Origin of the sequence: Phenylobacterium sp., from assembly GCF_030646615.1 — a bacterium.
Lineage (GTDB): Bacteria > Pseudomonadota > Alphaproteobacteria > Caulobacterales > Caulobacteraceae > Phenylobacterium.
Genome location: NZ_JAUSLG010000103.1, coordinates 1 through 53478, shown reverse-complemented (window position 1 = coordinate 53478; position 53478 = coordinate 1). Strand labels below are relative to the sequence as shown.

Annotated in this window: 51 protein-coding genes; 35 read left to right on the top strand and 16 right to left on the bottom strand. The window is 67.4% G+C overall.

From position 1 onward, the window contains the following. The 3 genes from Q7S93_RS19095 to Q7S93_RS18635 all read right to left on the bottom strand — a co-directional run. Positions 1-173 (bottom strand): glutathione S-transferase N-terminal domain-containing protein (locus Q7S93_RS19095; protein WP_370652225.1); only part of this gene is annotated, 173 nt, incomplete at its 3' end. 153 nt (positions 174-326) lie between these two features. Next, a complete protein-coding gene (locus Q7S93_RS18640; RefSeq protein WP_304716313.1) occupies positions 327-731 on the bottom strand; it encodes a DUF4168 domain-containing protein in 405 nt (134 codons plus the stop codon). Positions 732-915: 184 nt separating this feature from the next. After that, a complete protein-coding gene (locus Q7S93_RS18635) occupies positions 916-1953 on the bottom strand; it encodes a DNA topoisomerase IB (RefSeq protein WP_304716310.1) in 1038 nt (345 codons plus the stop codon). A gap of 108 nt (positions 1954-2061) precedes the next feature. Here Q7S93_RS18635 and rlmJ point away from each other — a divergent pair, with 108 nt between their 5' ends. Genes rlmJ through Q7S93_RS18615 form a run of 4 tightly spaced genes read left to right on the top strand, consistent with a single transcriptional unit; the run spans position 2062 to position 6200 of the window. Continuing rightward, positions 2062-2889, top strand: a complete 828-nt coding sequence (gene rlmJ / locus Q7S93_RS18630; protein WP_304716307.1) for a 23S rRNA (adenine(2030)-N(6))-methyltransferase RlmJ — start codon at positions 2062-2064, stop codon at positions 2887-2889. Positions 2890-2947: 58 nt separating this feature from the next. Continuing rightward, a complete protein-coding gene (locus Q7S93_RS18625; protein ID WP_441339435.1) occupies positions 2948-3511 on the top strand; it encodes a sugar transferase in 564 nt (187 codons plus the stop codon). A 54-nt stretch (positions 3512-3565) separates the two neighbouring features. Beyond that, entirely contained in the window at positions 3566-5662 is a 2097-nt protein-coding gene (locus tag Q7S93_RS18620) for an AsmA family protein (RefSeq protein ID WP_304716297.1), read from the top strand. A gap of 58 nt (positions 5663-5720) precedes the next feature. After that, positions 5721-6200, top strand: a complete 480-nt coding sequence (locus tag Q7S93_RS18615; protein WP_304716294.1) for a c-type cytochrome — start codon at positions 5721-5723, stop codon at positions 6198-6200. 85 nt (positions 6201-6285) lie between these two features. On the opposite strand, the gene Q7S93_RS18610 is transcribed toward Q7S93_RS18615, so the two are convergent. Then, positions 6286-6624, bottom strand: coding sequence for a hypothetical protein (locus Q7S93_RS18610; RefSeq protein WP_304716293.1), 339 nt, complete (start codon positions 6622-6624; stop codon positions 6286-6288). 151 nt (positions 6625-6775) lie between these two features. Between Q7S93_RS18610 and gltB the strand changes: the two genes are divergently transcribed. The 4 genes from gltB (at position 6776) to Q7S93_RS18590 (ending at position 16342) form a co-directional block, all read left to right on the top strand. After that, positions 6776-11647, top strand: a complete 4872-nt coding sequence (gene gltB / locus Q7S93_RS18605; RefSeq protein ID WP_441339434.1) for a glutamate synthase large subunit — start codon at positions 6776-6778, stop codon at positions 11645-11647. 22 nt (positions 11648-11669) lie between these two features. Continuing rightward, the gene (locus Q7S93_RS18600; protein ID WP_304716290.1) at positions 11670-13121 is read left to right on the top strand and encodes a glutamate synthase subunit beta; all 1452 of its coding nucleotides are present in this window, start codon (positions 11670-11672) and stop codon (positions 13119-13121) included. A gap of 210 nt (positions 13122-13331) precedes the next feature. After that, complete coding sequence (locus Q7S93_RS18595; protein ID WP_304716289.1) at positions 13332-15569, top strand: TonB-dependent receptor; 2238 nt, start codon at positions 13332-13334, stop codon at positions 15567-15569. A gap of 89 nt (positions 15570-15658) precedes the next feature. Further along, on the top strand, positions 15659-16342 hold the full coding sequence (locus tag Q7S93_RS18590) for a Fe2+-dependent dioxygenase (protein ID WP_304716288.1): 684 nt from the start codon (positions 15659-15661) through the stop codon (positions 16340-16342). A gap of 80 nt (positions 16343-16422) precedes the next feature. On the opposite strand, the gene Q7S93_RS18585 is transcribed toward Q7S93_RS18590, so the two are convergent. The 5 genes from Q7S93_RS18585 to Q7S93_RS18565 all read right to left on the bottom strand — a co-directional run bounded on the left by Q7S93_RS18585 (position 16423) and on the right by Q7S93_RS18565 (position 22144). Further along, entirely contained in the window at positions 16423-16938 is a 516-nt protein-coding gene (locus Q7S93_RS18585) for a DUF1993 domain-containing protein (protein ID WP_304716287.1), read from the bottom strand. Positions 16939-17099: 161 nt separating this feature from the next. Beyond that, positions 17100-18500 (bottom strand): alginate export family protein, encoded by a 1401-nt coding sequence (locus Q7S93_RS18580; RefSeq protein WP_304716286.1) that lies wholly within the window; start codon positions 18498-18500, stop codon positions 17100-17102. Between the two features lie 382 nt (positions 18501-18882). Further along, positions 18883-20772, bottom strand: a complete 1890-nt coding sequence (locus tag Q7S93_RS18575; RefSeq protein WP_304716285.1) for an alkyl/aryl-sulfatase — start codon at positions 20770-20772, stop codon at positions 18883-18885. A 33-nt stretch (positions 20773-20805) separates the two neighbouring features. Further along, the gene (locus Q7S93_RS18570; protein WP_304716282.1) at positions 20806-21327 is read right to left on the bottom strand and encodes a MaoC family dehydratase; all 522 of its coding nucleotides are present in this window, start codon (positions 21325-21327) and stop codon (positions 20806-20808) included. 4 nt (positions 21328-21331) lie between these two features. Then, a complete protein-coding gene (locus Q7S93_RS18565; protein WP_304716281.1) occupies positions 21332-22144 on the bottom strand; it encodes an HpcH/HpaI aldolase/citrate lyase family protein in 813 nt (270 codons plus the stop codon). 145 nt (positions 22145-22289) lie between these two features. On the opposite strand from Q7S93_RS18565, the gene Q7S93_RS18560 reads away from it, so the two are divergent. Further along, on the top strand, positions 22290-23504 hold the full coding sequence (locus tag Q7S93_RS18560) for a CoA transferase (protein WP_304716277.1): 1215 nt from the start codon (positions 22290-22292) through the stop codon (positions 23502-23504). Positions 23505-23508: 4 nt separating this feature from the next. On the opposite strand, the gene Q7S93_RS18555 is transcribed toward Q7S93_RS18560, so the two are convergent. After that, positions 23509-24270, bottom strand: a complete 762-nt coding sequence (locus Q7S93_RS18555) for a slipin family protein (protein WP_304716273.1) — start codon at positions 24268-24270, stop codon at positions 23509-23511. Between the two features lie 20 nt (positions 24271-24290). After that, on the bottom strand, positions 24291-25691 hold the full coding sequence (locus Q7S93_RS18550; RefSeq protein WP_304716271.1) for an NfeD family protein: 1401 nt from the start codon (positions 25689-25691) through the stop codon (positions 24291-24293). 158 nt (positions 25692-25849) lie between these two features. Here Q7S93_RS18550 and Q7S93_RS18545 point away from each other — a divergent pair, with 158 nt between their 5' ends. Together Q7S93_RS18545 and fghA are read left to right on the top strand one after the other, a co-directional pair. After that, a complete protein-coding gene (locus Q7S93_RS18545; RefSeq protein ID WP_304716269.1) occupies positions 25850-26959 on the top strand; it encodes an S-(hydroxymethyl)glutathione dehydrogenase/class III alcohol dehydrogenase in 1110 nt (369 codons plus the stop codon). An 8-nt stretch (positions 26960-26967) separates the two neighbouring features. After that, the gene (fghA, locus tag Q7S93_RS18540; RefSeq protein WP_304716267.1) at positions 26968-27810 is read left to right on the top strand and encodes an S-formylglutathione hydrolase; all 843 of its coding nucleotides are present in this window, start codon (positions 26968-26970) and stop codon (positions 27808-27810) included. Between the two features lie 46 nt (positions 27811-27856). On the opposite strand, the gene Q7S93_RS18535 is transcribed toward fghA, so the two are convergent. After that, a complete protein-coding gene (locus Q7S93_RS18535; RefSeq protein WP_304716264.1) occupies positions 27857-28252 on the bottom strand; it encodes a hypothetical protein in 396 nt (131 codons plus the stop codon). Positions 28253-28568: 316 nt separating this feature from the next. Between Q7S93_RS18535 and Q7S93_RS18530 the strand changes: the two genes are divergently transcribed. Both Q7S93_RS18530 and Q7S93_RS18525 read left to right on the top strand, forming a co-directional pair. After that, on the top strand, positions 28569-28832 hold the full coding sequence (locus Q7S93_RS18530) for a type II toxin-antitoxin system prevent-host-death family antitoxin (RefSeq protein WP_304716259.1): 264 nt from the start codon (positions 28569-28571) through the stop codon (positions 28830-28832). Between the two features lie 110 nt (positions 28833-28942). After that, on the top strand, positions 28943-29266 hold the full coding sequence (locus Q7S93_RS18525) for a growth inhibitor PemK (protein ID WP_304716258.1): 324 nt from the start codon (positions 28943-28945) through the stop codon (positions 29264-29266). Between the two features lie 149 nt (positions 29267-29415). Here the strand turns inward: Q7S93_RS18525 and Q7S93_RS18520 are convergent, their stop codons facing one another. Further along, positions 29416-29886: a MarR family winged helix-turn-helix transcriptional regulator gene (locus Q7S93_RS18520; RefSeq protein ID WP_304716256.1), complete on the bottom strand. Its 471-nt coding sequence runs from the start codon at positions 29884-29886 to the stop codon at positions 29416-29418. A 239-nt stretch (positions 29887-30125) separates the two neighbouring features. Between Q7S93_RS18520 and ectB the strand changes: the two genes are divergently transcribed. The 8 genes from ectB (at position 30126) to Q7S93_RS18480 (ending at position 38753) form a co-directional block, all read left to right on the top strand. Further along, on the top strand, positions 30126-32063 hold the full coding sequence (gene ectB / locus Q7S93_RS18515) for a diaminobutyrate--2-oxoglutarate transaminase (protein ID WP_304716255.1): 1938 nt from the start codon (positions 30126-30128) through the stop codon (positions 32061-32063). Between the two features lie 12 nt (positions 32064-32075). Next, on the top strand, positions 32076-32468 hold the full coding sequence (locus Q7S93_RS18510) for an ectoine synthase (RefSeq protein ID WP_304716253.1): 393 nt from the start codon (positions 32076-32078) through the stop codon (positions 32466-32468). Positions 32469-32580: 112 nt separating this feature from the next. Beyond that, positions 32581-33504, top strand: coding sequence for an ectoine hydroxylase (gene thpD / locus Q7S93_RS18505; RefSeq protein WP_304716252.1), 924 nt, complete (start codon positions 32581-32583; stop codon positions 33502-33504). Continuing rightward, positions 33504-34952: an aspartate kinase gene (locus Q7S93_RS18500; RefSeq protein WP_304716250.1), complete on the top strand. Its 1449-nt coding sequence runs from the start codon at positions 33504-33506 to the stop codon at positions 34950-34952. The genes thpD and Q7S93_RS18500 overlap by 1 nt, the downstream gene beginning before the upstream one ends. 82 nt (positions 34953-35034) lie before the next feature. Next, positions 35035-36483, top strand: a complete 1449-nt coding sequence (locus tag Q7S93_RS18495) for a sodium/proline symporter (RefSeq protein WP_304716247.1) — start codon at positions 35035-35037, stop codon at positions 36481-36483. A 99-nt stretch (positions 36484-36582) separates the two neighbouring features. Continuing rightward, positions 36583-37152, top strand: coding sequence for a carboxymuconolactone decarboxylase family protein (locus tag Q7S93_RS18490; protein WP_304716244.1), 570 nt, complete (start codon positions 36583-36585; stop codon positions 37150-37152). Further along, entirely contained in the window at positions 37152-37949 is a 798-nt protein-coding gene (locus tag Q7S93_RS18485) for an SDR family NAD(P)-dependent oxidoreductase (protein ID WP_304716243.1), read from the top strand. Before Q7S93_RS18490 ends, Q7S93_RS18485 begins: the two co-directional genes overlap by 1 nt. A gap of 36 nt (positions 37950-37985) precedes the next feature. Further along, the gene (locus Q7S93_RS18480) at positions 37986-38753 is read left to right on the top strand and encodes an SDR family oxidoreductase (RefSeq protein ID WP_304716242.1); all 768 of its coding nucleotides are present in this window, start codon (positions 37986-37988) and stop codon (positions 38751-38753) included. Between the two features lie 111 nt (positions 38754-38864). Here Q7S93_RS18480 and Q7S93_RS18475 read toward each other — a convergent pair whose 3' ends face one another. Next, positions 38865-39653, bottom strand: a complete 789-nt coding sequence (locus Q7S93_RS18475) for a M48 family metallopeptidase (protein ID WP_304716241.1) — start codon at positions 39651-39653, stop codon at positions 38865-38867. Positions 39654-39790: 137 nt separating this feature from the next. Between Q7S93_RS18475 and Q7S93_RS18470 the strand changes: the two genes are divergently transcribed. The 3 genes from Q7S93_RS18470 to Q7S93_RS18460 all read left to right on the top strand — a co-directional run bounded on the left by Q7S93_RS18470 (position 39791) and on the right by Q7S93_RS18460 (position 40830). Next, a complete protein-coding gene (locus Q7S93_RS18470; protein ID WP_304716240.1) occupies positions 39791-40282 on the top strand; it encodes a hypothetical protein in 492 nt (163 codons plus the stop codon). 73 nt (positions 40283-40355) lie between these two features. After that, the gene (locus Q7S93_RS18465) at positions 40356-40595 is read left to right on the top strand and encodes a hypothetical protein (protein WP_304716238.1); all 240 of its coding nucleotides are present in this window, start codon (positions 40356-40358) and stop codon (positions 40593-40595) included. 67 nt (positions 40596-40662) lie between these two features. Beyond that, positions 40663-40830 carry a hypothetical protein gene (locus Q7S93_RS18460; protein ID WP_304716236.1) on the top strand — a complete coding sequence of 56 codons (168 nt, stop codon included), beginning with the start codon at positions 40663-40665 and terminating at the stop codon, positions 40828-40830. Positions 40831-40848: 18 nt separating this feature from the next. Here Q7S93_RS18460 and Q7S93_RS18455 read toward each other — a convergent pair whose 3' ends face one another. After that, positions 40849-41340 carry a VOC family protein gene (locus Q7S93_RS18455; RefSeq protein ID WP_304716233.1) on the bottom strand — a complete coding sequence of 164 codons (492 nt, stop codon included), beginning with the start codon at positions 41338-41340 and terminating at the stop codon, positions 40849-40851. Between the two features lie 242 nt (positions 41341-41582). On the opposite strand from Q7S93_RS18455, the gene Q7S93_RS18450 reads away from it, so the two are divergent. The 9 genes from Q7S93_RS18450 (at position 41583) to Q7S93_RS18410 (ending at position 51587) form a co-directional block, all read left to right on the top strand. After that, the gene (locus Q7S93_RS18450; RefSeq protein WP_304716232.1) at positions 41583-42170 is read left to right on the top strand and encodes a malonic semialdehyde reductase; all 588 of its coding nucleotides are present in this window, start codon (positions 41583-41585) and stop codon (positions 42168-42170) included. 120 nt (positions 42171-42290) lie between these two features. Then, positions 42291-43043: a GntR family transcriptional regulator gene (locus Q7S93_RS18445; protein ID WP_304716231.1), complete on the top strand. Its 753-nt coding sequence runs from the start codon at positions 42291-42293 to the stop codon at positions 43041-43043. Between the two features lie 217 nt (positions 43044-43260). Beyond that, positions 43261-45645: a TonB-dependent siderophore receptor gene (locus Q7S93_RS18440; protein WP_304716230.1), complete on the top strand. Its 2385-nt coding sequence runs from the start codon at positions 43261-43263 to the stop codon at positions 45643-45645. Between the two features lie 170 nt (positions 45646-45815). Beyond that, positions 45816-47126, top strand: a complete 1311-nt coding sequence (locus tag Q7S93_RS18435) for an MFS transporter (RefSeq protein ID WP_304716227.1) — start codon at positions 45816-45818, stop codon at positions 47124-47126. Between the two features lie 10 nt (positions 47127-47136). Continuing rightward, entirely contained in the window at positions 47137-48201 is a 1065-nt protein-coding gene (locus Q7S93_RS18430) for an LLM class flavin-dependent oxidoreductase (protein ID WP_304716223.1), read from the top strand. Further along, a complete protein-coding gene (locus Q7S93_RS18425) occupies positions 48198-48860 on the top strand; it encodes a cysteine hydrolase family protein (protein WP_304716221.1) in 663 nt (220 codons plus the stop codon). Before Q7S93_RS18430 ends, Q7S93_RS18425 begins: the two co-directional genes overlap by 4 nt. Then, on the top strand, positions 48860-50242 hold the full coding sequence (locus Q7S93_RS18420; protein ID WP_304716220.1) for a peptidase M20: 1383 nt from the start codon (positions 48860-48862) through the stop codon (positions 50240-50242). Before Q7S93_RS18425 ends, Q7S93_RS18420 begins: the two co-directional genes overlap by 1 nt. Then, positions 50242-50760: a flavin reductase family protein gene (locus Q7S93_RS18415; protein ID WP_304716218.1), complete on the top strand. Its 519-nt coding sequence runs from the start codon at positions 50242-50244 to the stop codon at positions 50758-50760. The genes Q7S93_RS18420 and Q7S93_RS18415 overlap by 1 nt, the downstream gene beginning before the upstream one ends. A gap of 14 nt (positions 50761-50774) precedes the next feature. Further along, the gene (locus tag Q7S93_RS18410) at positions 50775-51587 is read left to right on the top strand and encodes a TauD/TfdA dioxygenase family protein (RefSeq protein ID WP_304716216.1); all 813 of its coding nucleotides are present in this window, start codon (positions 50775-50777) and stop codon (positions 51585-51587) included. Between the two features lie 642 nt (positions 51588-52229). Here Q7S93_RS18410 and Q7S93_RS18405 read toward each other — a convergent pair. Beyond that, positions 52230-52505 carry a type II toxin-antitoxin system ParD family antitoxin gene (locus Q7S93_RS18405; RefSeq protein WP_304716215.1) on the bottom strand — a complete coding sequence of 92 codons (276 nt, stop codon included), beginning with the start codon at positions 52503-52505 and terminating at the stop codon, positions 52230-52232. 122 nt (positions 52506-52627) lie between these two features. Between Q7S93_RS18405 and Q7S93_RS18400 the strand changes: the two genes are divergently transcribed. Then, complete coding sequence (locus Q7S93_RS18400) at positions 52628-52930, top strand: hypothetical protein (RefSeq protein ID WP_304716214.1); 303 nt, start codon at positions 52628-52630, stop codon at positions 52928-52930. A 40-nt stretch (positions 52931-52970) separates the two neighbouring features. Continuing rightward, positions 52971-53478, top strand: a 508-nt coding sequence (locus tag Q7S93_RS18395; protein ID WP_304716213.1) for a hypothetical protein, incomplete at its 3' end; no start/stop codon positions are given.

Sequence of the window (53478 nt, the reverse complement as noted above, 5' to 3'; positions counted from 1 at the left end):
CCGTCCCCCTCCAGCACCGGAATGCGGCCGATGGGATAGTCCTTGCGGAACTGCGGTGTGCCGAAGGTGGCCGGACGGGCGATTTCGATGTCGGTGATGCCCTTGGCGTAGATCTGCATCCGGACACGCGCGGAATAGGGGCTCAGGTCTCCGGAATAGAGCGTCAGCGACATCTGGGGGTCCTCACGGCGGCAGGGAAACAAGGATGATCGCCCACCCTGCCGTATGCTTGACGCATCCGCCACCCGGTTGTCCTCACTCGGCGCAACAAGACGGCCGCCGACGAGGATGCCGGCGGCCGTCTGCGGCAGAAGTCGGGGGCAGGATTAGTTCGCCGGCGCGATGCCGTTGTCCTGCATGGCCTGGCCGATGCGGGCGCGGAGTTCGGCGTCAGCCTGCGCCGCCTGGGCGATCTGGTGGTATTCGGTGGGCGAGATGCCGCTCGTTTCGACCGCCTGGGTCATCTCAGTCGCCGCCTGCTGCTGAATCTGGGTGCGGGCCGCGTCATCGGGAGCGGCCGCAAGCTGGCTGCTGAACTTCTGATTGAGGCTGCTGACCTCATTCATGGCCAGGGCGAAGCTGTTGACCTGTTCGTCGGTGATGTTGGCGGCGGCGGCCGAGGGGACCTGTTCGGTGGCGGCGGGGGCGCCGGCGTCCTGGGCGTGGGCGAGGCCGGAGACCCCCAGGGCGAGGGCGGCGCCTGCGGCGAGGGCGGGGAGGCGATTGCGCATGTCGGAGTCCTTCCTTGAATCGTCATCTCGGCGAAGCCCTGCGGAGGCGCGACTTCGCCGAAGGGAGCGAAGAACTTCTTATGCCGAAGTAATTTGGCGATGAAGTGGCGGTGCGAGCGCGAAATGTCCCAGATTGAGCGGGAAGGCTCGGTGAAGCCTAGTCGGGCAAGCTTCGGCAATCGAACTATGTTGCGCCCACTCTTTCCGCCCCCGGCGCGGCTTCCAGAAACTTGATCACCCCCAGCTCGAACTTTCGGCTGTCGCCCGTCGCCCTGATCGGCAGGGTTCCGGCCTCGAAGGCTTCGATCACCCAGGGGTGGATGTAGGCCTTGCGGCAGACGGCTGGGGTGTTGCCCAGGAGTTGGGCGACGGCTTTCACGCACACCGCCACGGTCCTTTTGCTGGCCGTGGCCGAGCCCGGCGCGTCGCCGGCCAGGGCGCGGGCGGCCGAGACCGTCGCGGCCCAGGTGCGGAAGTCCTTGGCCGAGATGTCCAGGCCGGTCGCCTCCCGCAGATAGGCGTTCACGTCGGCCGACTCCACGGCGTGTCGCACGCCGTCCTCATCCACATATTGGAACAGACGCTGGCCCGGCAGGTCCTGGCAGGACTTGACCACCCGGGCGAGGCGGCGGTCCTGAAAGCCCGTCCGATGATCCTTGCCGCTCTTGCCCCGGAAGCTGAACACCGCGCCGCGGCTGTTGATGGTGGCGTGGCGGTTGCGCAGGGTGGTCAGGCCATAGCTCTTGTTGGTCCGGGCGTATTCGTCGTTCCCCACCCGGATCAGTGTGGTCTCCAGCAGGCGCACGACGGCGGCCAGCACTTTTTCCCGGGGCAGGCCGCGCCGGCCGAGATCGGCCTCCACCCGGCGGCGCAGCCGGGGCAGGGCGCGGCCAAAGGCGGTCAGCCGCTCGAACTTGGCCAGGTCCCGGGCCACGCGCCACTTGTCGTGATAGCGATACTGCCGCCGGCCCTTCTGGTCGCGCCCCACCGCCTGGATGTGCCCCCGGGGACTTGCGCAGATCCAGACCTCGGTCCAGGCCGGCGGGATCACCAGGGCCTCGATCCGGGTTAGGGTGGACTTGTCGGTGATGCGCTCGTCCTTGGCGTCCACATAGGTGAAGCCCTTGGGGCTTGCCTTCCGGGCGATGCCGGGATCGTCGGCGTTCACATAGATCAGGCCGAACTCGAGGCGCTCGGGCGGTTGGGCGACGTCTTTGGGCATGGCCGGTCTTCAAAGCCTGGGCGCCGGCAGGTCCGGAGCCGGCGAGCAACGTGCTAGGAGAGCCGCCAGTTCCTTCTCCCTCCCCCGAGTCCCTCCGCCGAGGTCGCCTTGAACTACCGCCACGCCTTCCACGCCGGAAACTTCGCCGACCTGGTCAAGCACGCCGCCCTGCTGCAACTGCTCGACGCGTTGCAGGCCGACAAGGCGCCGCTGCGGATCATCGACACCCATGCGGGGTCTGGCCTCTATGACCTGCGCGGTCCCCAGGCCCAGCGGTCGGGCGAGGCGCAGGCAGGCGTCATGCGGATGATGGCCGCGACCGACCGGCCCGGCGCGCTCGATGATCTGGCCCAGGCCGTCACGGCGGCCAATGATGGCGCGGACGAGCCCTGGCTCTATCCCGGCTCGCCCTGGTTGATCGCCCGAGCCCTGCGGCCCGGCGACACCTATCTGGCCTGCGAGATGCAGCCCCAGGAGCACGCAAGGCTGGCCGAGACGGTGGGCGGCCGGCCAGGGGTGCGGACGGTTTGCGCCGACGGCTTCGCCGAGGCCCCGCTGGCGGTGGACGCCAAGGTGCGCCACCTGATCCTGATCGACCCGCCCTTCGAGAAGGCGGACGACTACGAACGGATCGCCACCGTGGCCGGCGACGTGCTGGCCCGGGCGCCCAAGACGATTTTCCTGATCTGGCTGCCGCTGAAGGACCTGGAGACCTTCGACGCCTTCCTGCGGGACCTGGAGGACGCCTGCGAGCCCGCCCCGTGTCTGGTGGTGGAAGCCAGGATGCGCCCCCTCGGCGACCCCATGAAGATGAACGGCTGCGCCCTGGTGCTGATCCAGGCGCCGGCCGGCCTGGAGCCACAGCTGCAGGCCGCAGCCGACTGGGTGACCTCAGGTGAAGCCGGCGGCCAGGCCCGGGTCTGGCCCATCGGCTGAGGCCTGGAATCTGCGTGGCCGCGGGCCTATGGGTCAGTCTCGATTCACAGGGGACGGCGTGATCAAGAGGCTCTTCGACATCACGGCGGCGCTGGCGGGGCTTATGGTCCTGTGGCCCGTCCTGCTGATCATCGCCTTGGCGGTGCGGCTGGATTCGCCGGGCCCGGCGATCCACTGGTCGCGGCGGGTGGGTCGGAACAACGCCATCTTCCTGATGCCCAAGTTCCGCAGCATGCGGATCGATGCGCCGGACGTCGCCACGCACCTGCTGGAGGACCCCCAGCAGTGGATCACGCCGCTCGGGCGCCTGTTGCGGCGCACCAGCCTGGACGAGTTCCCCCAGCTCTGGAGTGTGCTGGTCGGCCAGATGAGCCTGGTGGGGCCGCGCCCGGCCCTGTTCAACCAGGACGATCTGGTGGCCCTGCGCACGGAGGCCGGCGTGCATCGCCTAAGGCCCGGCGTCACGGGATGGGCGCAGATCAATGGCCGCGATGACCTGCCCGTCGCCGAAAAGGTGCGGTTCGACGCCGACTACATGGCCCGACGAAGCCTGCTTCTCGATATCAGGATCATCCTGATCACCCTGCGCGCCGCGGTTGCAGCCAAGGGGGTTTCCCACTGACGGACACGGAAAGGGCTCTGGCGCGTTGGTGCTGACGCCACTGGAGCCTCCCCCTTGCCCCGTCCGAACCGCAACAATCCCATCGGCCCCCGTCTGACCCGGCTCCGTGAGCGGGGCGCCGCCCGGGCGACGGCGCTTCGCGCCTGGGCCGTCGATGTCCGCCAACGTCACTCCACACCTGAGGCGCGTCAGGGCCAGAAGCGCGGTCTGGCCATCTTTGGCGGGGTGATCGGCGGGCTGGTTGTCGTCATGGTGCTCTTCCTGCTGCTGTTTGACTGGAACATGCTGCGGGGTCCCATCGGCGCCTTCGCCTCGGCGCGGACGGGACGGGAGGTGGTCCTGGCTGGCGATCTGGAGGCCAAGCCCTGGTCGCTCAAGCCCACGGCGACGATCAACGGCCTGAGCATTGGCGATCCCGAATGGGCCGGCGACGGCAAGACCATCGAGATCGAGCGCCTGACCATCCAGATGGAGATTCTGCCGCTTTTCCGGGGGCGCACCATCCTCAGCCGCCTGGAGGCCACGCGGCCCGTGGTCCGCCTGCGGCGCGACGCCGAGGGCCGGACGACCTGGGACTTTTCCAAGGACGATGGGCGAGAGAGCGAGCCCCTGGACCTGCCGGCCATCCGTCGCTTCATCATCGAAGACGGCCAGATCGAGATGGTCGACGAGCAGCGGGGCATCCGGTTTTCGGGCGAGGTGGCGGCCCGCGAGATTCGCGGCGGCGATGGCGGATTCCGCCTGGCCGGCGATGGCGAACTGAACAGCGAGGCCTTTCGATTGCGGGTCGCTGGCGGCCCCTTGATCAATATCGATCCCGGCGAGCCCTATCCCTTCAATGTCGATATCCGGGCTGGCGCGACCCACGTGACCGCCAAGGGCGCCCTGCCGGAGCCGTTCGACCTTGGGCGGTTTGGTCTCGACCTCACGGCCGAGGGGCCGGACCTTTCCGACCTCTATGGCCTGACGGGCCTGGCCCTGCCCAATACGCCGCCCTATCGCCTGTCAGGACGTCTGGTGCGCGAGGGGCAGGTGTATCAGCTGGATGGCCTGGGCGGTCGGCTCGGCGACAGCGACCTGGCCGGGGACATTCGCGTGGACGTGAGCGGCGAGCGTCCCTTCCTCTCAGCCGATCTACGCTCCAAGTTGTTGGACTTCGACGACCTCGCCACCGTGTTCGGCGGCGCCCCATCGACGGCGGAGGGGGAGGCGGTGTCCGAACGTCAGCTTGCCGTGGCTCGGCAGCTTCGCGCCGAACAACGCATTTTCCCGGACTCCACCCTTCAGGTCGAACGCATCCGCGCCATGGACGCGGAGCTGACCTATCGCGCCGCCGCGATCGAGGCGCCGCACCTGCCCCTGCGCGGCGCGCGGTTGCATCTGACCCTGAAGGACGGGGTGCTGGACGCCGATGAGGTGGTGTTCTCCTTGCCGCAGGGGACCTTTGCTGGCCAGATCAAGCTCGACGCCCGCAACGCCACGCCGGTGACGGAACTGGACATGCGCCTCAGCGGCGCGCGCCTGGAGCAACTGCTGCCCGTTGGCGAAGGCGGGATCGCGCCGGTGAGCGGCGATCTGGTCGGCCGGGTCAAGCTGCGGGGGGCTGGCGCCTCGGTCCACCGGACCATGGCCGACGCCGATGGGGAGGTGCTGTTGGTGGTCCCGCAGGGCGAGATCCGCGAAGCCTTCGCCGAGCTGATCGGCATCAATGTGACCCGAGGCCTCGGCCTCCTGCTCACGGACGATCAAAGCCGTACGCCGGTCCGGTGCGCCGTCGCCCACTTCCGCGCCCGCGATGGGGTGCTCAGGTCCAACCAGATCGTCTTCGACACCGAACCCGTAATCGGCCGCGGGGAGGGGGAGATCGATCTGGGGCGCGAGCGCCTCGACCTGCGCCTGGATGGCGAGGCCAAGGAGCCCCGTCTGGTTCGCCTGCTGGCGCCGGTGACGGTCAGCGGGCCGATGCTGTCGCCCAGGGTCGGGGTTGAGGCCGGCGGCGCCATCGCCCAAGGAGGGATCGCCCTGGCCCTGGCCGCCGTCGCCGCGCCGCTGGCGGCGCTGCTGCCCTTCGTCGATCCGGGCCTGGGGGAGGACGCCGCCTGTGGCGCCCTGATCGCCGAGGCCCAGCGCCGCGGCGCGCCCGCCAATTGACGCCGCCCGGCCCTGCCCCTCAATGTCGGCTCAGAGTAAACGGTCGGGGAATGACCAGATGATGTTTCGAAACGCCCGGCGAGGTTTGGTCCTGGGCCTGGTGCTGTGCGCCAGCGTAGCCGTGTCGGGGGCGGCCGTGGCGCAGGGCGGCGCGGCCGAAAAGGCTGTCGGCGCCCGCCAGGCGGGGTTCAAGCAGATCGGGGCCAGCTTCAAGGCGGTCAATGACGAACTGAAGCGCGGCAAGCCGGACATGGCCGCCGTCGCGACCGCCGCCACCCGGCTGGAAACCCATGCCGGACAGGTCCCCACCTGGTTCCCTAGGGGCAGTGGCGTGGAGTCCGGCGCCAAGACCGCAGCCCGGGCAGAGGTCTGGAGCGACGCCGCGGGCTTTGCTGACGCCGCAGCCAATCTGCGGGTTCAGACGGATCGGCTCGCCGCCCTGGCCGCCGAAGGCGACGTTGCGGCGACTCGCAGGCAGGCGACCCAGGTCGGCGCGGCCTGCAAGGCCTGCCACACCAAGTACCGCGAAGAGGACTAGCCTCCGGCGCGCGGCCGATCGCCCAAGAGAAAACCCCGCCGCCTGAAGGCGACGGGGTCTTTTCGTTTCGAACGGGCCTCAGGCTTTAGCCCACCGAGCGGTCGGCGGCCTCGCGCAGGCAGCCCAGCCAGGCGTCCTCGCGGGCCTTCTCGGCGGCGCGGAGCTGCTGTTCAGCCTCCTGCACGCCGGCATCGTGTTTGCGCCACTCGGCCACCGCGCCCTCGCGGGCGGCGCGGGCGGCCTCCATGGTCGGGAAGCGGGCCAGGACGGCGCGCACGGAATAGCTGACGGGCGGACCGACCGTTTCACGGTCGGGATAGAAGCCCGTCACGGAGTCACCCGCTTCCTTCTCGATGTGGAAGACATCGGCCCATCCGGCATGATGGCGCATCAGGGCCCAGGGCCGTTCGATCTGGTCGGTCATCAGGCTCTCCTCGAATCCGGTGGCGGGAAAATAGCGCAGTAACGCGCCGGTCTCCAATCGCATCCGCAGATGAATTGCAAGGTGTGCGGCGCACCAGCGTGTCGATGGGCCTTCGAGACCGATGTGGGCTAGATCGTGATCGCCCCGCCGCATGCCGTCAGAACCGCCAGAAAAGTGGCCGCAATCCAGCCTGATGGGTCGTCCAAAGGCGAACTCGCGCCTTTGGAAGCCGCAAATTGGAAGATCATTTCAATTCAGCCCCTTCTGCCCCATCGACAAGGGATGTTCTTGCCGGGTAAATGCGCGGTTCAAACGTGCGTCCGAACGGCCCCTCGGGGCCGCGTGTACGCACGCCCGTAGCAAGTGGAAGGGAGTCCATATGGGGGCGCCAGAGCGGCAGGGATTGTATGATCCGCGTAACGAGCATGATTCATGCGGCGTTGGGTTTGTAGCCAATATCAAGGGCCGCAAATCGCATGAGGTCGTGCAGGCGGGTCTGCAGATTCTGGTCAATCTGGACCACCGCGGCGCGGTGGGGGCCGACCCGCTGGTCGGCGACGGCGCCGGGATTCTGATTCAGATTCCCGACGCGCTCTATCGCGCATGGGCCAAGGACAACGGCGTCGATCTGCCGCCAGCCGGCGAATACGCCGTGGCCATGTGCTTCCTGCCGGCCGACGAGGAGGCCCGCGAGGTCGCCGTCGCCCAGTTCGAACACTTCATGAAGGTCGAGAAGCAGCCGGTCCTCGGCTGGCGCGACGTGCCGGTGAACCTGGACGGCATCGGCCAGGCCGTGCTCGACGCCATGCCGGTGATCCGCCAGGCCTTCATCGGCCGTGGCCCGACCATCAAGGACCAGGACGCCCATGAGCGGAAGCTGCTGGCCGTGCGCAAGCAGGTCCAGAATCCCATCGCCCAGCTGGCGGAGAAGAAGGGCCTGCCGGGCCTGAAGGACCTCTATCTGCCGTCCCTGTCGACCCGCACCGTGGTCTATAAGGGGCTGCTGCTGGCCGGACAGGTGGGGACCTTCTACGAAGACCTGGCCAATCCCCTGGCGGAATCCGCCCTGGCCCTGGTCCACCAGCGGTTCTCAACCAACACCTTCCCGTCCTGGCGACTGGCCCACCCCTACCGGTTCATGGCCCACAACGGTGAGATCAACACCGTCCGCGGCAATGTGAACTGGATGAACGCCCGCCGTCGCGGCATGGAATCCGACCTGCTGGGCGCCGACCTCGACAAGATGTGGCCGCTGATCCCGCACGGTCAGTCGGACACCGCCTGCCTGGACAATGCGCTGGAGCTGCTGATCGCCGGCGGCTACTCGCTGTCCCATGCAGTGATGATGCTGATCCCGGAAGCCTGGGCCGGCAACCCGCTGATGGATTCCAAGCGCAAGGCTTTCTACGAGTACCACGCGGCCCTGATGGAGCCGTGGGACGGCCCGGCCGCCGTGGCCTTCACCGATGGCCGCCAGATCGGCGCCACCCTGGACCGCAACGGCCTGCGTCCTGCCCGCTTCGTCATCACCGACCAGGACCATGTGATCATGGCCTCGGAGGTCGGCGTGCTGCCCGTGGAGGACGAGCGCATCGTCCGCAAGTGGCGGCTGCAGCCGGGCAAGATGCTCCTCATCGACATGGAGGAGGGGCGCATCATCGAGGACGAGGAGATCAAGGCCTCGCTCGCCAGCGCCAAGCCCTATGAGGAGTGGCTGGCCGAGACCCAGTTCAAGCTGGAAGATCTCGACGAGGCCGACGAGGCCGAGCCCGTCCTGGCCGACGATCCGGCCCTGCTCGATCGCCAGCAGGCCTTCGGCTACACCCAGGAAGACCAGCAGTTCTTCCTCGAACCCATGGCCCGCCTGGGGGACGACCCGATCGGCTCCATGGGCGTCGACACGCCCATCGCCGTGCTCTCCCAGCGTTCGAAGCTGATCTACGAGTACTTCAAGCAGAACTTCGCCCAGGTCACCAACCCGCCGATCGATCCGATCCGCGAGGAGCTGGTCATGAGCCTGGTGTCGATGATCGGGCCGCGGCCGAACCTGCTCGGCCGACAGGCCGGCTCGCACAAGCGCCTGGAAGTCGCCCAGCCGATCCTCACCAACGCGGCCCTGGCCAAGATTCGCTCGATCAACGAGCTGCTGGACGGCGCCTTCCGAACGGCCACCCTGGACGCCACCTGGGCGGCCGACGAAGGGGCCGGCGGCCTCGAGCGGGCGCTGGAGCGCCTATGCCGCGAGGCCACCGACGAGGTGCTGGCCGGCATGAACATCCTGATCCTGTCGGATCGGGCCGTCAGCGCCGACCGCATTCCGATCCCCGCCGCGCTGGCCACCGCGGCCGTCCACCACCACCTGATCCGCCAGGGGCTGCGCATGCAGACCGGCCTCGTCATCGAGACCGGCGAGGCCCGCGAGGTGCACCACTTCTGCGTCCTGGCCGGCTATGGCGCAGAGGCGGTGAATCCCTATCTGGCCTTCGAGACGATCGAGCAGCTGCGCGTGCAGAACAAGCTCGACATTTCGGCCAAGGTGGCGCGGAAGAACTACATCAAGGCTGTCGGCAAGGGCATCTTGAAGGTCATGTCCAAGATGGGCATCTCGACCTACCAGTCCTATTGCGGCGCCCAGATCTTCGACGCCGTCGGCCTGAATTCCGAACTGATCGAGAAGTACTTCACCGGCACCGCCTCGACCATCGAGGGCGTCGGCCTGGGCGAGATCGCCGAAGAAGCTGTGCGTCGCCACCGCGACGCCTATGGCGATAACCCGATCTACCGCCACATGCTCGATGTCGGCGGCTCCTACGCCTACCGCCTGCGGGGCGAGGCCCACGCCTGGACGCCGGATTCGGTGGCCCGGCTGCAGCACGCCGTGCGCGGCAACCTGCCTGACGAGTACAAGGCCTTCGCCGCCAGCATCAATGAACAGAGCGAGCGGCTGCTGACCATCCGCGGCCTGATGCGCCTCAAGCTGGCCGACAAGGCGATCCCGATCGACGAGGTCGAACCGGCCAGCGAGATCGTCAAGCGCTTCTCCACCGGCGCCATGAGCTTCGGCTCCATCAGCCGCGAGGCGCACACCACGCTCGCCATGGCGATGAACCGCATCGGCGCCCGGTCCAACACCGGGGAGGGCGGCGAGGAGCCTGATCGCTTCACGCCCCTGCCCAACGGCGACTCCATGCGCTCCAAGATCAAGCAGGTGGCCTCGGGCCGCTTCGGGGTCACGGCGGAGTATCTGGTCAACGCCGACGACATCCAGATCAAGATGGCCCAGGGCGCCAAGCCCGGGGAGGGCGGTCAGCTGCCCGGCCACAAGGTCGACAAGGCCATCGCCAAGGTGCGCCATTCGACCCCGGGGGTAGGCCTGATCAGCCCGCCGCCGCACCATGACATCTATTCGATCGAGGATCTGGCCCAGCTGATCCACGACCTGAAGAACGTCAATCCCAAGGCCCGCATCTCCGTGAAGCTGGTCTCGGAAGTCGGCGTGGGCACGGTCGCGGCCGGGGTTTCCAAGGCCCGGGCCGACCATGTGACCATTTCCGGTTTCGAAGGCGGCACCGGCGCCTCGCCGCTGACCTCCTTGACCCATGCAGGATCGCCCTGGGAGATCGGCCTGGCCGAGACCCAGCAGACCCTGCTGCTGAACGGCCTGCGCTCGCGCATCGCTGTCCAGGTCGATGGCGGCCTGCGCACCGGCCGGGACGTGGCCATCGGGGCCCTGCTGGGCGCCGAGGAGTTCGGCTTCGCCACCGCGCCGCTGATCGCGGCCGGCTGCATCATGATGCGCAAGTGCCACCTGAACACCTGCCCCGTGGGGGTGGCCACCCAGGATCCCGTCCTGCGGGCCCGCTTCAACGGCCAGCCCGAGCACGTGATCAACTACTTCTTCTTCGTGGCCGAAGAGCTGCGCGAGATCATGGCCCTGCTGGGCCTCCGGACGATCAACGAGATGGTCGGCCGGGTGGACCTGCTCGACGCTGCGCCGGCGGTGGATCACTGGAAGGCCCGCGGGGTCGATCTCTCGCGGCTGCTCTATCAGGCGCCGATGGAGCATCCCAAGGGGCTGTGGAACACCGAGCAGCAGGACCATGGCCTGGCCATGGCCCTGGACCATCAGCTGCTGGCCGCGGCCCGGCCGGCGCTGGACAAGGGCGAGGCCGTTCGCGCCGAGTTCGAAATTCGCAACATCAACCGCACGGTGGGCGCGATGCTCTCCGGCGAGGTGGCCATGGCGCACGGCCATGCCGGCCTGCCCGACGGGACCATCTCCTTCACCTTCCGGGGCACCGGCGGCCAGAGCTTCGGGGCGTTCGCGGCCCGGGGCGTGACCCTGGAGCTGATCGGCGATTCCAACGACTATGTGGGCAAGGGCCTGTCCGGGGGCCGCGTGATCGTGCGCCAGCCGCCCAACTCCAAGCGGGAGCCGACCCAGAACATCATCATCGGCAATACGGTTCTCTATGGAGCCATCGCCGGTGAGGCCTATTTCGAAGGCGTGGCCGGCGAGCGTTTCGCCGTCCGCAACTCCGGCGCCGTGGCGGTGGTCGAAGGCCTGGGCGACCATGGCTGCGAGTACATGACCGGCGGCGTGGTGGTGGTGCTGGGCGACACCGGACGCAATTTCGCGGCCGGCATGTCCGGTGGGGTCGCCTATGTCTACGACCCGAACAACCGCTTCGCGCCCCTGTGCAACATGGCCATGGTCGAGCTGGAGGCCGTGGCGCCGGCCAGCGCCGTCGATCCCGCCGAGGAGGCCCAGCGGCCGCGGCAGAAGTCGCCATCGGTGGACGACAACGGCATGGGCGACGTGCTCGCCCATGACGCCGAACGGCTGCGTATCCTGATCGAGCGCCACCTGCTCTATACCGGCAGCGCGCGCGCCCGGATGATCCTGGACAACTGGGACGCCGAGCTGGCCAATTTCCGCAAGGTGATGCCGACCGACTATCGTCGCGCCCTGCTGGACCTGGCCCAGGAACGCAAGGCCGCCGCCGCCGTCGCCGCCGAATAAGACCGAAGATCGGAGCACCGCCATGGGAAAGCCCACAGGCTTCCTTGAGATCGAACGTCAGGACCGCGGCTACGAAAAGCCCGAGTCGCGCCTGAAGACCTGGAACGAGTTCGTGCGCCCGCTGGCGCAGCCGGACCTGACCAAGCAGGCCGCCCGCTGCATGGACTGCGGGATTCCGTACTGTCACAACGGCTGTCCGGTGAACAATCAGATCCCGGACTTCAACAACCTCGTCTATCGCGAGCAGTGGTTGGCGGCGCTGGAGAACCTGCAGTCGACCAACAACTTCCCGGAGTTCACCGGTCGGGTCTGCCCCGCGCCCTGCGAGGCCGCCTGCACCCTGAACATCGTCGACACCCCAGTGACCATCAAGACGATCGAGTGCCAGATCGTCGACAAGGGCTGGGAAGAGGGCTGGATCACGCCGCAGCCCTCGCCGCGGGGCACCGGCAAGCGGGTCGCCGTGGTGGGGTCTGGCCCCGCGGGCCTGGCCTGCGCCCAGCAGCTGGCCCGGGCCGGCCATGCGCCCACCGTGTTCGAGAAGAGCGACCGGATCGGCGGCCTGATGCGCTACGGCATTCCGGACTTCAAGATGGAGAAGCACCTGATCGATCGTCGGGTGCGCCAGATGGAGGCCGAAGGCGTCATCTTCCGCACCAATTTCGAGGTTGGGGTGAATGTCTCGGTCCAGCGTCTGCTGGATGATTACGACGTGCTGGTGATGGCCGGCGGCGCCGAGAAGCCCCGCGACCTCGAGGTCGAGAACCGCGAGCTGGAGGGCATCCATTTCGCCATGGACTTCCTCACCCAGCAGAACCGCCGCGTGGCGGGTGATCCCGAAGAGGTCGCCGCTCCGAACGGGACCCTGTCGGCCAAGGGCAAGCATGTGGTGGTCATCGGCGGTGGCGACACCGGCTCGGACTGCATCGGCACCTCGAACCGCCATGGGGCCGCTTCGGTGACCCAGCTGGAGATCATGCCCCAGCCGCCGGCCCGCGAGAACAAGCTGATGACCTGGCCCGACTGGCCGCTGAAGCTCCGCACCTCGTCGAGCCATGAAGAGGGCTGCGAGCGCGATTTCGCCGTGGCCACCAAGCGGGCCATCGGCAGGGACGGCAAGATTGAGGCCCTGGAATGCGCCCGCCTGGAGTGGGTCAAGGGCGACGACGGCCGCATGGTGATGCGCGAGATCGAAGGCAGCACCTTCCAGCTGAAGGCCGATCTGGTTCTGCTGGCCATGGGCTTTGTCAGCCCCCGCCGCGAGGGCTTCGTCGACCAGTCCAAGGTGGACCTCGATCCCCGGGGCAATGTGAAGGCCTCGGTGGACGACTATCGCACCACCGAACCCCGCATCTTCGCCTGCGGCGACATGCGCCGGGGCCAGTCCCTGGTGGTGTGGGCGATCCGCGAAGGCCGCCAGGCGGCCCAGGCTGTGGACGCCTATCTGATGGGCGCGAGCAAGCTCCCCCGCTAATCGCGCGACCGCTGGCGGCCGGCCTGTCCGGCCGCCGGCGCTGTCCGCAAAGACCCGGCGGGGGGGGGGGGCCGCGCCCCGTCCCGGATCGGTTGGTCGAACCGTGTTCCGAACATTGCAACAAATGTGCGAAGGATTCGCATTGTCAAAACTGTGGCCAGGACATAGGAATGCCTCGCAATCTCACCCGAGTCTTGGGGGCTCCTGAAAATGTTGAAGCGGACAACGGGCGTACGCGCCTATTCACGACGTGCGTGGACGCCGGCGGCCGTCGCCGGTCTGGCGGGGCTGGCCATGGCGCCTCACGCCCTGGCCGAGGACGCCCCCCACACGGTGGCCGGTGTCGAGGTCGAAGGTCATCTGACGCCTGAGCCGGTCTCGCCCAAGTTCACCACCGACCTGATCGACACGCCGCGCAGCGTGACGGTCATTCCGCAGGTGGTGATCGAACAGACCGCCGCCACATCGCTGCAGGACATCCTGCGCACCTCGCCGGGCATCACCTTCGGCGCGGGCGAGGGCGGTCAGCCCCTGGCCGACCGTCCCTTCATCCGGGGTCAGGCCTCCGGCAACAGCGTCTTCGTCGATGGCATCCGCGACAGCGGCGGCCAGGTTCGCGACATCTTCAATCTGGAGCAGGTCGAGGTCATCAAGGGGCCGGACTCCGCCTATAATGGCCGGGGCTCCGGCGGCGGCAGCATCAACCTGACCAGCAAGCAGCCCAAGCTGGTCGAGGCGACCAGCGCCAGCCTGCGCGTGGGGACCGACTCCTATCTGCGCGGCGCGGTCGACGCCAACTATGTGCTGGGCGACACCAGCGCCGTGCGGCTGAACCTGATGGGCGCGCAAGGGGACGTTCCCAAGCGCGACGCCGTGGACTTCGACACCTGGGGCGCGGCGGTGGCTGCGGCGCTTGGCCTCGGAACCGACAGCCGGATGACGCTGAGCTACTACCACCTGACCCGCAACGACATGCCCGACTATGGCGTGCCGCTGTCGCGCAAGCTGCCGGGCGTGACGCCGACGGAGACGGGCGTCCTCGACGTCCCGCGGGACGCCTTCTATGGCCTCACCGCCCGGGACTACCAGGAAACCACGGCCGACATCGCCACCCTGACCGGCGAACACGACATCAACCAGGCCATGACCTTCCGCGGGGTGTTCCGCTACGCCAAGACGGTCAACGACTATGTGGTGACCAACCCCGGCGATGGCGGCAACGCCCAGTTCGTGAACGGCGAATGGTGGATGAAGCGTGGGCTCAAGTCCCGCTGGAACCCGGCGACCACGGTGGCGGCGGTGGCCGACATCTATGGCCGCTTCACCACCGGCGCCATCGAGCACAGCTACGATGTCGGCCTCGAACTCTCGCGCGAGAAGAACGAGAACGCCTCCTACACGGTCACGACGATCGCCGGTTCGCCGTGCCCGACCGGATTCACCGGCGCGGGCACGGGCGACTGTACGCTCGTCTATGCGCCCAATCCGTCCGATCTGTGGGAGGGCACGATCGTCAAGGGTCCGGTCTCATCGAACGTCTCCAAGACCGCAGGGATCTATGTCTTCGACACCCTGTCCTTCGGCGAGCGCTGGATGCTGAATCTCGGCCTGCGACACGACCAGTATTCCGTCACCGGCCGCAGCGTCACCACGACCGCCATCACGTCCAGCGAGGGCGACTGGAGCTTCACCAACTATCAGGCTGGCCTGGTCTACAAGCCGACGGCCAACGGCAGCATCTACATCTCGTACGGCACCGCCTCGACCCCGCCGACGATTTCCGGCGGCGACCAGAACAGCGCGCCGGCCTTGGGTTCGGGCAATCTCGGCAACGACGTCCTGGACCCCGAGGAGACCAAGTCCGCCGAGATCGGCGTCAAATGGGCCTTCTTCGGCGAACGCCTGACGACCTCCGCGGCGATCTTCCAGGTCACCCGCGAGAACGCCCAGATCCAGATCGAGTCCGGCGTCTACGCCCAGGCCGGCGAGACCGAGGTCCGCGGCCTTGAACTCGCCGTGACGGGCCAGGTGACCCCGGCCTGGTCAGTGTTCGGCGGCTACACCTATATGGACAGCGAACTGGTCAAGGGCGCCTACAACAACGTCAATGTGGGCGATCCCCTGGCCAATACGCCGGAGCATAGCTTCAGCCTGTTCTCGACCTATGCGGTGACCGAGGCGATCAGCCTGGGCGGCGGCGCCTACTATGTCTCCGACAGCTTCGGTGGGAACCAGGGCGGGGCCGGCGGCGGCGCCAATGGGGTCTATGCGCCGGAATACTGGCGCTTCGACGCCTTCGCCAGCTACCAGATCAATCCGCGCCTGAACCTCCAGCTCAATGTCCAGAACGTGACGGACGAGGACTACATCGCCCGCACCAACGGCGTGCACCATGCCGACTATGGCCCGGCGCGCCAGGCCCTGCTGACGCTGAACGCCAAGTTCTGACCCCACGCAGAACGGGCGCTCGACGAAGGCCCCGCGGGTTCGCCTGCGGGGCCTGTTCAGCTTAAGAAGGCGGACGAGGACTCTTCGCCATGATGCTGCATATTCCCGAGGTGCTGACCAAGGCCGAGGTCGCCGACCTGCGGCGCCTGATCGACGCCGCCGCCTGGGTCGACGGAAATGTCACCTCAGGCACGCAATCGGCCCTGGCCAAGCGCAATGAACAGTTGCCGGAGGCCTCGCCGGAGGCCAGGGCGGCGGGTGAGCGGATCCTCGACGCCCTGTCGCGCAATCCCCTGTTCGTCACCGCCGCCCTGCCGCAGACAGTGTTTCCCCCGCTGTTCAACCGCTATGGCGGCGGCCAGACCTTTGGCCTGCACGTGGACAACGCCGTGCGGCAGAGCCGGGATGGCTCGATCCGCATTCGCAGCGACCTGTCGGCCACCCTCTTCCTGACCGAGCCCGAGGACTATGACGGCGGCGAGCTGCTGGTGGAGGACACCTATGGCGTCCATGAGGTGAAGCTGCCGGCCGGGGACATGATCCTCTATCCGGCCTCAAGCCTGCACCAGGTGAGCCCGGTGACCCGGGGCGCCCGGGTCTCCAGCTTCTTCTGGATCCAGAGCATGGTCCGGGAGGACGCCCAGCGCAGCCTGCTGTTCCAGATGGACATCGCCATCCAGCAACTGGCCGGCAAGGTGGGGGCGGGCGCGCCGGAGCTGGTCTCGCTCACCGGCGCCTACCATAACCTGCTGCGGATGTGGGGCGACCTTTAGAGTCTTGAGCGCGTTTCACCCGATAACCGGTTCCCCCCTATCGGAACGCGCTCTGGGGGGCCGCCCCAAGCCCGCCCTGATCAGCCGCGGCGGGCGCCGGCCAGGAAGTCCAGCTTGCCGATCGGCGCGCCCTTGTGGCGCAGCAGGGCGTAGGCCGTGGTCACATGGAACATGAAGTTGGGCAGGGCGTAGGTGAATACGAAGTCCTTGGCCGTGAAGCTCATGGCCCCCTTGGGCAGGGGCAGTTCGATGGTGCGTTCCAAATCATCGCTGATCTGGTCAGGGGTGATGCTCTCGACAAAGGCCAGGGTCTTGGCGATGCGGGCCTTCAGATCCTCATAGGTCGTCTCGGTGTCGGGCATGTTGGGCGGGGTGACGCCGGCCAGCCGGGCCGCGCCGCCCTTGGCCGCATCGCTGGCCAGCTGGATCTGGCCGACCAGGGAATGCATGTCAGGCGCGAGCCGCGCCTCAGTCAGTTCCGAAAGCGGCAGGCCCGTGGCCTTGGCGTGGGCCTCGGCCTTGTCCAGCAGGGCGGCGAGGTTGCGCAGCATCTGCACATAGACCGGGATCGAGGCGTCATAGAGGGTCAGGGGCACGGGTCTCTCCAAATGGTCAGGCTTGTTGGCAGATGGGGAGGCCGGGGCTGGCGCGCCAGCGGCGGAGCCGTAATAGGCGCCGCATAAGGAAATGGCGGGGTCGACCGATTCCGCAGAATCGCCGACCCCGCCCATCAGAGGCGTGGGGTAGGGGACGCGCTCTAGAAGGTCTGGCTCAGCTCCACATAGCCGAACAGGGTTTCGGCGCCGGTGGCGTTGGGCGCGTCCTCAAGGAACTCGCCGTTGAACAGCTTGGCCACGCCGAACTCCAGGCGCGTGGCCTTGGGCACGATCCAGTAGCGGGCGCGCGCCTCGAGCTGATGGCCAGCGAAGTCCCCCGAACGACCGGTGGCGTCGCGCACGCCGGTGCTGGCGAAGGAGTCGCCGGCCTCGTCCAGCCACAGGCCGCGATAGAAGGCCATGGCGTCCCAGCGCTTGTTGGGGGCGACCTCCAGGCGGACGCCCGGCGAGTTGAGGTTGGAGCGGCCGAGCGGGCCGTAGGCGCCGGGCGGGCCGAAGTCCGGACGGCGGGGACCAAACAGGCCATCGAAACGATTATAGTTCCCATCGGTGGCGCTCTCGTCGCCGCTGGCGAAGTCGTATTCGAACGACACGCGGGGCGACCAGGCGGCCTTGAAGGTCTTGCCCACTTCCAGGTGCAGATACTGGGCGTCCACATCCAGGTCGCGACGGTCGGCGGCGCTGGTGGAGTTGCGGGCTTCGCCGGTCTGCCAGCCGCCTTCCATCTCATAGTCCCATTGGCCGGCGGCCGGGTTCCGGAAGAAACGTCCGCCCACGATCGTCAGGCGGCGATTGCGGGTGGCGACCCGGGGGGAGTCTTCTTCTTCCAGGCGGAAGACAAAGGCCTCCAGCTTGCTCCCGCCGGCGAACTTGGGCGTGGTGTAGATGCCGCCCCAGAAGACGAGGTCGTCATTCTGGCGGTCGCTAACGATTTCGTTGTCCAGGATGCTGGCCCGGTCGCTGGGGCGCTTCTGCAGGGGGTAGGTGTAGAAGAGGGTGACATCGCCGGCGGCGTCGGCGCTCCAGTCGGCGCGGAGGCCGGCGAAGGCGTTGGTGGCGTTGCCATAGGACGAGCGCCCCACCAGGCGACGGGAGCCGAGGTCCATGGTGAAGCGCCCGGCCATGGCCGAAGCTTCGGAGCCGGTCAGGAACAGGTCGTTGGCGTCCACGGCCACATAGGCCTGGATCAGCTCCAGGGCGTTTACGTCGCCTGTGCCGGTCGGCGAGCCGTCATCGTTCAGATAGACGCGGGCGTCGATGATCTCGCCGCCGATGCGGATCGGCGCCAAGTCGAGTTCTGCGAACAGGTTGGAGCGAAGGACCAGGCCCTGGTCCGAGCCGTCCCCATAGGCGGGGCGGTACTGCCCCTCAAGGGATTCATAGCGCGCCCGCACTGTGCCGGAGAGCTTGAGGTTATCGGGCGCGCCGATCGCCTCGTGAAGGGTCCAGGGCGCAGCCTGGGCGGCGGCCGGACTGGCGGCGATAGCGCCCGCCAGCACGATCAGGGATGCGCCCAGGGCGCGCGAGGTCTTCAGCGTCATGGTTCAGAATTCTCTCTGTTCGGACAACGACGTTCGGTGTCGTTCCGCAAGGAGCGAGGTAGGCTGGAAACCTTGCCTGAGGCTTAAGCTTGACTTTAGGCTGGGAGCCACGCCTGAGAGGGCGATCTGTCGAAAATATCTTGCAGAACAAGGGGTTGAGTTACGTCAGAGGCGGCGATTTGACCGCTGATATCCGGGGCGCCACGCGACGATCCGCCGCGTGCGCCCTGCCAAGGCCAGGCGCAATTCGTCAGTGGGGCGGTACAAATCCAGCCTGTGGCGTGTCCTCCTCTTCCTCCCCAACCGTAATCCATTATACCCAGAGGTTTAATAGGAATATAGCCCAAGTCAGGTCTATCACTCCCGAGCCTCACCGGCGTGCTCAGGGCATGACGATCTCGAACCAGAAGTCGAAGCGGTCGAGGCAGGCCAGGAGGGCGGCCAGGCGCTCGGGCTGGGCGGTTTCGACCGCGCCATCGGCGAGCGCGGCCTCAAGTTCCAACTCCCCCAGCACCAGGGCCACCAGGGTCGGTCGGCTGAGGCGGATGGGGATGGCGCCGTCTGCAGTGCGGTCGCGGGCGTGGTGCAGCACGGCGTTTTCGACGCTCAGCCCGAAGCGCTCCTGGGTGTCGGTGAAGGTGAGGTCGAGGGCGAGTTCCAGCGATCCCGCGGCCTCGCCGTTGAGCCGCACCGACAGGGAGTCCAGCAACTGCTCGACCGGCAGGTTGCGGATCTGGCCGGCGGCGCCCTGGCGCGGGGTGGGGGAGGGCGGCCGCGGATGGCGCAGCTCCTGGGCGCCGGTGAGATAGAAGGCCCGCCAGGGGCCGGACTCGGCCTGATAGCCCATCTGTTCCAGGGCGTCGGCCTGCAGCTCGCGGGCCGCCGCGTTGGCGGGATCGGCGAAGACCAGGTGGTTCACCAGCTCGGCGGTCCAGCGGTAGTCGCCGGCCGCGAAGGCCTCGCGGGCCTTGGCCAGCAGGGGTTCAGGCCCGCCCGCCAGGTCCACATAGCGCTTGCCCGCCTCCACCGGCGGATGGGGATGCAGGTGGGCGGGGTTGCCGTCGAACCAGCCCAGATACCGCTGATAGACCGCCTTGGCGTTGTGGTTGAGCGTCCCGTAATAGCCGCGGGTGTACCACTCGGCCTCCAGGCTGGGCGGCAGTTTCAGGACCTCGCCGATCTCCAGCGGCGTCATCCCATGGTTGGCCATCCGCAGGGTCTGGTCGTGGATGAACTTGTAGAGGTCGCGCTGCTTCTTCAGGAACTTGCGCGCCCGATCCTGGCCCCAGCGGGGCCAGTGGTGACTGGCGAACAGCACCTCGGTGCGGTTGCCGAACAGGTCGGCGGCCTCGTCGATATAATAGGCCCAGCGCTTGGCGTCGCGCACCTGGGCGCCGCGTGGCGTATAGATGTTGTGCAGGTGGCAGGAGCAGTTCTCCGCCATGCAGAGCGCGCCGAACTGCGGGAAGAAGAAGTTCATCTCAGCCGGCGCCTCGGTGTCGGGCGTCACCTGGAACTCGATCTCGATCCCGTCGACCGTGAGCTTGGTCCCCGTCACGCTGATGCTCTCAGTGGGTGGGATCAGGCTGACCGAACCCATGGAGGTGGTCTTGCCGAGGCCGGAGTCCACATGGCCGCGGGCGTCGCGGGGCAGGAGGGCTCCGTACATGTAGGTGGCCCGGCGGCCCATGGCGTTGCCGGCCAGGACGTTCTCGCTGACCGCCTCCTCCAGGAAGCCCTCCGGCGCGATGATCCGCATGCCGGCTTCGATGTCGGCGTCGGAGATCACCCCGCGCACCCCGCCATAATGGTCCACATGGCTGTGGGTGTAGATGACGCCGGTCACCGGCTTGTCGCCGCGGTGTTTGCGCATCAACGCCAGGGCGGCGGCCGCCGGCTCGGCGGAGATCAGCGGATCGATGACGAGGTAACCCCGCTCGCCCTCGATGAAGGTGATGTTCGACAGGTCGAAGCCGCGCACCTGGTAGACGCCGGGCGTCACCTCGAACAGGCCATGCAGGGCGTTCAGCCGGGCCTGGCGCCACAGGCTGGGATTGACCGTGGGCGGCGGCGTCTCGGCCGCTTCGAAGGCGAAGGCGCCCATGTTCCAGACCACGCCGCCGGTGGCGTTCTCGATGCGCGCGTCGGGAATGGTGTCGATAAAGCCTCGCCGGGCGTCGGCGAAGTCCTGGCCGTCCTCGGCCGGCAGTCGCCCCTTGAGCGCCGCATGGGCGCGCAGGGTGGCGTCGGTGGCGTCCTTGGGTGCGGTCATGGCGTCTCCCCCTCGTCTTTTCTTGTTGTCGGCCTAGTAGTGGCTGCCCGGCTTGTCCTCGACGGCCTGGCCCCGGCCGGGGATCAGCATGTCGCGCCGGAACGTGGCGATGATCTTGCCGTCCTGGTTCTTGCCCAGGGTGCGGATGGTGACGATCCCCTGTCCCGGCCGCGACTTGCTCTCGCGCTTGGCCAGCACCTCGCTCTCCCCATAGAGGGTGTCGCCGGCGAAGACCGGGGCGGGGAACTTCACCTCGTCCATGCCGAGATTGGCGATGGCCTTCTGGGAGCAGTCGCTGACGCTCATGCCGATCAGCAGGGCCAGCGTGTAGGTCGAGACCACGAGGTTTCGACCAAACTCCGTCTGCTTGCCGTACTCGGCGTCGAAGTGCAGCGGATGGGTGTTGAGCGTCAGCAGGGTGAAGAGGTGATTGTCGGCCTCGGTCACCGTCTTGCCCGGCCGGTGCTCATAGATGTCGCCGACCACGAAGTCCTCATAGTAGCGGCCGAAGGTCTCCCGGTAGCGCCCCGGCGCGATCTCCTTGACGGTCTTCATCGGCTTATCCTCTCGCCCGTTCCAGGATCCGCCGCGCGGCGCGGGCCACGGGCAGTTCGATCAGTTTTCCGTCCAGCAGGGCCGGTCCCCCAGCGGCGGCGTCAAAGGCTGCGACCACCGCCTGGGCCTTGGCCAGTTCCTCGGCGCTGGGCGTATAGGCGGCGTTGACGGGCGGGACCTGGCTGGGATGGATGCAGGCCCGGCCGGTGAAGCCCAGGCGCCGGGCGCGGTCGGTCTCGGCCAAAAGCTCTTCTTCGTCGTCCACGGCCGCCGGCGGAGCGTCCAGGGCCTCGACGCCGGCCCGGGCGCAGGCCGCGGCGATCTGGCTGCGGGCGAACAGCAGCGGCTCCCAGCTCATCTCGCAGCCCACCTCGGCGCTGTAGTCGAAGGCGCCGAACAGCACCCCGCCGACGGCCGGGGCCGCGGCGATCTCCCAGGCGCGCATCAGACCCTCCGGCGTCTCCACCAGGGGCCAGAAGGGGCGGGCCTCGCCGAGCGCCCGCTGCAGCATGGCGAACTCCTGGGCGCCGGACGCCTTGGGGATCATGAAGAAGTCGGCCCGGGCGTGGGCGGCGGCCTTCAGGTCCTCGTCGAACCAGGGGGTGGCGCGGCTATTGAGGCGCAGCCCGACCTTGACCTCACCGGCCGGGCGGCGCGCCAGGTAGTCGATCGCCGCGGTCCGGGCGCGGGCCTTGTCCGGCGGCGCGACGGCGTCCTCCAGGTCCAGGCAGATGGCGTCGGCGCCGCTGGCCAGGGCGCGCTCGAAGCGGTCGGGCCGGCTGGCCGGGGTGAACAGGAGCGAGCGGAACTGGGCCAAGCATCCTCCGGACGGGCTTTGCGAGTCGTCGGCGCAGGATATGACACTGACCGGGCGCGATGGGCCAGGGCGCCCCCAGCGTCAACCGGGCCACATGCTATGGCCAAGGGCCCACCCAAGCCAGACTGCGACAGGAGACGCCGCCATGTACGACCTGCTCAAGGGCCTCACCGTGGTCGAGGGGGCGGCCTTCATCGCCGGCCCGACCTGCGGCCTCTATCTGGCGCAGCTGGGCGCCCAGGTGATCCGGTTCGACAATATCGGCGGCGGTCCCGACTTCCGCCGCTGGCCGCTCGCCGCCAATGGATCGAGCCTCTATTGGGAGGGGCTGAACAAGGGCAAGAAGTCTGTGGCCCTCGACCTCTCCCGGCCGGAAGGGCGGGAACTGGCCCAGCGCCTGGCCGCCGCGCCCGGCGAGGATGCAGGCCTGTTCGTCACCAACTTCCCGGTCGAGGGCTTCCTGGCCTACGACAAGCTGAAGGCCCTGCGGGACGATGTGATCTGCGTCCGGGTCATGGGCTGGGCCGATGGCGGGCCAGGCGTCGACTACACGATCAACAGCGCCGTGGGCGTGCCGCTGATGACCGGCCATCCTGATGATCCGCGGCCGGTGAACCACGTCCTGCCGGCCTGGGACCTGCTGACCGGCGCCTTTGCGGCCTTCAATCTGACCGCCGCCCTGCTGGATCGCTATCGCACGGGACGGGGGCGGGAGATCCGCATTCCGCTGTCGGATGTGGCCGCCTCGGCCCTGGCCAATATGGGCATGACCGCCGAAATCCTGGCGGGCGAAGGCGAGCGGCCGCGCCAGGGCAACACCCTGTTCGGCGCCTTTGGCCGGGACTTCGTCACCCGCGACGGCCAGCGGCTGATGGTGGTGGCCATCACGCCGCGCCAATGGACCGGCCTGATCGAGGTGCTGGGGGTGGGCGAGGCGGTGGCCGCGGTGGAGGCCGCCCGCGGCGTCGACTTCCGCAAGGACGAGGGCGTCCGCTTCGCCCATATCGACGCCCTGACGCCGATCTTCGAGGCCGGCTTCGCCCGCGCCGACAGCGCGGCCCTCCTGCCGCGGTTCGATGAGCTGGGCGTCTGCTGGGGGCCTTACCAGACCTTGAGCCAGGCCCTGGACGATCCGCGCCTCTTCAAGGACAACCCGATCTTCTCGGATCTCACCCAGCCCAGCGGCGCGACCTATCCCGTCCCGGGCTATGCGGCCACCCTGCCGCAGGATGCGCGCGGCCCCGCCCGCCCGGCCGCGCGGCTCGGCCAGCACACCGAGGAAGTGCTGGCCGAACTGCTGCGCCTGGACAGCGGCGAGATCGCCCGGCTGCACGATGCGGGGATCGTCGCCTGCGCCTGAAGGCTCAGGCCTTCGGCTTGGCCATGTTGGCGAGCGCCGTGCCGATCTCCATGGGCATGGGGAAGACGATGGTGGTGTTCTTGTCCGCCCCGATGTCCGAGAGCGTGTTGAGATAGCGCAGCTGCATGGCCTCGGGGATGGTGGCCAGGGTCTGGGCGGCCTCCAACACGGCGTGGGCGGCCTGCTTTTCACCCTCGGCATTGATGACGCGGGCGCGGCGGTTCCGTTCGGCCTCGGCCTGGCGGGCGATGGCGCGGATCATGCTCTCGTCGATATCGACGTGCTTGATCTCCACATTGGCGACCTTGATGCCCCATTCCTCGGTCTGGCTGTCAAGGATGGCGCGGATGTCCTGGTTCAGCTTGTCCCGCTCGGCCAGCATGTCGTCCAGGTCGTGCTTGCCGAGCACAGAGCGCAGGGTGGTCTGGGCCAGCTGGCTGGTGGCGTCCATGTAGTTTTCCACCTGGATCACAGCGCGGTCGGCGTCGATGACGCGGAAATAGATCACCGCCGACACCTTCACCGAGACGTTGTCGCGGCTGATCAGGTCCTGGCTCGGCACATCCAGCACGATGGTGCGCAGGTCCACCTTGACCATCTGCTGGACGATGGGGATCAGCAGGATCAGGCCCGGCCCCTTGACGCCGGTGAAGCGGCCGAGGGTGAAGACGACGGCGCGCTCATATTCCCGCATCACCTTCACCGCCTGAAGCAGGATGATGATGATGAAGATCGCTAGGGCGCCATAGGAGGCGATATCGAACATGGGATTGATCCTTCTCCGCCTCAGGCGGGGTTTTCGGGCTCGACGGTGAGGGTGAGGCCATCGCGGGCGGCGATGCGCACGGCCTGGCCGGGAACGAGGGGGGCTGTGGAGCGGGCGTGCCAGTCCTCACCCTGGGCGTGGACATAGCCTTCGCCATCGGCCCAGCTCTTGACGACGCCGGTGGTCCGCAGCAAGGCCGCCGCGCCGGTGGTCACCCCGCCCCTGGCTGCGCGCACGGCGGCGCGCAGGGCGATCCCGACGAAGGCCAGGCTGACCGCGACGGTGGCCAGGATGACATAGGGCGACAGCTTGAAGCCCGGCGTCTCCCGAAACAGCAGCACCGAGCCCAGCGCCAGGGCCACGGCCCCGGCCGCGCCGAACAGGCCAAAGCCGGGTGCGAAAGCCTCGGCCACCAGCAGGCCGATCCCCAGCAGCATCAGCGCGCCGCCGGCATAGTTCACCGGTAGCATGTTGAGCGCGAAGAGACCGATCAGAAGGCAGACCGCGCCCACGGCCCCGGGGCCGACGGCGCCCGGCGACATGAACTCGAAGATCAGGCCGTAGATCCCGATCATCAACAGGATGTAGGCGATATTGGGATTGGTGATGACGGCCAGCGCCTGGACCCGCCAGTCGGGCGCCAGGGTCTCCACCTGGGCGCCGGCGGTCTGCAGCATCTGCGGCTCGCCGTTCAGCATCACCGTCCGGCCGTCCGCCCGGGTCAGGAGATCCTCCAGGTCGCGGCTGAGCAACTCGATCACGCCCTGGTCCAGGGCTTCGGCGGCGGTCAGGGTGGCGGCCTCGCGCACGGCCCGCTCGCCCCATTCGGCGTTGCGCCCGTGCAGTTCGGCGAGCGACCGCATATAGGCCGCCGAGTCGTTGGTCACCTTGGCGGTCATGGCGTCGCCCATGGGCGCCTTGGCCGTCTCGCCGCCTTCGCCTTCGGGTTCGGATGGCGCGAGAGGATTGGACCCGCCCATCTGCACGGGCGTCGCCGCCCCCAGGTGGGCGCCCGACGACATGGCCGCCAGATGGCTGGCATAGAGGATATAGGTTCCGGCGCTGGCGGCCCGGGCCCCGGCCGGAGTCACGAAAACGGCGACCGGAACCGGCGAGGCGAGGATGTCGGCGATGATCTCCCGGGTGGCGGAATCCAGCCCGCCGGGGGTGTCCATTCGGATGACCGCGAGGCTCGCCTGGCGCTCGGCCGCCGTAGCCAGGCCCTGCTGCAGATATTCTACGCTGGCTGGGCCGACCGCGCCGTCGAGGTCGAAGATCAGGACAAGGGGCGTCGGCGTCGCTGGGGCGCTCGGGGTCTGGGCGGTGGTGAATCCGACGCCGGCCAGGGCCATGGCCAGGCCCGCCAGAATGAGCCCCGCCACCTGTTTCCAGCCGGTCCTGTTCGGCGCTAGGCCGGACATGCCACTCTCCCTCGGCGTTCGCGGGCTCAGGCTCCACCCGCCATGGTGGAAGGCAGCATAGCACCGATGAACCCCTGGGCGTCGACTTCTCGCCGCTCACGCTTGATCCGGCGGGCCCAAGGCGCCACCAGGGACCGTCCATTTCAGGGAGCCCCGCCATGAAGACCCGCGCCGCCGGCGCCTTCGAAGCCAAGAAGCCGCTGGAGATCGTCGAACTGGATCTGGAGGGGCCCAAGGCCGGTGAGGTCCTGGTGGAGATCAAGGCCACGGGCATCTGCCACACTGACGCTTACACCCTGGACGGCCTGGATTCCGAAGGGGTCTTTCCCTCGATCCTGGGGCACGAAGGCGCCGGCGTGGTGGTCGAGGTGGGCGCCGGCGTCACCAGCCTGAAGCCCGGCGATCACGTGATCCCGCTCTACACCCCCGAGTGCCGCCAGTGCAAAAGCTGCCTGTCGCGCAAGACCAACCTCTGCACGGCGATCCGCAGCACGCAAGGCAAGGGCGTCATGCCCGACGGGACCAGCCGGTTCTCCTACAAGGGCCAGATGGTCCACCACTATATGGGCTGCTCGACCTTCTCGAACTTCACGGTCCTGCCAGAGATCGCGCTGGCTAAGATCCGGTCCGACGCCCCCTTCGACAAGGCCTGCTACATAGGCTGCGGCGTCACCACAGGCGTGGGCGCGGTGACCAACACCGCCAAGGTGGAGCCGGGCGCCAACGCCGTGGTCTTCGGCCTGGGCGGTATCGGGCTCAACGTCCTGCAGGGTCTGCGGATGGTCGGGGCTTCAATGATCATCGGCGTCGACATCAACCCCGACCGCGAGGCGTGGGGCCGCCGGTTCGGCATGACCCACTTCGTCAATCCCAAGGAGATTTCCGGCGACGTGGTCGCCCATCTGGTGGAGATGACTGGCGGCGGCGCCGACTACACCTTCGACTGCACCGGCAATGTCCAGGTCATGCGCCAGGCCCTGGAGGCCTGTCACCGCGGCTGGGGCGAGAGCATCATCATCGGGGTGGCCGAGGCCGGCAAGGAGATCGCCACCCGACCCTTCCAGCTGGTCACCGGCCGGGTCTGGAAGGGCACGGCCTTTGGCGGCGCCCGCGGGCGCACCGACGTACCGACCATCGTGGACTGGTACATGAACGGGAAGATCGAGATCGACCCGATGATCACCCACACCATGCCGCTCGAAGACATCAATAAGGCCTTCGACCTGATGCATGCGGGCGAGAGCATCCGCAGCGTCGTGGTCTTCTGAGGCGGCCGATGAGCATCGAGGTTCTCCAGCAGCATCGGGTCCATGGCGGGACCCTGCGTTATGTCCGCCACCAGAGCGCGGTCACCGGCACGCCCATGCGCTTCTCGCTCTTCCTGCCGGACGGGGACGGGCCGTTTCCGCTGCTGGTCTGGCTGTCCGGCCTGACCTGCACGGAGGACAACTTCACCACCAAGGCCGGCGCCTATGGCCCGGCCGCCGCCCATGGCCTGGCCATACTGGCGCCCGACACCAGCCCCCGAGGCGACGGCGTGGCCGACGATCCGGCCTATGATCTCGGCCAGGGGGCGGGCTTCTATGTGGACGCCACGCAGGCGCCCTGGACGCCGCACTTCCAGATGGAGACCTATGTCACCGGGGAACTGCTGGAGATGGTGGTCGCGGAGTTTCCCATCGCGCGGGCGAAGATCGGCGTTTCCGGCCACTCCATGGGCGGCCATGGCGCCCTGACGCTCGCCCTGCGCCATCCCGACATCTTCCGCTCGGTCTCGGCCTTCGCCCCGATCTGCTCGCCCACCCGCTGCCCCTGGGGGGAGAAGGCGTTCTCCGCCTATCTGGGCGAGGACCGCGCCGCCTGGGCGCAGCACGACGCGGCCCGGCTGATCGAGGCCGGCGCGGCCCAGGGGCGGTTTGACGACATCCTGGTGGACCAGGGCCTTGCCGACAATTTCCTGGCCGAACAGCTCAAGCCCGAACTGCTGGAGGCCGCCTGCGCCGTCGCCGGCCAGAAACTGACCCTGCGCCGCCAGGACGGCTACGACCACTCCTACTTCTTCATGGCCAGCTTCATCGCCGACCACGTAGCCTTTCACGCTGAGCGGCTCAGGGGCTGAGGGGCAAGAGTCGCTTGATTGAACTGCGGCTGACTCATGTACGACCCTAGTTGGGCGTCCACGGAATCTTGGGAGGGACATTTGCAACCGCCATGCTGGCGTCGTTAGCTTCGGCTACGTCGATAACGTGCCGCGGCCAAAAAGGCAGTTCGCTCCCGAGCCAGAAGGCGTCGTTTTCAGATATTGATGACGGCTCGTTGTTCAGGACGCCAATGTAACCATCCCGCGTTCTGCCAGTCACCACGACCCACATGCGTTCGAAGGCTGCCTGGTCTTCTTCGCCATCAACTGCGATCTTGAAGATCAGCTTCGCGAAATCACCCGGCTCCAACGCCTCGCGGACCCAGAGCGGCGGGATCTCGAAGCGATCTGGCGCAGCAGCGTGGCGCTGTTCTCCATCGTCAAGTGACCAACCATCACGATCAAAATCTGGCGCGCGCATCCTGCCCCCCCCTATGGTTCGCTCGGTAGGATGCGTTCGTTTCCAGCCTCGGACAATCATTGGCGAGCGTCTGTGATCCGCGCTGCGGTTGAGGACGCCGGTCAACTACCATCGCCGCGTCATGCCCGACCTTGTGGCGAGCATCCCTGTCGAGGGCGGGCGCTGGCGGCGAGAGGGATGCTCGGCACAAGGCCGAGAATGACGGGGGGGGGGTGCGCAGAGGCGCGGCCGCCTTGGCGCCTCCTCGAGGCCGCCCCGACTGGCGCCCGGGCGATTTACGACTTATATGTATAACTCGCATAATCGGAGACCGGCCATGCGCGTCTCATCCGCTGACTTCATCAGAAACTACAGCACGCTCGCTGATCGGGCGCTGGCTGAGCCGGTTACCATCACCAAACATGGCCGCGACCGACTGGTGATGGTGTCGGCCGCCGAATACGAACGGCTGAAGCGGCGTGACCGCCAGGTCTTCCAGTCAGCCGATCTTCCGGACGAGGTGTTGGAAGCCATCGCCCGGGCCGAGGTCCCGCCTGAGTTCGCACACCTCGACGCCGAGCTTGACGAACGGGCGCCGTGAGCTGGCCGCAGCCGCGGCCGGGCCTCGTCATACGCTATTCCTATCTGTGGCGGCGCGAGCACGCCGCCGGGCGGGAGGAAGGCGTCAAGGATCGCCCTTGCGCTATCATTATGGCGATTGGGGACGATGAGGGCGGCCAGGTCGTCTATGCCCTGCCGATCACCCATACGCCGCCCAGTGAGCCCGAAGACGCGGTCGAATTACCGCTCGCGACCAAGGCGCGCCTGGGCCTCGACAGCGCGCGGTCATGGATCGTGGTGAGCGAGGGCAATAGCTTCATCTGGCCCGGTCCAGATCTTCGGCCCACGCCCGGCCAAGGCCCGGAGTCGGTCGCCTATGGCATGTTGCCGCCCGGCCTCTTCGCCCAGGTGAAGGCGCGCTTCTTGGCCCAAGTGCAGGCCCGGCGCTCGGGCATGGTCAAGCGGACCGAGTAGGAGTCCCGGGGCGCTCTTCATTTCGCACGTCGCCGTCATGCTGGCCCTGGTGGGGAGCATCCCTGTCGAGGGCGGGCGCAAGCGGCGATAGGGATTCTCGGCACAGGGCCGAGAATGACGGGAGTGGAGTGTGGCCGGACTCCGCCCCGCTAATCCAGAGCGCCCACATCCAGGACCGGCGAGGCGTCGATGCCTTCGGCGTTCAGCAGGGCGGCGACCCGTTCCAGGCCGGCGATGATCGAGGCCTGCTCCCAGTCGGCCAGCTTGTCGAAGCGGGCGGCGAAACGGTCCTGCAGGACATCGGGCATCTCGGCCAGGGTGCGGCGGCCATCCGGCGTGAGCTCGATGGAGATCCGCCGTCGGTCCTCGTTGCTGCGGCGACGCACCAGCAGGCCGCGAGCTTCCAGCTTGTCCAGCAGCGCGGTGACGGTGGCCTGGCTCAGCCGCGCCGCCTCGGCGATGGCGCCGGCGCCGGGTTCGCCCTCGCGCGCCACGATCTGCAGGACAATCAGTTGAGACGGCGTCAGCCCGGTGCTGCGCGCCAGGTCGCGGGAGGCGAATTCGGCGGCCCGCACGATCCGGCGGATCGCCACCAGGGCGTCACTGACGCGACCTTCCATCGTGAGTCCCCAAGGGTTCGCTGAGTCTTTGCAGCGATGTGATCCTCCAGATGCCCGGGGGACGCAAGCGTCGCGAACGCCCAAGATCGCAATGATTTGAAGTTCAAACGAATCGGAAGCGCGAATTCTCAGTCAACTGTATGTTTTTCCCGCGAATGCCCGGAACCAGACGCATTTAGATGCGTAATCCCTGGGCAGTTGGGGTTGACATAGTTAGTTTGACGAACCAAATAGCCGCCATGGAAATGAAGAGCTATCAGCCGATGACCCGGGGGCCGGGCGTCGCGGAGCGCTCGGGGGGCGAATTGGACTTCGCGGCGCCAGACGCTGCGGATGGTCCCGCCGTTCACGCTCTGATTGCGACCTGCCCGCCGCTCGACCAGAACTCCGTCTATTGCAACCTCCTGCAATGCACCCACTTCGCCGACACCTGCGTGACGGTGAAGCGGGACGGGCGCCTGGTGGGTTGGGTTTCCGGCTACCGACCGCGGGGAGACCGCGACGTGCTCTTCGTCTGGCAGGTCGCCGTCGCCGCCGAGGCCCGCGGCCTCGGCCTGGCCGGGCGCATGATCGCCCACATCCTCAAGCGCCCGTCATGTGACGGGGTGAGCCGGATCGAGACGACGATCACCCCCGACAACGCGGCCTCCTGGGGCCTGTTCAAGGGGCTCGCCCGGAAGCTGTCGGCGCCGCTCAGCGATGCGCCGTGGTTCCTCAAGGACGAGCACTTCCCCACCGGCCACGAGACCGAACACCTGGTCACCATCGGCCCGTTCGATCCGCCCAGCGGCCTCGCCGCCATTCCGCGCCCAGCCGCGACCCAAACCCGCCCGTTCACCCGACCCCAAGGAAGGGAAATCAAGATGTATGACGCCGAAACCCAGACCCGCGAGCCGCGCCCCTTCGCCACTTTTGAGCGGATGGAATCGCAGGTGCGCTCCTATTCACGCAGCTTCCCCGCCGTCTTCGACCGGGCCGAGGGCGCGTGGCAGTACGACAGCGAGGGCCGGGGCTATATCGACTTCCTGACCGGCTGCTCGGTGCTCAACTATGGCCATAACCACCCGGTGATGAAGCGCGCCCTGATGGACTACATCGAGAGCAACGGTGTTGTGCACAGCCTGGACATGCACTCCCGCGCCAAGGCCGAGTTCCTCGAGGCGCTTGAGGGCAAGATCCTCAAGCCCCGCGGCATGAACTATCGCGCCCAGTTCACCGGCCCCACCGGCGCCAACGCCGTCGAGGCGGCGATGAAGCTGGCCCGCAAGGTGACCGGCCGGACCAATGTGATCGCCTTCACTAACGGCTTCCACGGGGTGACCCTGGGCGCCCTGGCCGCCACCGGCAACAGCCACCACCGCACGGGCGCGCACATGCCCCTCAGCGGCGTGACCCGCATGCCCTATGACGGCTATTTCGGCGACGGCGTCGATACGGCCGCCCAGCTCGACCAGATGCTCAGCGACCCGTCGGGCGGCGTCGACAAGCCCGCCGCGATCATCGTCGAGGTGGTCCAGGGCGAGGGCGGCCTGAACGTCGCCTCGGCCGACTGGCTGCGCAAGGTCGAGAAGATCGCCCACAAACACGGCGCCCTCTTCATCGTCGATGACATCCAGGCCGGCTGCGGCCGCACCGGCAGCTTCTTCAGCTTCGAAGGCATGGGCCTGAAGCCCGACATCGTCACCCTGGCCAAGTCCCTCTCGGGGATGGGCCTGCCCATGGCCCTGGTGCTGGTGAAGCCGGAATTCGACCAGTGGAAGCCCGGCGAGCACAACGGCACCTTCCGCGGCAACTGCCACGCCTTCGTCACCGCCAAGTCCGCCATCGACACCTTCTGGGCCGACGACAGCTTTGGCGCCGAGGTCCAGAAGAAGGGCGAGCGTCTCCGCAAGCGTTTGCGGGAGATCGCCCTCCAGAACCGCAGCGTGGTCAAGGGCGTGAAAGGGCGCGGCATGATGTGCGGCCTGGACGTGGGTTCGGGCGAAGTTTCCGATCCCGTCGTCGATGAGGCCTTCAAGCGGGGTCTGATCATCGAAACCAGCGGCGCCCACGACCAGATCCTCAAGGTCCTGGCGCCCCTCAACATCACCGACGCCGACCTCGACGCCGGCCTCGATATTCTTGCTGACTGTGTGGCCGAAGTGGCTGAGCGCCAGGCGCTCGGTTCGGCCGCCTAAAGGAGTTCAACCATGATCGTTCGCGACCTGAATGAAGCCAATCAGACCCGCCGCCGCGTGGTGTCCAAGGACTGGGAAAGCACCCGTCTCCTGCTGAAGGACGACAGGATGGGCTTCTCCTTCCACCTGACGACCATCTACGAAGGCGCCGAGCTGCCCATGCATTACCAGAACCACCTGGAGTCGGTTTACTGCGTCTCCGGGGAGGGCTCGATCGAAGACTTGGCCACCGGCAAGGTTCATCCCATCAAGCCTGGCGTCATGTACGCCCTGGACAAGCACGACAAGCATGTCCTGCGGGCCAAGAGCGAGATGAAGATGGCCTGCGTCTTCAATCCGCCCCTGAACGGCCTGGAAGTCCACGACGACACCGGCGCCTATCCCCTGGAAGCCGAAACCGTCTGAGGCCACGGCGCCGGTCCCGTCGGGGCTGGCGCCGGACCCCCCTTTACCATGAGCCCGCCCCCCGGCGCCGAGACGGCCGCCGGGGCGGGACCAGAGGCGAAAGGAGCCTTTCATGACCGACCTTTATCCCTCGCGGGTCGCCGACCAGCCCACCTGGCTGGAACGCAAGGACCCCGTGATCCACAGCCCGTGGCGCTATGAGTCGCCCCTGAGCCAGGCCCAGCACGAAGCCTTCGAGCGGGACGGCTTCCTGGTGCTGCAGAACGTCTTCGAGACCGAGGAAATCGCCGCGCTGCAGGGGGAGATGAATCGCCTGCGGGGCCTGCCGGACTCCATCGACCCGCAGACCGTGATCGCCGAGCCGGCGTCCGGCGCCGTGCGCTCGATCTTCGCCATCGACCGGCAGAGCGCCCTGATCGGACGCCTGGCCGCCGACGAGCGGCTGGTCTCCATCGCCAACCACATCCTGGGCGATGAGGTCTACCTTCATCAGACCCGGCTGAACTACAAGCCCGGCTTCGACGGCAAGGAGTTCTACTGGCACTCCGACTTCGAGACCTGGCACACCGAGGATGGCATGCCGCGGATGCGAGCCATCTCAATGTCGGTCCAACTGGTGGACAATTTCGAGTTCAACGGGCCGCTGATGCTGATGCCCGGCTCGCACAGGACCTTTGTCACCTGCGTCGGCGAGACGCCGGAGGACCACTACAGGCAGTCCCTGCGCAAGCAGGAGTACGGGGTGCCGGACCGTGACAGCCTGGCCAAGCTGGCCGAGCAGCATGGCATCGTGGCGCCGACGGGTCCGGCGGGCTCGGTGGTGATCTTCGACTGCAACACCATGCACGGGTCGAACGGCAACATCACGCCGTTCCCCAGGGCCAACGCCTTCATGGTCTACAACGCCGAGGCCAACCGCCTCGTCGCGCCCTTCGGGGCTGAGACGCCGCGCCCGGAGTTCGTGGCTGCGCGAGAGCATACGCAACGGCTGGTTCCCGTCTCCGGGAGCCTGGCCAAGCAGGTAAGGGCGGCCTGATGAGCGGACACACAGTCGAGAAGATCGGCGGCACGTCGATCTCCAACACCGATGCGGTGCTGGGCAATATCCTGATCGCCGACCGCAAGGGCGCGGAGCTCTATAGCCGCATCTTCGTGGTCTCGGCCTATGCCGGCATCACCAATCAGTTGCTGGAGCACAAGAAGACCGGCACGCCCGGGGTTTACGCCCTGTTCGCCGGCGCCTCGGCCATGGAGGCCTCGGCCTGGCTCGACGCCCTGGCCCGGGTGCAGGCCGACATGCTGGCCATAAACGCCGACCGTTTCGGCCACGGCGAAGATCGCGAGCGGGCCGACGAGTTCATCCTGGCCCGCATCGAAGACGCCCGCTCGGCGCTCACCGACCTGCAGCGCCTCTGCGCCCATGGCCATTTCCGCCTCGACACCCAGCTGGGCGCGGCGCGGGAAATGCTGGCCTCGCTGGGCGAGGCCCACAGCGCCCAGAATCTGACCCTGGAGCTGCGCAGCCGCGGCGTGAACGCTCGGTTCGTGGATCTGACGGCCTGGCACGACAAGCGGCCCCTGACCCTGGATGAGCGCATCCAGGACGCCTTCGCCGATGTGGACGTGGCTCGGGAGCTGCCGATCGTCACCGGCTTCGCCCAGCGCCGCGAGGGGCTGATGCGCGAGTTTGGCCGGGGCTATAGCGAGGTGGTGTTCAGTCGGGTCGGCGTGCTGACCGGCGCCAAGGAAGCGATCATCCACAAGGAGTTCCACCTCTCCAGCGCCGACCCGAACCTGGTCGGCCAGGATGCCGTGCGCAAGATCGGCCGGACCAACTATGACGTGGCTGACCAGCTGGCCAATCTGGGGATGGAAGCCATTCACCCCCGCGCCGCCCGCGGCCTGCGCCATGCCGGCATCCCGCTGATCGTCAAGAACACCTTCGAGCCCGAGGACCAGGGCACTTCGATCTGCGGCGACTTCGTCTCGGAGACGCCCCGGGTGGAGATCATCGCCGGCATGAAGGGGGTCACCACCCTGGAATTGCTGGAGCAGGACATGGTGGGGGTGAAGGGCTACGACGCCGGCATCCTTGAGGTGCTGTCGCGCCACAACGTCCGCATCGTGTCCAAGGCCTCCAACGCCAACACCATCACCCACCATCTGGACGCCAACCCCAAGCAGGTGAAGCGCGTCATCGCCGACCTGGAGGAGATGTTCCCCAATGCGGCGGTCTCCACCCGCAAGGTGGCCATCGTAGCGGCCATCGGCAGCGACCTGAACGTGCCGAACCTGACCAGCCGGGCCACGCTGGCGCTTGGCGAGGCCGGGGTCGAGATCCTCGGGCTACAACAGCTGTCCCGCCGGGTGGACATCCAATTCGTCGTGGCCGAGGATCGCTATGACGCCGCTGTCATTGCGCTCCATCGACGCCTTGTCGAAGAGGACGAGGCCTTAGCCCGGCCTCTTCGAAGCGCAGCCTGAACGTAGTTTTCGCCCGCGGCGTCAGCGCCGCGGGCTTTTCGCATTTTTGATCTGACCTTTTCCAATCTTCCAGGCCCCCGCCATGACCATGATCGTCTTCCTGCTCTGTCTGGCCGCCTTTGTGGGGATTGGCCTGGCGTCGGTGCGCAAGGCCCAGGCCTCCAAGAAGGACTACTACCTGGCCAGCAGCAGCGTGCATCCGGCCATGGCCGGCCTGTCAGCGGTGGCGACGAACAATTCGGGCTACATGTTCATTGGGGTGATCGGCTTCACCTATGCGACGGGATTGGCCGCCATCTGGCTGATGATCGGCTGGATTCTCGGCGACTTCCTGGCGTCGATCTTCATTCACCGACGCCTGCGTGAAGTGACCGAATCTTCCGGTCAGGTCTCGTTCGGGGCTGTCGTCGCCAACTGGTCGGGCCAGGACTTCGGCCTCTGGCGCAAGATCGCCGCGGTGATCGCCGTGATCTTCCTGGGCGCCTATGCCGCAGCCCAGATCGCGGCCGGGGGCAAGGCCTTGCAAGGGGTGCTGGGCTGGACGCCGCAGACCGGGGCCATGATCTCGGCGGCCCTGATCCTGGCCTATAGCGCCGTCGGCGGCATCCGCGCCTCGATCTGGACCGACGCGGCCCAGTCGCTGGTCATGATCTTCGCCATGACCATGCTGCTCTGGGTGGCCGTGGCCGGACGAGGCGGGATCGACAACACCTATCTGGAGATGGCGGCCATCCCGGGCTTCCTCGACCTCTTCCCGGCCGACCTTCTCTTCCCCGGCTTCCTCGGCATGGCGCTGTTTGTCGTGGGCTGGATGTTCGCCGGGGTCAGCGTCATCGGCCAGCCGCACGTCATGGTTCGGTTCATGGCTCTGAAAAATGCGGACGACATGGCCGCAGCGCGGGGTTGGTACTATGGCTACTTCACGCTCTTCTATCTGCTGGCCACCGGCGTCGGCCTGATGTCGCGGCTTTATCTGCCGGACCTGGGCGCCCTGGACCCTGAACTCGCCCTGCCGACCATGGCCGTGGAACTCCTGCCGGCCGCCCTGGTCGGCGTGGTGCTGGCCGGAATCTTCGCGGCCACCATGTCCACGGCCGACTCCCTCGTGTTGGCCTGTTCGGCGGCGATCACCAGCGATCTGGCGGGCGGCCGGATCCAGAAGCCCTGGATCATGAAAGTGGTCACCGCTGGCGTCACCCTCATGGCCTTGATGTTCGCCCTCAGTGGATCGCGCAGTGTGTTCAGCCTGGTCATCCTGGCCTGGTCGACGCTGGCCTGCGCCTTTGGCCCGCTGATGATCGTCCAGGCCCTGGGCCGGCGGCTGAACCAGCCGACGGCCATCGCCCTGATGCTGGGCGGTGTCGCCATCGCCTTCCTGTGGCGGATGCAAGGCTGGCATGAGCAGGTCTACGAAGGCCTGCCCGGCATTCTCATCCCGACGATCATCGGCCTGGCGATCAGCCACAAGGCTCCGGCGCGGGGCGCAGTCCAGGAGGCTCCCGCAGGCGGGACGGCGCCGTCGCAGGTCTGATCGCGGGGACGTACTTGGCCCCCTGAGCACACCGGAGCCTAGAAATCCGGGGCGAGGGGTGCGATGTCGGTGCGCCGCAGGAAACGACCGGAGGACGACATGCGCCTGGCCAAGCCCAGAATCGAACCCCTCGCCGACAAGGACATGGACGCCGACCAGCGCGAGCTGCTGGCGCCCATGGCCGAGCGCGGCCGGGTCCTGAACATCTTCCGCACCCTGGTGCGTGAGCCCAAGGCGATGAAGGGCTTCATGGGCTGGGGCAACTACATCCTGTCGCGCCGGAACGGCCTGTCGGCCCGCGACCGCGAGATCGTCATCCTGCGGATCGGCTTCCTCTGCCGCTCGGGCTACGAGTGGACCCAGCATGTGCCGATCGGCAAGCAGGCGGGGTTGAGCGACGAAGAGGTCGCCCGCATCAAGCAGGGCCCGGACGCTGCGGGGTGGAGCCCCGCCGATGCGGCCCTGGTCCGCGCCGCCGACGAACTGCACCATGACCAGTTCATCACCGATGCGACCTGGGCGGCCCTGGACGCCCATTTCAGCGACAAGCAGAAGATGGACGTGGTGTTTTCCGCGGGCCAGTACACCCAGGTCTCGATGATGCTGAACAGCTTCGGCGTCCAGCTGGACGAGGGCCAGACCCTCGATCCCGACCTGAAGGGCTTCTGATGGGACGGCTCGACGGCAAGACCGCGGTCATCTGCGGGGCCGGCCAGACGCCGGGCCAGACCATCGGTAATGGCCGCGCCATGGCGGTGCTCTTCGCCCGTGAAGGCGCCCGCGTCCTCTGTGTCGACCGGGTGGCCGAGCGCGCGCAGGAGACGGTGGACATGATCGCCGCCGAGGGCGGGCAGGCCTACGCCCAGGCCGCCAATATCGCCAAGGCCGAGGGCGCCGAGGCCGTGATCGCCGCGGCCGGCGAGACCCTCGGGGGCCTCGACATCCTGGTCAACAATGTCGGGATCGGCGGCGGCGACGGGCCGGCGCACAAGGTCGAGGAAGACGCCTTCGACCGCATCCTGGCGGTCAACCTCAAGGGCGCCTGGCTGACCAGCAAGGCGGCCATCCCGGTGATGCGCGCCCAAGGGGGCGGGGCGATCGTCAACATCTCGTCCCTGGCCTCTATCGCCGGCGGGACCCAGGTGGCCTACGAGGTCTCCAAGGCGGCCATGAACCGGCTGACCACCAGCATCGCCCAGTCCAACGCCAAGTATGGGGTGCGCTGCAACGCCATCCTGCCGGGCCTGATGGACACGCCCATGGCGGTGGCCGGCATCGCCCAGGCCACCGGCCAGGACGTCGAGGCGGTGCGCGAAGCCCGCGGCGCGCGCGTGCCACTCGGGGGCAAGATGGGCACGGCCTGGGACACCGCCTATGCGGCCCTGTTCCTGGCCAGCCATGAGGCCGCCTTCATCACCGGCGTTCTGCTGCCGGTGGACGGCGGCATGTCCAGCCGGATCGGCTGATCCGATTTCATATCCAGCACTTTTCAGGAGCGTGTTTTGAAGAACCTGTTCAGCGTCGAGGGCAAGGTTGTCCTCGTGACCGGCGGCAGCCGCGGCATCGGCGAGATGATCGCCCGCGGCTATGTGGAAAACGGCGCCAAGGTCTACATCTCGTCCCGCAAGGCGGATGTGTGTGACCGGGTGGCCGAGGAGCTTTCCGAGTTCGGAACCTGCATCTCGCTGCCCTTCGACCTGGGCGGCATGGAGGGCATCGAGGGCCTGGCCAATGCGGTCAAGGAACGGGAGAGCCGGCTGGATGTGCTGGTGAACAATGCCGGGGCCACCTGGGGGGCGCCCATCGACGACTATCCCGAGGATGGCTGGGACAAGACCGTCGATCTGAACGTCAAGTCGATCTTCTTCCTGACCCAGAAGCTGCTGCCCCTGCTGCGGGCGGCGTCCACCGCCGAGAACCCGGGCCGGGTGATCAACATCGCCTCGGTCAACGGCATCGAACCGCCGACCCTGGAGACCTACGCCTATTCCACCTCGAAGGCCGGCTGCATCATGCTGACCCGCCACCTGGCCAAGCGGCTGGCGCCCGAGCACATCCTGGTCAACGCGATTGCGCCGGGACCCTTCCCGTCGAAGATGATGGCCGCGACCCTGGCCCAGGCCGGCGACGCCATCGCCAAGAGCAATCCCCGCGGCCGGATCGGCCAGCCGGAGGACATCGCCGGCGTGGCGATCTTCCTGAGCAGCCGGGCCTCGGCCTATACGACGGGCGCGGTCGTGCCCTGCGACGGCGGCTCGGCCGAGTTCTAAGTCCTTGAGCGCGTTCCGATAAGTGGGAACCGGTTATCGGAACGAAACGCGCTCAAGACTTGGAGTTAGAGCCTGATGCGATCAGACGGTTCCGTCTGATCGCATCAGGCTCTAGGAATAGCCGCGCGCGGCGATGTAGGCGTCCAGCTGCTGGACACGCGCGGCGTCCGAAGGGTGGGTCGACAGGATGGCCGGCGTGCTGGCGCCCCCGCGGGCCGCCATCCGCCGCCAGAGGTTCACCCCCTGTTTGGCGCTGAAGCCGGCCCGCACCATCAGATCCAGGCCGATGCGATCGGCCTCCAGCTCGTGCTGGCGCGAATGGGGCATCAGCACGGCCACCTGCAGGGCCGGCCCCGCATAGCGACCCAGGGCCTGGGCGACGCCGCCCTCGGCGTTTTGCGTCGCGACGCCCACAATGCCTGCGCCCACCTGGGCGAGCGCCGACTGCGAATAGCGCTCGGCCGCATGGTTGGCCATGACGTGGGCGACCTCATGGCCGAGCACGGCGGCGAGTTCATCGTCATTGGCCACGAAGGCCATCATCCCCGATGTGACGCCCACCTTGCCGCCCGGCAGGACGAAGGCGTTGATCGAGCTGTCCTCGAACACCGCATATTCCCAGGCCTGACCGCCGAGCCCCGAGGCGCCGACGATCTGTCCGCCGATGCGGCGCAGGCGGGCGTTGGCTGCGGCGTCTGTGGAGACCTTCGAGGTCTGCTTCATCTGCGACCAGGCCTGCGCCCCTTGCTGCGACAGCGCGCTGGGATCGACCAGCAGCACCTGCTGGCGCCCAAGGCTCTCGTTATAGCTGCAGGCGGTCAGGCCAGCCGGGACCACCAGGGCGCTGACCAGGGCCAGGGTCCGGAACGGGCGCGGGGCGCGGAAATTTGCAGCACGCATGGGCGGTCTCCCCTTGGACAGCTTCACATTAGCCCATCAACGCGCCAATCGCGAAGAAGTCCCGTCTTGCCGTTTGACGCCCGGAGCTGAGAGGATTATCGCTATTAAGAACTAGTCGCAATAAATGGAGACTCGCCATGGCCGATGATGCGTCTGCGCTCGCCCAACTGAGCGACGGCGGTCCCTTGGGGCTGACGCGGGGCGAGCAGGTGCTGCTGGCGGGGCTGCGGCTCTGGGCGGGGCTCAGGCTGGCGGGGGAGGCGCCCCAGGCCAGCGTGCGCCAGCTCATGGCCGAGCAGGTGAGCGATCGGGCCGGGGCGATCTTCGTGGCCATGATGGAGAGCCTGGAGCGGCAGACGCGCCGGCCGTTGGAAATCCGTTGCGGTCCCTGCGTCGGCTATGCCCAGGACGAGCAGCGCCTGATCGTGGCCTGTGGGGTGTCGCGGGTCGATATGTCCACGGCCCGGGCGCTCCTGACCCCCCTGGTGATCCAGCCGGAGCCGGTGGCCATCTTCGCCCGGGCGCTGAACATGGTGCTGAGCCACGAGGGCCTGGAGATGCCGGCCCGCCTGTTCGATGCGCCCTTTCCCCCGGGGCCGGGGGGGCGCTCATCGGTGACCCTTCACTAGGTCAGGGTCCTGGCCCATTTCCGCCACCGACCCATGGGACGGTCGGGCCTTCTGACCACTTCGGAGCGTTCCCATGGCCCGTCTGACCACCCTGATCGCCCTTGGCCTCGCCGCGTCCCTGGCGGCCGCGACCGCCCAGGCCGCGGAGGGCCGGTTCATCCATCCGGCCGACACGAACAAGGATGACCGCATCAGCCGCCAGGAGTGGGCGGCCTACAAGCTGCCGGCGGCCGAGTTCGACAAGGCTGACGCCAATTCCGACGGCCAGATCGACGGGCCGGAGTTCGTCGCCTGGCGCCAGACCCAGGGCTAGGAGCGCTTTTCCAAGGGGAACGGCTTGGCCATCGCCGCGTTCTCAAGCTCAAGCTTGGAGACGACATATGCTGAAATGGGCCGGTATCTTCCTTCTCGTCATGATCGCCGCGGCGGTCATCGGCCTGTTGATCGAGGCGGTGCGCATCATCGCCTGGGCGCTGTTCGTCATCTGCCTGGTCGGCTTCTTCCTCACCGGCGGCTGGAAGTATCTGGCCCGCGGGCGGGACCGCTAGCCCCGCCCGCGCCGCCGCCTATTCGCGGGTGTAGTCGTCGGGAATGACCGGGTCGGGGCCCGCCTTGCCCCAGAGCACGATCTCATTGCCCCACGGGTCGCGGAAGGCGTGGTTATAGCCGTTGAACTCCGACCAGTAGTGGTTGCGCCAGAGGATGGTCGCGCCGCGCTTCTCGGCCTCGCCGAGGATGCGTTCGGGCGTATCGTCGTCGCTGATCAGCACCCAGATCCGGGCTTTGCGACCCTCGGTGCTGGCGGCGCGGGGCGCGACGCCGTCCGGCTCAGGATGGGGGCGGGCGTTGGCCGTCTTGAAGATGCCCAGGTGCAGGTTGCCGATCTGGCTGTCTGACCCGTCGGGATTGCGGAACTGGCCGCCGGGGACCATCCGGTGATAGAGCCCTTCCGGGCGGGCGTCATTCTGCCAGCCGAACACCTCGGCATAGAAGGCGCCGGCGGCCGCCGGATCGTCTGCGGCCAGGTCGACAAAGATCAGGGTGTTGGGATAGCCCACGGGAACTCCTCTTTCCATACAGGCGGGCGGCCCGTCGGGCCGCCGGCTGAGTTGGACCCTAGGGGCCGATCGTCCGCTGTTCTTGTCCCTCCGCGCACGAGCGCTTGCCCAGCCGCGCGTCGCCCAGAGGATGAGCTGCATTCTGAAATTTTACTGGAAATGTGCAAAAGGACTGGTCACACAGCCGACCTCACCTCCAGTCTAGACCTCGAATTTCCCGTCAAACGCCCCCAGGAGTTCCCGTGCCGGACCTAGCCGACCCCGCCCTCGACCAGCTGTTTCGCCAGGCCCGCACCCAGAACGCCTGGGCAGACACCCCTGTCCCCGAGGCGACGATCCACAGGCTCTATGATCTGCTGAAATGGGCCCCGACCTCGGCCAATTGCAGCCCCGGGCGCTTTGTCTTCGTTCAGTCGGCGCAGGCCAAGGAAAAGCTCGCCCCGCACCTGTCCAGCTCAAACCGGGGCAAGGCCATGGCCGCGCCGGTCTGCGTGATCGTCGCCTATGACCTGGGGTTCGCCGAAAACCTGCCGAAGCTCTTTCCGCACGATCTGTCGGCCAAGCACTGGTTCAGCGACCCGGCGGTCCAGCTGGAGACCGCGTTCCGCAATTCCAGCCTGCAGGGCGCCTATCTGATCATGGCCGCCCGCAGCCTGGGGCTCGATTGCGGTCCCATGTCGGGCTTCGACAAGGCCGGGGTCGATGAAGCCTTCTTGGGCGGCACGTCCTGGAAGTCCAACTTCCTGGTGGCGCTAGGGCAGGGGCGTCCCGAGGGAGTCTATCCGCGCAATCCGCGGCTCGACTTCGATGAGGCCTGCCAGATTCTCTAGTTTAGGTGGCCTCCCTCCTACGCTGGCCGGGTCTGAAATTTCAGACTAGACCAGGGTGGCGAACCGGCGCCGGAGAGGCCGGCGCTGGAGGAAGGACAAGGCGTGTTGCGGAGTTTGAACGTGAATCCTGATGCGCAAGGCCGCGACCCGGGCACGGGCGGCATCATCGCCGCCACCGGCGAATGGTCGCCCGAGCTGCAGAAGGCCCGCGCCTACGAGCAGATCCTCCTCGACATCATTCTGGGGGACCTTCCTCCCGGCGCCCGTCTGGATGAGCAGGCCCTGACCCGACGCTACAGCACCGGCCTGGCCGGCGTGCGCGACGCCCTGGGGCGCCTGGCGCTCGAGGGCATGGTGGTCCGCCGGTCCCGGGCTGGCACCACGGTCTCGCCCCTGGACCTGGTCGATCTGCGGGAAGGCTATGAGGCCCGCGCGCTCATAGAACCGCACTGCGCGGCCATGGCCGCGAAGAATGCGACGCCCGAAGAGATCGCCCTGATCGCCTCGACCTTCGACGACGCCGAGCGGGCCGACAAGGAGCAGGACCGCCGCGCCCTGATCGCCATGGACCAGCGGTTCCACGCCCTGATCGCCCGGGCCAGCCGCAACGCCGCCCTGGCCCGCATCCTCATCCCGCTGCAGCACAAGGCCGCCCGTTTCTGGGTCTATTCCATGGGCGCCACCACCCAGGAAGAGCGCCTGGCCGATATCTGCCAGCATCGGGCCGTGGCCCACCGGATCGCCGAGCGCGACGCCGAGGGCGCCCGGGCGGCGATGATTCTGGTCCTGGGGACCATGCCGAAAACCGTGAAGCGCTCGCTCACCAACTGGGGCGAGGAAGACGCGCATTCGGCGAGCCCGGACCTGACCTGAGCGCCTTCCGGTTGAGCCGCATGTGCAGCGTGACCCGCATCTGGGCGCCGCACTGCAAAATCTGAACGCCGGACGGGCGCCGCTGAAATTCCATCTGAAATGTCACGGGACATTTTTGACGCCGCCCCGCTCTCGCGAGAACCTGTCTTCAAGAGGCGTGCGGACGCGGGGATAACCGCCACCCGGCGGAGGGTCCGCGACCTCGGATGAGGGCGATATGTCTAAGAGACTTCTTTTGGTTGCGGGCGCCTCCCTGTCCGCGCTGATGGCGACCCCGGGCGTGACCTGGGCCCAGACCGATATGATCGACGAAGTGGTGGTCACAGCCCGCGACAAGACGGGTCTTCTGGAGAAGGACCCCAGCAACAGCGTCTTTGGCCTGGACAAGGCGCTGATCGAAACGCCGCGTTCGGCGAGCTTCGCCAGCGATGTGACTCTTGAACGCTATGGCATCGAATCCATCGACGACCTGACCTCGATCTCACCGGGCACCTATACGGCCAGCTTCTACGGCGTGGCCGGGGCGCTCAACATCCGCGGCACCCTGGCGGAGAACTATTTCCGCGGCTTCAAGCGCATCGAGAACCGCGGCACCTATTCGACGCCGATCGCCAATGCGGCCCAGATCGAGATCGTGCGCGGGCCGCCGACGCCGATCTATGGGGCGGGCAAGGTGGGCGGCATGCTCAACTTCGTGCCGAAGTCCGGCCGGATTGAGGGGGAGTACATCTCCGAGATCTCCGGCGAGGCCGACATCACGGTCGGCTCCTACGCCCGCAAGGAAATCTCTGGCCAGATCGCTATTCCCTTGAGCTTCGGAACCACCGAGGGCGGCCTCAGCCTCTATGCGCAGGCGGAGAACTCCGACAGCTTCTACCGGGGGATTTCGCCGCGCCGGGAGATCATCCAGGCTTCGGTGGACTTCGACCTCGGCGGCGGCTGGCGCACCGCCTTTGGCGGCATGGCCTTCCATTCCGACGGCGATGTGCAGACTCCGGGCTGGAACCGCCTGACCCAGGACCTGATCGACAACCAGACCTATATCACCGGCCGCGATACGAGCCTCACGGACGCCAACGGCGACGGCAAGCTGACCCCCAACGAGATCGGCTTCTATCCCTACGCCTCGGCGATGTACCTAGCCTATTACGGCTTCCCGCAGACCGACGCCAAGCACACCCTGGACACCGGGGTCGGCACGACCAAGCTCGATCGCCGGACCGTCTATATCAGCGACGCCGACTTCTCGAACACCTGGACCCGCACGGGCTATGTCGACCTGATCAAGGACTTCGACAACGGTTCGGCCCTGAAGTTCCAGCTCTTCTATGACGAGCTGAAGAACAAGCGCTTCGTGTCCTATGGCTATCCGGCCCAGTTCGACTCCCAGGTCGGCGAGGCCCGGGTGACCTACGACTTCGACTACGACATGGGCATGGTGACGTCGAAATCCTTCGTCGGCGCCTCGTACCGGGCCTTCGATGGTCGCCGCCGGGAGAGCTTCAACTCCGGCCTGATCGCGCTCGACCGCCGCGACATCGCCTTTGGCGCGACGCCGACCGACATCATCGACGATCCGTTTTCGCCGGAGACCTATGGCCTCCAGTGGGAGAATGACAACAGCACCACCTGGAGCCAGGCCGGCGTCTTCGTCACCTCCGACATCTTCATCGGGGAACGCCTGAACCTGATGCTGGGCGGCCGCTACGACAACTATGAGGTAGAGTCCGAGGATACCGGCCTGGTCAGCTATCAGCCGGCGGGCAAGTTCGAGGACAGTCAGGGTAAGGGCACCTACACCGTCTCGGCCACCTACCAGTTCGACTTCGGCCTGATGCCCTACATCACCTATGCCGAGTCCTCGGCCCTGGAGATGAGCCAGGCGGGCGACATCTCGCCTTCCCTTATCCAGAGCGACGCCTGGCTGTCGGACTCCGACCTGGCGGAAACCGGCGTGAAGTTCCAGCTGCTGCAGGGGACCCTGGTGGGTTCGATCGCCGGCTATCGGCAGAACCGCACCCAGCTGACCGGCGGGCCCAACCCCACGGTCCGGGGCAGCCGCTCCAAGGGCGTGGAGCTGGAGATCCGCTACCTGGCGACGGAGAATCTCTCCTTCACCTTCGCGGGCAACAACCAGCGCACGACGATCAAGGGGCCGGACGCCAGTTTCGCCTACATCCCCTACTATGTGACTGGGGTGGATCCGGTGAACGCCTTCGGCGGCACCTATGTGGTCTGGGCCTTCTCGGACCTGCCGGGCCGGGGCGGCGACTACGCCTACACCCTGATCCCGCGCACCGTGCTCAGCCTCTATGGCAGCTACACCAGCGAAGAGTACGACTGGGGCCAGTTCGGCGGCGTCTTCGGGGCGACCTATGTGAGCGAGACCTCGCAGACCGTCGAGAACCCGATCACCTACCCGGAATACACCACCGCCAACCTGTCGATGTTCTATCGTCGCGGTCCGTTCCAGGCCTCGGTGAATGTCGATAACGTCTTCGACGAGCTGTTCTTCACGCCGGCCGCCGACTCCTACGCCAACCTGGCGGCCCTGCCGGGCAAGGGGCGCGAGTGGCGTCTGACGCTGAAGCGCTCGTTCTGATCCTTGCACCCGCCGGCGCCCCAGGCGTCGGCGGGTGATCCCCGGGCGTGAGGCCTTCAAGCGGCGACGGTTGAAGCCCCCCTCGCGCCCCCACATTTGAAGGCAGCCCTTTCCTGCCGGGTCCTGGCGCTGTGCCTGGGCCGGGCGGGGTTCCAGAGTGGAGGCATGTAATGCCCCGATCCGAATGGCGTCCCTGGGTTTTGCTAGGCGTCTTCAGTCTGCTCCTGTTCCTGATCTCGGCGGCGACCTTCTCGTCGCTGGGGGTGGTGCTGCCGGCCATGGTCGCCGAGCAGGAATGGAGCTGGGCCCAGGCGGGCCTGGGCTTCACGCTGCTGGGCGCCTGCTGCGGCGGCTCGGCTTGGTTCCCGCCGATGGTCATCCGACGCTTCGGCGTCCGCGCCGCCCTGCTGCTAGGGACCGGGGTCATGGCCCTGGGCTTCGTCTGCCTCTACCTGACGCAGAACGTCTGGATCTACTTCCTGGGCACTGCGCTGTGCGGGGTGGCCTACCAGCTGATGGCCCTGATCCCTGGCACCCATGTGCTGGCGGCGGTCTTCCAGAAGCGGGCCATGGCCTTTGGCCTCTACTTCACCCTCGGCGGCCTCGGCAGCGTGGCCGGCCCCTGGATGGCGCTCGGCGTCATGGAGGCCACCGGCGGCGCCTGGCGTCCCTTCTGGGCCCTGCAGGCCGTGGCGGCCCTGGCCATCGGCGTGCTCTGCTCGCTGCTGATCCCCTCCAGCGCCTGGCTGAAGACCTCTTCCGAGAAGATCGACGCCGCCGTGAAGGCTGACGCCGAAGCCGCCGCGGCGGCCCCAACCCCGGCGCCCCTGGCGGTCTATCGCACCACCCAGGACTGGACCCTGAAACAGGCCATGGCGACGCCGCAGTTCTACATCCTGGTCTCGGCCTATTTCGTCCACCTGCTGAGCGGGGTGACGGTCTCCAGCCTCTCGGTCGCCCACCTGTCCGAGCGGGGCGTCGCCGCCGGCATCGCCGCGGGCATGCTCAGCCTGGAGGGCCTGATGTCCACGGTCGCCCGCCTGGGCGGCGGCTTCATCGGCGACAGGGTCGATCCCAAGTGGCTGCTGATGTTCGCCGTCGGCGTCCTGGGGGTCGGCTCCCTGGCGCTCAGCGTCGCCGACAGCTACCTGCTGATGATCATCTACGCGGTGGGCACCGGCATCGGCTTTGGCCTGACGGCGCTGGCGGTGACCATCCTGCTGCTCAACTATTATGGGCGGAAGAACAATCTGGAGATCTTCTCCACCGTCTGCCTGGTCGGCGCCCTGGCGGCGCTTGGCCCCCTGATCGGCGGCTCCCTGCGCGACCTGCTCGGCAGCTTCGCCCCCACCTTCCAAATGTTCGGCATCGTCGCCGCCGTGGTTTTCGTGGCTTCCCTCTTCATGCGCCCGCCGCAACTGAAGTCCGAAGCCGAAGCCCCGGCCGCGCCGTCCGCCGGCCTAGTCAATGACCCTGTCTGAGGCGTTCCCCATGTATCAAAAGCCTTCTTCAAGTAAGGAATTCGGCGTCTTCCTGCCGGTCGCCAATGGCGGCTGGATCATCTCGGAGACCTCGCCGCCCCTGGATGACCTCTGGACCCAGAACCGGGCCGCAGCGGTCACCGCCGACGAGGTCGGCATGGACTTCGTCATGTCCATGGGCAAGTGGCGCGGCTTCGGCGGCGTGACCAACCACTGGGGCTCGTCCCTGGAGTCGGTGACCATGATGGCCGGCATCGCCGAGGCCACCAAGAATGTGAAGATCTGGGCCACGGTCCATCCGCTGCTGCAGAATCCGGCCGTGACGGCCAAGATGATCTCCACCCTCGACCACATCAGCGGCGGCCGGGCGGGCCTCAACATCGTGGCCGGCGCCTATCGCGCCGAGTTCGACCAGATGGGCATGTGGGACGACAGCCTGGATCATGAGGCGCGCTACGCCCTGACCGAGGAATGGACCGCGATCATCAAGCGCCTCTGGAGCGAGGACAGCGTCGATCACGCGGGCAAGTTCTTCACCATGAAGGACGCCCAGTCGAACCCCAAACCCCTGTCGCGGCCCCGGCCGGACCTGATCTGCGCCGGCCAGTCCGACCGCGGCTTCCAGTTCTCGGTGCGCGAGGCCGACATCTGCTTCATCGGCGGACGCACGCCCGAAGAGCGCCGCGACAACAGCCTGCGGGCCAAGAAGGTGGCCGAAGAGCTCGGCAAGTCGATCAAGACCTACGCCATGTGCACCATCGTCCACGGTGAGACCGACGCGAAGGCCGAGGCCATGGTCGAGCACTACAAGACCGGGACCGACATGGGCGCGATCCTCGAGATGCTGCGCAGCTGGGGCGTGCCGGCCGACAAGCTGGACGTGGTGGCCAAGCAGCAGGGCGCCTTCATGACCCACACCGCCGTGGGCTCGCCGGCCACCTGCGCCGAGCAGGTGCAGGAGTTCGTGGAGTTCGCCCAGCTCGACGGGCTGATGCTGATCTTCCCCGACTATGTGGAAGGCCTGAAGATGTTCGGCGCCGAGATCCTGCCTGGCCTGCGCTCGGCCTTCGCATGACCGGCCAAGCCTCGCCGGCGCCGGCCGCCGACGGGCTGGCGGCCTGGATCACGCCCGCCCGCACGGCCCTGGTGATCATCGACATGCAGGTGGATTTCGCCGCCCCCGAAGGCCGCCTGGGCCAATGGGGCGTGGACCTGTCCACCGTCCCGCCGGCGCTCGCCAAGGCCGAGGCCCTGGCGGCTGCGGCGCGCAAGACCGGGACGCCGGTGGTCTTTGTCGGCCTGTTCACCCGGCCTGAGACCGACTCCTTCTCGTGGCGCGAGCGGATGCGCCGGCGCGGCGGAGACCCGGACTCCGACTCCGGTCTCTGCCGGGCGGGCGAGGTGGGCTCGGACTGGTATGGCCCCAAGCCTCTGCCGGGCGAGCGGGTGGTGGAGAAGGCCCGCTATTCCGGCTTCCACGACGCGCCGCTGGATGCGGTGCTGAAAGGCCTGGGCGTCGACACCCTGGTGGTGGCCGGCCTGACCACGGAGTGCTGCGTGGACTGCACGGTCCGCGACGCCTTCCATCTGGACTATCATGTCTTCATCGCCACCGACGCCTGCGCCGCCTATGAGGCCGAAGTGCATGAGGCCTCGCTGAAGGCTCTGGAACTGAACTGCGCGATCCTGGTCGACACCGACCAGGTGATCACCGCCTGGGAGGAGGCCGCGTAATGGCCGATGGATTTCAACTGCCCGGCGCCCAGGCGCCCTACGCCGTCACCGACGCCGACCGCGCGGCCATCGCCGCGGCGATCAGCGAGAGCGAGATCGTCGAGCTGGCCCTGGCGCTCGGCAATATCCCGAGCCCGGCCGGCCATGAGTTCGCCGCCGGGGAGTTCGTCCATGACTGGATGAAGAAGGAGGGCTTCGACCCCCGCCGGGTCGGCGCCACCCCTGAGCGCAACAACATCATCGGCACCTATGGCGGATCGGGGGACGGCAAGAACCTGCTGTTCACCGCCCACCTGGACACCGAGGCCCCCACCTGGGACCCGGACCTGGACGCCTACAAGTACCGCGCCGAAACCCTGGACAATCCGGAGTGGGAAAAGTGCTGGCTGGAGGACGGGGTTCTCTACGGCTATCCCATCGCCAATGACCGCGGCCCGATGAGCTGCTTCCTGATCGCGGCCAAGGCGCTGAAGACCGCCGGCTACGACCTGGCCGGCAAGCTCTATCTGACCGCCTGCCCGGGCGAGATCGGCCCTGAGCCCATCGAGGAGCACAGGGGCGTGGCCTATATGGGCAAGGATATCGGCGCCCATTACCTGTTCCACCACGGCGGCGTCGCGCCGGACTACGCCATCGCCGCCGAGGGCTGCGACTTCGGCCTCACCTGGGTCGGCTGCGGCTATGCGGTGTTCCGGATCAGGCTCTGGGGGGAGGGCGTCTTCACCCCGCTGCTGACCCAGCCGGAGAAGTCCGGCGACCACCCCAATCCGATCTATCGCCTGGGCGCGCTCACCGACGCCATCCACCAGTGGAGCCGCCAGTACGAGGCCGACAGCGCCTATGAGAGCGCTGGCGGCGTGGCCCTGCCCAAGGCGCAGATCGCCGCGGTGCGCGGCGGCATTCCCTATGCCTTCGGGGCCGGGACGGAGCTCGTAAACCTCTATCTGGAGGTGGGCCTGAACCCCCGCCAGAAGATCGCCGAGGTGCAGCACTCGCTCGAGCGGATGGTCCGCGCCGCCGGCCTGGGCGAGGTGGATATCGAGCCCATGGTGGTCCGCCACGGCTTCGAGGCCGACGCCGGCGAGGTCGCCCCCCTGGTGGGCGCGGTCGACGCCGCCACGCGGCTGTCGCTCGGCCATCCGGTCCAGCGGGCCGCGCCGGTCTATTCCAGCATGTGGCGCGACCAGAACGTCTTCAACATGCACCGTATTCCCGCCATCACCACCGGCTTCAAGCGCTGGCGGCCGTCCCCGAAGGACCTGACCGACAGCGCGCTGGTCTATGCCCTGACCGCGCTGGCCGTCTGCGGTCGGGCCGAGACGGGCGAGGCCAAGGCCGCCCGTGCGCCGGTCTATGGTGACAACCCGTTCGGGAACGACTGATGGGGGGGACGTCTGTGTTCGGCGATCTGGAAGTCTCCCAGCCCCTGGACCCCATGGTCTGGCGCAACACCATGGGCAGCTTCGCCAGCGGTGTGGTCATCGTCACCACGACGGACGAGGAGGTCCGGCCGGTAGGCACGACGGTCAGCGCATTCTCTTCAGTGTCGCTGGATCCGCCGCTGCTGCTGGTCTGCCTGGACCACAAGAGCCGCACCCGGGCGGCCGTGCGCCGCTCAGGCCATTTCTGCATCAACATCCTGTCGGCCGGACAGGGGGATCTGGCTCGCCTGTTCGCGGGCCCCGGCGCCACCGACCGCTTCGCCGAGGTGGAAATTGCGCCAGGCGCCCTGGGCGATCCGCAGATCGCCGGCGCCCTGGCCAGCATCGACTGCCGGCTGCACTCGCTGCACGCGGCCGGCGACCACGACATCCTGATCGGCCGGGGCCTGAACATCGAGGCTGCTCCCGGCGATCCCCTCATCTACTGCCAGGGCCGCTTCCTGGGCTCCGAGGACTAAGAAGGTCAAAGACCATGGGCTACGAAGTTCTGGACGTGAAGCCGATGACCCGCCGGATCGGCGCCGAGGTGTTCGGGCTCGATCTCGGCAAGCCGCTCAGCAACCGACAGACCGCCGAGCTGCGCGAGGCCCTGGCCAATCACCAGGTGCTGTTCTTCCGCGACCAGGAGATGGACCACGACGCCCACAAGGCGGTGGGCCGTCTGTTCGGCGAACTGGCCATCCACTCGGCCATTCCCGGCATCGAAGGCCATCCGGAGATCGTCGCCATCCACGCCGATGCGGACTCCAAGTTCGTGGCCGGCGAGAACTGGCACTCCGACCTGACCTGCGACCCCGAGCCGCCCCTGGGCTCGATCCTCTACATGCCCGTGGTGCCGCAGAGCGGCGGCGACACGGTCTTCGCCTCGATGTATGCGGCCTATGACACCCTGTCGGACCGCATGAAGGTCTATCTGGAGGGGCTGCAGGCCGTCCACGACGCCAACCCGGTCTATCAGAAGCTCTTCCCGGACCTGGACCGCAAGTACAACCGCTCGGTCCATCCGGTGGTCCGCACCCATCCGGTGACCGGCAAGAAGCTGATCTTCGTCAACCCGTCCTACACCACCCACATCGAGGGCATGCCCGAGGACGAGAGCGCGGCCATCCTCAACTTCCTCTACGTCCACTGCATGAACCCGAACTATCAGGTCCGCTTCCGCTGGCAGGCCAATTCGGTGGCCTTCTGGGACAACCGCTGCACCTGGCACCAGGCCATCTGGGACTACTTCCCGGACACGCGGTCAGGCTTCCGGGTCACGGTGGCGGGGGATAAGCCGTTTTGAGGGCTACGGTATGCCGCAAGACGCGTAAGCCGCACTTCAAAGCAATTAAAACAGCACGCGGAAGACGTTCGCACGGCGATCACGCGCAACTCCAAAACCGGTGGCAGTACCAGCGCCTGTTATGAATTCAACTTCAACCTGATTGCCATCGGAGCAATTCGCGATAGCACGGCCGGGATTCTGTCCCCTGCCGGCATCCAGATTGATCCCCTGAAAGTACGTCGCTCCGTACGTTCCAATCAGGCTTCCGGCACCATAGCTCACCGGGCTAGCAGCAGCCGAGGACCACTCACCGGTACACGTGGAGCCATCAGGCATTGTCATGTTGATTGGTCCATTGTTGCCGGCAATCCCGCTCACAGTCGCGACAATTATCGGGATTGGCACTAGCTTGCTAAGCGGGCCTTCGACCGGATACAAGCTCGCTGTTGTCGAGCATCCAGCCAAAAGCACAGCAGACAGAGCCGCAAAATATACCTGTCTCATAGCGCGCCCCCTAATTTTCTACCAACTGAGGCATGCTGGGGTCTTCCGGTCAACCGCTCTTGCCTCTGTGGAGAAGCCGGCCCAGTCGCTGATCTCGATGGTTATCTGCCCGTCGTGCGCACGTCGCTTCGGGGCTGAAGACAACCGTCCGGCGGATCACTTGCGATCCTTCGACCGTTCCTCGTGCCGCGCCTGGATGTCTGAGAAGACCGACGCCGAAGACAACGCCCTGCCGGGGTCCTCTCGCATGGCGTCGTAGGTGGGGGCGACCTCTTCCCGGAGCCAGCGGCTGATGGCTTCGTCGCGTTCCTTCAGGGCGCGAAGGCCGGCGCGGACCACCTCGCTGGCCGAGGCGTAGTCGCCTGAACTGACCTTTGCGTCGATGAACGCCGCCTGGTCCTGGGGCAGGCTGATGGTTCTCTTCTCGATCATGGGATGGGGCCTCGCTTTGATGCGACCTTACCACGAGGTATGACGACTTCACACCGGCAAGCTCGCCACGTTCCCGCCACATAGGCGGTTGAGCCTGACCCTGGATGCAAATGGGGGTTGCGATGTGGCTCGTTCCGCTCGTCCTGGCGACGGTCGTCGCGCAGGCGCCGCCGCCGCCGGAGCCTGCCGATCCCCAGCCGCAGCCTTCGGTCATCCTCGATGCGCCGAAGCCGGTCGAGGAGCTGATCGTGATCGCCCCGCCGCGGCAGGAGGATGATCCGCCCGTCTATGACGTGCTGACCGGACGGGGCGCGGCGCAGTTTGAAGCCGAAGCCGCCTTCAAGGCGCAGATGCGGCGCTACCGCGACACAGGCTCCCTGAAAGACTATCCCGGTCTTCGGTGTGTGATGTTCAACCGCTGCTGAGCCAAGGCGCGCAGAAGCGTTCGGCCAGAGGGGGTCAAACATGCGGACCGATCTTCTGGCGCGCTATGACGCCGAGATGCGGCGGGACCCGCCGCTGACGCCGGGGCTGGCGGCGACCCGGGTCCGGGGGCTGGTGCGGCTCAGCGGGCCCTATAACTGCATCGTCTATTCCGACCTGTCAGAGGCCGATGCGGAGGCTCAGGTGGCGGCCGAGGTCGCCCATCTGCAGGCCACCGGCGGGGAACTGGAGTGGAAGGTTCACGGGCACGATCGGCCAGCGGATCTGCCGCGCATCCTGGAGCGCCACGGCTTTGTCCCCGAGCCTAAGGAGACCCTGCTGGTCCGCGCCCTTGATGAGGCCTTTCTGCAGCGCCCTGTGGAGCCAGGCCTGTCGATCAGGACGGTGGCGACGGCCGGGGACATCGACGATTTCCTGCGCGCCGTCGAAGCGGCCTTCGGCCACCCGTTTCGCCATGATGCGGCGCAGCTTCTGGCCGACATCGGGGCCGGGGTGGCCTCAGCGCATGTGGCCTATGTCGAGGGCGCGC

What these genes read in the sequence shown, in the direction of transcription:
- Q7S93_RS18535 (WP_304716264.1), bottom strand. Translation starts at nt 28,252, where the DNA reads ATGCGCGCGCCAGATTTTGATCGTGATGGTTGGTCACTTGACGATGGA.
- Q7S93_RS18600 (WP_304716290.1), top strand. Translation starts at nt 11,670, where the DNA reads ATGGGAAAGCCCACAGGCTTCCTTGAGATCGAACGTCAGGACCGCGGC.
- Q7S93_RS18525 (WP_304716258.1), top strand. Translation starts at nt 28,943, where the DNA reads ATGGCGATTGGGGACGATGAGGGCGGCCAGGTCGTCTATGCCCTGCCG.
- Q7S93_RS18460 (WP_304716236.1), top strand. Translation starts at nt 40,663, where the DNA reads ATGCTGAAATGGGCCGGTATCTTCCTTCTCGTCATGATCGCCGCGGCG.
- Q7S93_RS18465 (WP_304716238.1), top strand. Translation starts at nt 40,356, where the DNA reads ATGGCCCGTCTGACCACCCTGATCGCCCTTGGCCTCGCCGCGTCCCTG.
- Q7S93_RS18425 (WP_304716221.1), top strand. Translation starts at nt 48,198, where the DNA reads ATGACCGGCCAAGCCTCGCCGGCGCCGGCCGCCGACGGGCTGGCGGCC.
- fghA (WP_304716267.1), top strand. Translation starts at nt 26,968, where the DNA reads ATGAGCATCGAGGTTCTCCAGCAGCATCGGGTCCATGGCGGGACCCTG.
- Q7S93_RS18420 (WP_304716220.1), top strand. Translation starts at nt 48,860, where the DNA reads ATGGCCGATGGATTTCAACTGCCCGGCGCCCAGGCGCCCTACGCCGTC.
- Q7S93_RS18500 (WP_304716250.1), top strand. Translation starts at nt 33,504, where the DNA reads ATGAGCGGACACACAGTCGAGAAGATCGGCGGCACGTCGATCTCCAAC.
- Q7S93_RS18440 (WP_304716230.1), top strand. Translation starts at nt 43,261, where the DNA reads ATGTCTAAGAGACTTCTTTTGGTTGCGGGCGCCTCCCTGTCCGCGCTG.
- Q7S93_RS18410 (WP_304716216.1), top strand. Translation starts at nt 50,775, where the DNA reads ATGGGCTACGAAGTTCTGGACGTGAAGCCGATGACCCGCCGGATCGGC.
- Q7S93_RS18485 (WP_304716243.1), top strand. Translation starts at nt 37,152, where the DNA reads ATGGGACGGCTCGACGGCAAGACCGCGGTCATCTGCGGGGCCGGCCAG.
- Q7S93_RS18590 (WP_304716288.1), top strand. Translation starts at nt 15,659, where the DNA reads ATGATGCTGCATATTCCCGAGGTGCTGACCAAGGCCGAGGTCGCCGAC.
- Q7S93_RS18430 (WP_304716223.1), top strand. Translation starts at nt 47,137, where the DNA reads ATGTATCAAAAGCCTTCTTCAAGTAAGGAATTCGGCGTCTTCCTGCCG.
- Q7S93_RS18550 (WP_304716271.1), bottom strand. Translation starts at nt 25,691, where the DNA reads ATGTCCGGCCTAGCGCCGAACAGGACCGGCTGGAAACAGGTGGCGGGG.
- Q7S93_RS18530 (WP_304716259.1), top strand. Translation starts at nt 28,569, where the DNA reads ATGCGCGTCTCATCCGCTGACTTCATCAGAAACTACAGCACGCTCGCT.
- thpD (WP_304716252.1), top strand. Translation starts at nt 32,581, where the DNA reads ATGACCGACCTTTATCCCTCGCGGGTCGCCGACCAGCCCACCTGGCTG.
- Q7S93_RS18555 (WP_304716273.1), bottom strand. Translation starts at nt 24,270, where the DNA reads ATGTTCGATATCGCCTCCTATGGCGCCCTAGCGATCTTCATCATCATC.
- gltB (WP_441339434.1), top strand. Translation starts at nt 6,776, where the DNA reads ATGCCGTCAGAACCGCCAGAAAAGTGGCCGCAATCCAGCCTGATGGGT.
- Q7S93_RS18545 (WP_304716269.1), top strand. Translation starts at nt 25,850, where the DNA reads ATGAAGACCCGCGCCGCCGGCGCCTTCGAAGCCAAGAAGCCGCTGGAG.
- Q7S93_RS18640 (WP_304716313.1), bottom strand. Translation starts at nt 731, where the DNA reads ATGCGCAATCGCCTCCCCGCCCTCGCCGCAGGCGCCGCCCTCGCCCTG.
- Q7S93_RS18435 (WP_304716227.1), top strand. Translation starts at nt 45,816, where the DNA reads ATGCCCCGATCCGAATGGCGTCCCTGGGTTTTGCTAGGCGTCTTCAGT.
- Q7S93_RS18520 (WP_304716256.1), bottom strand. Translation starts at nt 29,886, where the DNA reads ATGGAAGGTCGCGTCAGTGACGCCCTGGTGGCGATCCGCCGGATCGTG.
- Q7S93_RS18400 (WP_304716214.1), top strand. Translation starts at nt 52,628, where the DNA reads ATGTGGCTCGTTCCGCTCGTCCTGGCGACGGTCGTCGCGCAGGCGCCG.
- Q7S93_RS18580 (WP_304716286.1), bottom strand. Translation starts at nt 18,500, where the DNA reads ATGACGCTGAAGACCTCGCGCGCCCTGGGCGCATCCCTGATCGTGCTG.
- Q7S93_RS18495 (WP_304716247.1), top strand. Translation starts at nt 35,035, where the DNA reads ATGACCATGATCGTCTTCCTGCTCTGTCTGGCCGCCTTTGTGGGGATT.
- Q7S93_RS18490 (WP_304716244.1), top strand. Translation starts at nt 36,583, where the DNA reads ATGCGCCTGGCCAAGCCCAGAATCGAACCCCTCGCCGACAAGGACATG.
- Q7S93_RS18510 (WP_304716253.1), top strand. Translation starts at nt 32,076, where the DNA reads ATGATCGTTCGCGACCTGAATGAAGCCAATCAGACCCGCCGCCGCGTG.
- Q7S93_RS18475 (WP_304716241.1), bottom strand. Translation starts at nt 39,653, where the DNA reads ATGCGTGCTGCAAATTTCCGCGCCCCGCGCCCGTTCCGGACCCTGGCC.
- Q7S93_RS18470 (WP_304716240.1), top strand. Translation starts at nt 39,791, where the DNA reads ATGGCCGATGATGCGTCTGCGCTCGCCCAACTGAGCGACGGCGGTCCC.
- Q7S93_RS18610 (WP_304716293.1), bottom strand. Translation starts at nt 6,624, where the DNA reads ATGACCGACCAGATCGAACGGCCCTGGGCCCTGATGCGCCATCATGCC.
- Q7S93_RS18405 (WP_304716215.1), bottom strand. Translation starts at nt 52,505, where the DNA reads ATGATCGAGAAGAGAACCATCAGCCTGCCCCAGGACCAGGCGGCGTTC.
- Q7S93_RS18570 (WP_304716282.1), bottom strand. Translation starts at nt 21,327, where the DNA reads ATGAAGACCGTCAAGGAGATCGCGCCGGGGCGCTACCGGGAGACCTTC.
- Q7S93_RS18615 (WP_304716294.1), top strand. Translation starts at nt 5,721, where the DNA reads ATGATGTTTCGAAACGCCCGGCGAGGTTTGGTCCTGGGCCTGGTGCTG.
- Q7S93_RS18560 (WP_304716277.1), top strand. Translation starts at nt 22,290, where the DNA reads ATGTACGACCTGCTCAAGGGCCTCACCGTGGTCGAGGGGGCGGCCTTC.
- Q7S93_RS18575 (WP_304716285.1), bottom strand. Translation starts at nt 20,772, where the DNA reads ATGACCGCACCCAAGGACGCCACCGACGCCACCCTGCGCGCCCATGCG.
- ectB (WP_304716255.1), top strand. Translation starts at nt 30,126, where the DNA reads ATGGAAATGAAGAGCTATCAGCCGATGACCCGGGGGCCGGGCGTCGCG.
- Q7S93_RS18415 (WP_304716218.1), top strand. Translation starts at nt 50,242, where the DNA reads ATGGGGGGGACGTCTGTGTTCGGCGATCTGGAAGTCTCCCAGCCCCTG.
- Q7S93_RS18595 (WP_304716289.1), top strand. Translation starts at nt 13,332, where the DNA reads ATGTTGAAGCGGACAACGGGCGTACGCGCCTATTCACGACGTGCGTGG.
- Q7S93_RS18635 (WP_304716310.1), bottom strand. Translation starts at nt 1,953, where the DNA reads ATGCCCAAAGACGTCGCCCAACCGCCCGAGCGCCTCGAGTTCGGCCTG.